Source organism: Bradyrhizobium sp. JYMT SZCCT0180, from assembly GCF_018130165.1.
Classification (GTDB): domain Bacteria; phylum Pseudomonadota; class Alphaproteobacteria; order Rhizobiales; family Xanthobacteraceae; genus Bradyrhizobium.
In genome coordinates this window covers 1-52,525 of the sequence record NZ_JAFCLZ010000040.1, presented here as the reverse complement: position 1 = coordinate 52,525, position 52,525 = coordinate 1, and the positions used below count along the sequence as shown (strand labels likewise).

The 52,525-nt window shown below is 57.5% G+C and carries 48 protein-coding genes, 3 tRNA genes and 3 pseudogenes; 34 read left to right on the top strand and 20 right to left on the bottom strand.

The window, feature by feature from the left end:
- Positions 1-733 precede the first annotated feature (733 nt).
- The 3 genes from JQ641_RS36870 to JQ641_RS36860 all read left to right on the top strand — a co-directional run bounded on the left by JQ641_RS36870 (position 734) and on the right by JQ641_RS36860 (position 4,742).
- Positions 734-2,227 (top strand): MFS transporter, encoded by a 1,494-nt coding sequence (locus JQ641_RS36870; RefSeq protein WP_212002125.1) that lies wholly within the window; start codon positions 734-736, stop codon positions 2,225-2,227.
- A 6-nt stretch (positions 2,228-2,233) separates the two neighbouring features.
- Complete coding sequence (gene otsB / locus JQ641_RS36865) at positions 2,234-3,070, top strand: trehalose-phosphatase (protein WP_212002124.1); 837 nt, start codon at positions 2,234-2,236, stop codon at positions 3,068-3,070.
- A 208-nt stretch (positions 3,071-3,278) separates the two neighbouring features.
- Positions 3,279-4,742 carry a trehalose-6-phosphate synthase gene (locus tag JQ641_RS36860; protein WP_212002119.1) on the top strand — a complete coding sequence of 488 codons (1,464 nt, stop codon included), beginning with the start codon at positions 3,279-3,281 and terminating at the stop codon, positions 4,740-4,742.
- Between the two features lie 67 nt (positions 4,743-4,809).
- On the opposite strand, the gene JQ641_RS36855 is transcribed toward JQ641_RS36860, so the two are convergent.
- A complete protein-coding gene (locus JQ641_RS36855) occupies positions 4,810-5,082 on the bottom strand; it encodes a hypothetical protein (protein WP_502755033.1) in 273 nt (90 codons plus the stop codon).
- Positions 5,083-5,349: 267 nt separating this feature from the next.
- On the opposite strand from JQ641_RS36855, the gene JQ641_RS36850 reads away from it, so the two are divergent.
- The 12 genes from JQ641_RS36850 to JQ641_RS36795 all read left to right on the top strand — a co-directional run bounded on the left by JQ641_RS36850 (position 5,350) and on the right by JQ641_RS36795 (position 12,349).
- Positions 5,350-5,439 (top strand) — tRNA-Ser (locus JQ641_RS36850).
- A 236-nt stretch (positions 5,440-5,675) separates the two neighbouring features.
- A tRNA-OTHER gene (locus JQ641_RS36845) sits at positions 5,676-5,765 on the top strand.
- 149 nt (positions 5,766-5,914) lie between these two features.
- Positions 5,915-5,979, top strand: a tRNA-OTHER gene (locus tag JQ641_RS36840).
- Between the two features lie 390 nt (positions 5,980-6,369).
- Positions 6,370-7,860 (top strand): AlbA family DNA-binding domain-containing protein, encoded by a 1,491-nt coding sequence (locus JQ641_RS36835; protein WP_212002115.1) that lies wholly within the window; start codon positions 6,370-6,372, stop codon positions 7,858-7,860.
- A 185-nt stretch (positions 7,861-8,045) separates the two neighbouring features.
- The gene (locus JQ641_RS36830; protein WP_212002113.1) at positions 8,046-8,402 is read left to right on the top strand and encodes a hypothetical protein; all 357 of its coding nucleotides are present in this window, start codon (positions 8,046-8,048) and stop codon (positions 8,400-8,402) included.
- A gap of 431 nt (positions 8,403-8,833) precedes the next feature.
- A complete protein-coding gene (locus JQ641_RS36825; protein WP_349628685.1) occupies positions 8,834-9,292 on the top strand; it encodes a TspO/MBR family protein in 459 nt (152 codons plus the stop codon).
- 556 nt (positions 9,293-9,848) lie between these two features.
- Positions 9,849-10,268: a hypothetical protein gene (locus tag JQ641_RS38340; protein WP_249151150.1), complete on the top strand. Its 420-nt coding sequence runs from the start codon at positions 9,849-9,851 to the stop codon at positions 10,266-10,268.
- Entirely contained in the window at positions 10,265-10,495 is a 231-nt protein-coding gene (locus JQ641_RS36815) for a hypothetical protein (RefSeq protein ID WP_212002111.1), read from the top strand. The genes JQ641_RS38340 and JQ641_RS36815 overlap by 4 nt, the downstream gene beginning before the upstream one ends.
- Positions 10,496-10,583: 88 nt before the next feature.
- Positions 10,584-11,477 (top strand): non-homologous end-joining DNA ligase, encoded by an 894-nt coding sequence (ligD, locus tag JQ641_RS36810; RefSeq protein ID WP_349628683.1) that lies wholly within the window; start codon positions 10,584-10,586, stop codon positions 11,475-11,477.
- Positions 11,478-11,593: 116 nt separating this feature from the next.
- A complete protein-coding gene (locus tag JQ641_RS36805) occupies positions 11,594-11,947 on the top strand; it encodes a response regulator (protein WP_212002109.1) in 354 nt (117 codons plus the stop codon).
- Positions 11,948-11,981: 34 nt separating this feature from the next.
- Positions 11,982-12,143, top strand: coding sequence for a DUF2934 domain-containing protein (locus JQ641_RS36800; protein WP_212002126.1), 162 nt, complete (start codon positions 11,982-11,984; stop codon positions 12,141-12,143).
- The gene (locus JQ641_RS36795; RefSeq protein WP_212002108.1) at positions 12,140-12,349 is read left to right on the top strand and encodes a hypothetical protein; all 210 of its coding nucleotides are present in this window, start codon (positions 12,140-12,142) and stop codon (positions 12,347-12,349) included. The genes JQ641_RS36800 and JQ641_RS36795 overlap by 4 nt, the downstream gene beginning before the upstream one ends.
- 181 nt (positions 12,350-12,530) lie before the next feature.
- On the opposite strand, the gene JQ641_RS36790 is transcribed toward JQ641_RS36795, so the two are convergent.
- On the bottom strand, positions 12,531-12,704 hold the full coding sequence (locus JQ641_RS36790) for a hypothetical protein (protein ID WP_212002107.1): 174 nt from the start codon (positions 12,702-12,704) through the stop codon (positions 12,531-12,533).
- Between the two features lie 591 nt (positions 12,705-13,295).
- Here JQ641_RS36790 and JQ641_RS38800 point away from each other — a divergent pair.
- Together JQ641_RS38800 and JQ641_RS36780 are read left to right on the top strand one after the other, a co-directional pair.
- Positions 13,296-14,786 (top strand): PAS domain-containing HWE histidine kinase family protein, encoded by a 1,491-nt coding sequence (locus JQ641_RS38800; protein ID WP_212002106.1) that lies wholly within the window; start codon positions 13,296-13,298, stop codon positions 14,784-14,786.
- A gap of 355 nt (positions 14,787-15,141) precedes the next feature.
- Positions 15,142-16,116, top strand: coding sequence for an ABC transporter substrate-binding protein (locus JQ641_RS36780; RefSeq protein ID WP_212002105.1), 975 nt, complete (start codon positions 15,142-15,144; stop codon positions 16,114-16,116).
- Between the two features lie 369 nt (positions 16,117-16,485).
- Here JQ641_RS36780 and JQ641_RS36775 read toward each other — a convergent pair whose 3' ends face one another.
- A complete protein-coding gene (locus tag JQ641_RS36775; protein WP_212002104.1) occupies positions 16,486-16,983 on the bottom strand; it encodes a hypothetical protein in 498 nt (165 codons plus the stop codon).
- A gap of 324 nt (positions 16,984-17,307) precedes the next feature.
- Between JQ641_RS36775 and JQ641_RS36770 the strand changes: the two genes are divergently transcribed.
- Positions 17,308-18,651: a tetratricopeptide repeat protein gene (locus JQ641_RS36770; RefSeq protein ID WP_212002103.1), complete on the top strand. Its 1,344-nt coding sequence runs from the start codon at positions 17,308-17,310 to the stop codon at positions 18,649-18,651.
- A 243-nt stretch (positions 18,652-18,894) separates the two neighbouring features.
- Here the strand turns inward: JQ641_RS36770 and JQ641_RS36765 are convergent, their stop codons facing one another.
- A complete protein-coding gene (locus JQ641_RS36765) occupies positions 18,895-19,281 on the bottom strand; it encodes a septal ring lytic transglycosylase RlpA family protein (RefSeq protein ID WP_249151148.1) in 387 nt (128 codons plus the stop codon).
- A 21-nt stretch (positions 19,282-19,302) separates the two neighbouring features.
- On the bottom strand, positions 19,303-19,890 hold the full coding sequence (locus JQ641_RS36760; protein ID WP_212002101.1) for an HdeD family acid-resistance protein: 588 nt from the start codon (positions 19,888-19,890) through the stop codon (positions 19,303-19,305).
- A gap of 233 nt (positions 19,891-20,123) precedes the next feature.
- On the opposite strand from JQ641_RS36760, the gene JQ641_RS36755 reads away from it, so the two are divergent.
- Positions 20,124-20,531 (top strand): hypothetical protein, encoded by a 408-nt coding sequence (locus tag JQ641_RS36755; protein WP_212002099.1) that lies wholly within the window; start codon positions 20,124-20,126, stop codon positions 20,529-20,531.
- 198 nt (positions 20,532-20,729) lie between these two features.
- On the opposite strand, the gene JQ641_RS38950 is transcribed toward JQ641_RS36755, so the two are convergent.
- The gene (locus JQ641_RS38950; RefSeq protein WP_212002097.1) at positions 20,730-20,990 is read right to left on the bottom strand and encodes a DUF3606 domain-containing protein; all 261 of its coding nucleotides are present in this window, start codon (positions 20,988-20,990) and stop codon (positions 20,730-20,732) included.
- A gap of 422 nt (positions 20,991-21,412) precedes the next feature.
- Here JQ641_RS38950 and JQ641_RS36745 point away from each other — a divergent pair, with 422 nt between their 5' ends.
- Together JQ641_RS36745 and JQ641_RS36740 are read left to right on the top strand one after the other, a co-directional pair.
- A complete protein-coding gene (locus JQ641_RS36745) occupies positions 21,413-21,835 on the top strand; it encodes a ribbon-helix-helix domain-containing protein (RefSeq protein WP_212002090.1) in 423 nt (140 codons plus the stop codon).
- 5 nt (positions 21,836-21,840) lie between these two features.
- Positions 21,841-23,037, top strand: coding sequence for an extracellular catalytic domain type 1 short-chain-length polyhydroxyalkanoate depolymerase (locus JQ641_RS36740; RefSeq protein ID WP_212002088.1), 1,197 nt, complete (start codon positions 21,841-21,843; stop codon positions 23,035-23,037).
- A gap of 280 nt (positions 23,038-23,317) precedes the next feature.
- Here the strand turns inward: JQ641_RS36740 and JQ641_RS36735 are convergent, their stop codons facing one another.
- Complete coding sequence (locus tag JQ641_RS36735; protein ID WP_212002086.1) at positions 23,318-24,610, bottom strand: cation:proton antiporter; 1,293 nt, start codon at positions 24,608-24,610, stop codon at positions 23,318-23,320.
- A 460-nt stretch (positions 24,611-25,070) separates the two neighbouring features.
- On the opposite strand from JQ641_RS36735, the gene JQ641_RS36730 reads away from it, so the two are divergent.
- Positions 25,071-25,433, top strand: coding sequence for a PRC-barrel domain-containing protein (locus JQ641_RS36730; protein WP_212002082.1), 363 nt, complete (start codon positions 25,071-25,073; stop codon positions 25,431-25,433).
- A 26-nt stretch (positions 25,434-25,459) separates the two neighbouring features.
- On the opposite strand, the gene JQ641_RS36725 is transcribed toward JQ641_RS36730, so the two are convergent.
- Positions 25,460-25,591: a DUF3768 domain-containing protein gene (locus tag JQ641_RS36725; protein WP_212002080.1), complete on the bottom strand. Its 132-nt coding sequence runs from the start codon at positions 25,589-25,591 to the stop codon at positions 25,460-25,462.
- 341 nt (positions 25,592-25,932) lie between these two features.
- Between JQ641_RS36725 and JQ641_RS36720 the strand changes: the two genes are divergently transcribed.
- Positions 25,933-26,199, top strand: a complete 267-nt coding sequence (locus tag JQ641_RS36720) for a PilZ domain-containing protein (RefSeq protein ID WP_212002078.1) — start codon at positions 25,933-25,935, stop codon at positions 26,197-26,199.
- Between the two features lie 2,400 nt (positions 26,200-28,599).
- Here the strand turns inward: JQ641_RS36720 and JQ641_RS36715 are convergent.
- The 6 genes and pseudogenes from JQ641_RS36715 to JQ641_RS36690 form a co-directional block, all read right to left on the bottom strand.
- Complete coding sequence (locus JQ641_RS36715) at positions 28,600-28,755, bottom strand: hypothetical protein (protein ID WP_212002076.1); 156 nt, start codon at positions 28,753-28,755, stop codon at positions 28,600-28,602.
- 296 nt (positions 28,756-29,051) lie between these two features.
- A pseudogene (gene ftsZ, locus JQ641_RS36710) lies at positions 29,052-30,293 on the bottom strand (cell division protein FtsZ); the annotation flags it as partial.
- 49 nt (positions 30,294-30,342) lie between these two features.
- A complete protein-coding gene (locus tag JQ641_RS38330; protein WP_249151147.1) occupies positions 30,343-30,702 on the bottom strand; it encodes a hypothetical protein in 360 nt (119 codons plus the stop codon).
- Between the two features lie 211 nt (positions 30,703-30,913).
- Positions 30,914-31,075: a hypothetical protein gene (locus JQ641_RS36700; RefSeq protein WP_212002074.1), complete on the bottom strand. Its 162-nt coding sequence runs from the start codon at positions 31,073-31,075 to the stop codon at positions 30,914-30,916.
- Between the two features lie 276 nt (positions 31,076-31,351).
- On the bottom strand, positions 31,352-31,540 hold the full coding sequence (locus JQ641_RS36695) for a hypothetical protein (RefSeq protein ID WP_212002073.1): 189 nt from the start codon (positions 31,538-31,540) through the stop codon (positions 31,352-31,354).
- Positions 31,541-31,730: 190 nt separating this feature from the next.
- Positions 31,731-32,900: an MFS transporter gene (locus tag JQ641_RS36690; RefSeq protein WP_212002072.1), complete on the bottom strand. Its 1,170-nt coding sequence runs from the start codon at positions 32,898-32,900 to the stop codon at positions 31,731-31,733.
- Positions 32,901-33,453: 553 nt separating this feature from the next.
- On the opposite strand from JQ641_RS36690, the gene JQ641_RS36685 reads away from it, so the two are divergent.
- From JQ641_RS36685 to JQ641_RS36670, 4 genes are all read left to right on the top strand, one after another.
- Positions 33,454-35,190, top strand: coding sequence for a PHA/PHB synthase family protein (locus tag JQ641_RS36685; RefSeq protein ID WP_212002071.1), 1,737 nt, complete (start codon positions 33,454-33,456; stop codon positions 35,188-35,190).
- A 1,091-nt stretch (positions 35,191-36,281) separates the two neighbouring features.
- On the top strand, positions 36,282-36,773 hold the full coding sequence (locus JQ641_RS36680) for a YodC family protein (RefSeq protein ID WP_349628681.1): 492 nt from the start codon (positions 36,282-36,284) through the stop codon (positions 36,771-36,773).
- A 585-nt stretch (positions 36,774-37,358) separates the two neighbouring features.
- The gene (locus JQ641_RS36675) at positions 37,359-37,760 is read left to right on the top strand and encodes a PTS sugar transporter subunit IIA (RefSeq protein WP_212002068.1); all 402 of its coding nucleotides are present in this window, start codon (positions 37,359-37,361) and stop codon (positions 37,758-37,760) included.
- 670 nt (positions 37,761-38,430) lie between these two features.
- Entirely contained in the window at positions 38,431-38,877 is a 447-nt protein-coding gene (locus tag JQ641_RS36670) for a type 1 periplasmic-binding domain-containing protein (protein WP_212002066.1), read from the top strand.
- Between the two features lie 671 nt (positions 38,878-39,548).
- On the opposite strand, the gene JQ641_RS36665 is transcribed toward JQ641_RS36670, so the two are convergent.
- Genes JQ641_RS36665 through JQ641_RS36655 form a run of 3 tightly spaced genes read right to left on the bottom strand, consistent with a single transcriptional unit; the run spans position 39,549 to position 40,916 of the window.
- Complete coding sequence (locus JQ641_RS36665; protein WP_212002064.1) at positions 39,549-39,863, bottom strand: hypothetical protein; 315 nt, start codon at positions 39,861-39,863, stop codon at positions 39,549-39,551.
- A 44-nt stretch (positions 39,864-39,907) separates the two neighbouring features.
- Positions 39,908-40,429 carry a DinB family protein gene (locus tag JQ641_RS36660; protein ID WP_212002062.1) on the bottom strand — a complete coding sequence of 174 codons (522 nt, stop codon included), beginning with the start codon at positions 40,427-40,429 and terminating at the stop codon, positions 39,908-39,910.
- Between the two features lie 19 nt (positions 40,430-40,448).
- On the bottom strand, positions 40,449-40,916 hold the full coding sequence (locus JQ641_RS36655) for a hypothetical protein (RefSeq protein ID WP_212002058.1): 468 nt from the start codon (positions 40,914-40,916) through the stop codon (positions 40,449-40,451).
- Positions 40,917-41,088: 172 nt separating this feature from the next.
- On the opposite strand from JQ641_RS36655, the gene JQ641_RS36650 reads away from it, so the two are divergent.
- The 3 genes from JQ641_RS36650 to JQ641_RS36640 all read left to right on the top strand — a co-directional run bounded on the left by JQ641_RS36650 (position 41,089) and on the right by JQ641_RS36640 (position 44,632).
- A complete protein-coding gene (locus JQ641_RS36650) occupies positions 41,089-42,093 on the top strand; it encodes an ABC transporter substrate-binding protein (protein ID WP_212002057.1) in 1,005 nt (334 codons plus the stop codon).
- Positions 42,094-42,399: 306 nt separating this feature from the next.
- Complete coding sequence (locus tag JQ641_RS36645; RefSeq protein ID WP_212002055.1) at positions 42,400-43,389, top strand: ABC transporter substrate-binding protein; 990 nt, start codon at positions 42,400-42,402, stop codon at positions 43,387-43,389.
- A gap of 265 nt (positions 43,390-43,654) precedes the next feature.
- Positions 43,655-44,632 (top strand): ABC transporter substrate-binding protein, encoded by a 978-nt coding sequence (locus JQ641_RS36640; RefSeq protein ID WP_212002053.1) that lies wholly within the window; start codon positions 43,655-43,657, stop codon positions 44,630-44,632.
- A 98-nt stretch (positions 44,633-44,730) separates the two neighbouring features.
- On the opposite strand, the gene JQ641_RS36635 is transcribed toward JQ641_RS36640, so the two are convergent.
- Complete coding sequence (locus JQ641_RS36635) at positions 44,731-45,363, bottom strand: tyrosine-type recombinase/integrase (RefSeq protein ID WP_212002052.1); 633 nt, start codon at positions 45,361-45,363, stop codon at positions 44,731-44,733.
- 530 nt (positions 45,364-45,893) lie between these two features.
- On the opposite strand from JQ641_RS36635, the gene JQ641_RS36630 reads away from it, so the two are divergent.
- The 3 genes and pseudogenes from JQ641_RS36630 (at position 45,894) to JQ641_RS36620 (ending at position 47,766) form a co-directional block, all read left to right on the top strand.
- Positions 45,894-46,205: a hypothetical protein gene (locus JQ641_RS36630; RefSeq protein WP_212002050.1), complete on the top strand. Its 312-nt coding sequence runs from the start codon at positions 45,894-45,896 to the stop codon at positions 46,203-46,205.
- Positions 46,205-46,589: pseudogene (locus tag JQ641_RS36625) on the top strand (NUDIX hydrolase). Before JQ641_RS36630 ends, JQ641_RS36625 begins: the two are co-directional and overlap by 1 nt.
- Before the next feature lie 202 nt (positions 46,590-46,791).
- Complete coding sequence (locus JQ641_RS36620) at positions 46,792-47,766, top strand: ABC transporter substrate-binding protein (RefSeq protein WP_212002048.1); 975 nt, start codon at positions 46,792-46,794, stop codon at positions 47,764-47,766.
- A 171-nt stretch (positions 47,767-47,937) separates the two neighbouring features.
- Here JQ641_RS36620 and JQ641_RS36615 read toward each other — a convergent pair whose 3' ends face one another.
- Positions 47,938-48,942 (bottom strand): methyltransferase, encoded by a 1,005-nt coding sequence (locus JQ641_RS36615; protein ID WP_212002046.1) that lies wholly within the window; start codon positions 48,940-48,942, stop codon positions 47,938-47,940.
- Between the two features lie 179 nt (positions 48,943-49,121).
- Complete coding sequence (locus JQ641_RS36610) at positions 49,122-50,912, bottom strand: adenylate/guanylate cyclase domain-containing protein (RefSeq protein ID WP_212002044.1); 1,791 nt, start codon at positions 50,910-50,912, stop codon at positions 49,122-49,124.
- Between the two features lie 484 nt (positions 50,913-51,396).
- Here JQ641_RS36610 and JQ641_RS36605 point away from each other — a divergent pair.
- A pseudogene (locus JQ641_RS36605) lies at positions 51,397-52,218 on the top strand (ABC transporter substrate-binding protein); the annotation flags it as partial.
- Positions 52,219-52,525 lie beyond the last annotated feature (307 nt).

The window sequence follows — 52,525 nt, the reverse complement described above, 5'->3', positions numbered from 1 at the left end:
TCTATCGCCATCCCGTCCTACTCAGAAGGGCGTCGGCCGTCGTCACGGACGTTGGACGGGTTGCGGTGGACGCTGGTCCACGTCTGACGACGGCGTGGATTTAGCGTACGGCAAAACCGTGTGGTCCTGGCGCCCGTTGCAGGCGTCAAGCTGTCGGATAAGCGCAAGCGGAAACGTCAGCGACGGAGTCAACCCAGAACTCGTCTCCGGGGAGAGCACGGCATAAGCCGTAAAGCCATTGCGCAGGGAAGGCTGGGTGTTCTCCGCTGCCCTGTATGCTCGTGTGCAGCTTTTTTAGTGCAAATCGCACACGAGACCGCGGGTGCAGCGCGCACCCGGTCTTCCCTGCGCCCTCTCGATGCGAGGGCGGGAAGTTTCTGGCAAAGCTCGGGCGCATGGCGTCGCGAGAATGCGGACACATATTCAGCTGTCATCACCCGCGCATGCGGGTGATCCAGTATTCCAGAGACGCCGATGATAGAACCGCGAAGCCGCGGCGTACTGGGTCCCCCGCTTTCGCGGGGGACGACAGCGTTTGCGGAGTTGCGACTTATCCGTCGCAATGACGTGGGGAACCGCGGTGCTAAATCCGCACGGTTCCCATGCCGCAATGCGGGAACCATGCCCCGATGGGGACGTTGTCTCCCGTGGCGGGCATCACGTCTGCCTTAATTCGGGCCAAAGAACCTTGGGGCTGGGGCGTTCCGGGTGTTTTTTCATTGGTTCAATTCCCATGGGTGTGCAGCTGACAGGGAAACGTTCGGCAGCGAATGATCCCGCCGCCGCAGCCGTGCGGCAGGATAATGATCGCGTCATCGAAACTTCGATTCCGGCGCGGCTCGATGATCTCAGCTGGAGCGGATTTCATACCCGCGTCGTGCTGGCGCTCGGGATCACCTGGATTCTGGATGGGCTGGAAGTCACCCTCGCCGGCGCCTTGTCCGGTGCGTTGAAGGAAAGCCCGACGCTTCGGTTCTCGAATTTCGATGTCGGACTGGCCAATAGTGCCTATCTCGCCGGTGCCGTGCTCGGTGCGCTCGGCTTCGGCTGGCTGACCGACCGGATCGGCCGCAAGAAACTGTTCTTCATCACGCTCGCGGTCTATCTCACGGCGACCGCGGCAACCGCGTTTTCATGGAGCGTGGGAAGTTACGCGCTCTTCAGATTCCTGACCGGTGCCGGGATCGGCGGCGAATACACCGCGATCAATTCGACGATCCAGGAACTGGTGCCGGCGCGCTATCGCGGCTGGACTGATCTCGTGATCAACGGCAGCTTCTGGCTCGGGGCGGCGCTCGGCGCGGTCTGTGCGATCGTGCTGCTCGATCCGGCGTGGTTCGGGCCTGATACTGGCTGGCGGCTCGCCTATATGACCGGCGCTGTCCTCGGCCTCGTCGTGTTCGTGATGCGGATGTGGATTCCGGAAAGCCCGCGCTGGCTGATGATCCATGGCCGTCCCGATGAGGCACACGCGATCGTGGATGCAATCGAGAAGTCGGCGGGACAGGTGCGGGATGGGACGAAGGGTGTCCTGCCGAAGATCAGGTTGCGGATGCGCAGCCATACGCCGCTGCGCGAAGTCGCGCACACCCTGTTGACGGTCTATCGCCAGCGTTCGCTGGTTGGTCTCGTGCTGATGGTCGCGCAGGCGTTCTTCTACAACGCGATCTTCTTCACCTTCGCGCTGATCCTGACCGATTTCTTCAACATCCCGGCCAATCATGTCGGCTGGTACATCCTCCCGTTCGCGGCGGGTAATTTTCTCGGTCCGCTGCTGCTGGGCCGGCTGTTCGACACGCTGGGCCGCCGCAAGATGATCACGCTGACCTATGGCGTGTCGGGCGTATTGTTGGCGCTGTCGGGCTACCTGTTCTCGATTGGAGCTCTGACCGCGCAGACGCAGACGATCGCCTGGATGGTGATCTTCTTCTTTGCCTCGCCCGCGGCGAGTGCGGCGTATCTCACCGTCAGCGAGACGTTCCCGCTTGAAGTTCGCGCACTGGCGATTGCGATTTTCTATGCGATCGGCACGGGAATTGGCGGCGTGGTGGGACCCGCGCTGTTCGGCGTGCTGATCGATACGGGATCGCGCACCAGTGTTTTCGCCGGCTACCTGTTGGGGTCGGCGCTGATGATCGTGGCGGCAGGAGTGGCGTGGCGCTATGCCGTCGCCGCCGAGCGCAAGTCGCTCGAATCTGTCGCACCACCGCTAGCCTTTGTGGAGTAAGATGAGATGAACGAGGATCTGTTGGAAATGCCATTGGAAGATGAGATCGTTGGCGAGGAGGAGGGGGCGCCGGAAACCGTTCCGGTGCCGCGCTCGCTGGTGCCGCATTTGAGCGAAACCGCTATTTTGCTCGACATCGACGGCACGCTGCTCGAATTGATGCCGACGCCGCGCGAGGTCTGGGTGCCGCCGGGGCTGTCGAAGACGCTGAACCGCCTGGTGACGCGGACCAACGGCGCGCTGGCGCTGGTCAGCGGTCGCTCGCTCAACGATATCGACTTGATCTTCGCACCGGATCAATTCCCGGCCGTCGGCGGCCATGGCGCGGAAATGCGTATCGATCCCGAAAACGAATCGGTCGACGCCCATGCGCCGCCGATGGACAGGGAATTGAAGCGTCGCCTGGCTGCGATCGCCAAGCTCAGCCCTGGAATATTGCTGGAAGACAAGGGCTACTCGCTGGCGCTGCATTATCGCCTGGCGCCGCATGCGGAGAAGGCGATCTATGCCGCGGTGTCGCTGATCAGGGCCGACCTGCCGAACGCGCCGATCGAAGTGCTGCCGGGCAAATGCGTCTGCGAGATCAAGCATTCCGGTTTCACCAAGGCAACCGGCGTGCGCGAGCTGATGACGCGTGAACCGTTCAAGGGCCGCCGTCCGCTCTTCATCGGCGATGACGTCACCGACGAAACGGTGTTTGGCATCATGCCTGATTACGATGGTCTCGCATTCTCCGTCGGCCGTCGCGCGCAAGGCGTGCAGGGACATTTTGATTCGCCGAGCGATGTCCGTGAGTTTCTTGCGCATCTGCTCGACGACGAAAGAGACGCGGCGCTGCCATGATCGGCGCACGATTCTACAAATCGTGCCGGGTTTAGAACACAGTTCCCTGACGCATCACCATCATCTCGCGGAAAATTTTCTTTTTCGTGAGTTCAGGTGAGTTCCGTCCGCGCCAGCCCGAATTTGGTTTCAATTCGTTGAAAGGTTGGCCAGGAACCATATTGATGAATGGTTGTTAATTCGCGGGTGCAGCAACAGGAGGGGACCTGTGAACCTCGTCGTCGTCTCTAACCGCGTTGCGCGCGGAAAACCCAATGAACCCATGACCGGAGGTCTCGCGGCGGCTTTATTGCCCGTTGTCGAGAAATCCGGCGCGATTTGGGTAGGTTCCAGCGGTCGCGTCCGTGACGGGAACCAGAAGGAACCTTTCGCCGAAATTGAGGCGTTGGGCGCGGGCGCGCTTGCCATGCTCGATCTGCCGGCGGCGCATTACGGTGGCTATTACGAGGGCTTTGCGAATTCGGCGCTGTGGCCGGCGCTGCATTCCCGCGCCGACCTGATTCGCGCTTCCCAGGATGACTACCTCAGCTATCGGGAAGTGAACGCCTTCATGGCGCGCGCGTTGCTGCGCTTCAAGAAGCCGGACTCCGCGTTCTGGGTTCAGGATTATCATTTTCTCGCGCTCGGCGCCGAGCTGCGTGATCTCGGCGTGACACAGCCGATCGGATTCTTCCTGCATACGCCGTGGCCGACGCGCTCGGTGATATCAGGCGTGCCGCATCATCGCGATCTGATCGAGGCGATGCTGGCCTATGATCTCATCGGCTTCCAGACCGAAGAGGATTGCGAGAATTTCCTTTCTTACGCGCAGTCCGATCTCGGGCTCGCCGTGCATGATGGCGTCGTCGTCTCGCGCTATGGCCGGACGCGCGCTGCGGTATTCCCGATCGGCATCGATCCGCAGAAATTCGCCCAGCAGGCCACCAAGGCCACGACGCATCCGGATGTGTCGCGGCTGCGGCGCAGCCTGAATGGCGAGAAGCTCGCGATAGGCGTCGACCGGCTGGATTATTCCAAGGGCTTGATCAACCGCATCAAGGCGTTCGACCGGATGTGGACGCTGCATCCGCAGCTCTCGCGCACCGTGTCGCTGCTGCAGATCGCGACCCCGTCGCGCGGCGCGATCGAAGCCTATGGCAATCTGCAGAGCGATGTCGCCAAACTCGTCAGCGACGTCAACGGCGTCCACGGCGAAGTCGACTGGACGCCGATCCGCTATCTGAACAAGGGCTTCGGCCAGGCTGTGCTCGCGGGGCTTTACCGCACCGCGCAGGTCGGCGTGGTGACGCCGCTGCAGGACGGCATGAACCTGGTCGCCAAGGAATATGTCGCTGCCCAGAATCCCGCCGACCCGGGCGTGCTGGTGCTGTCGAAATTCGCCGGTGCCGCCAACGAGCTCGACACCGCCTTGCTGGTGAACCCGCACGATATCGACGGCATGGCCCGCACCATCTCAACGGCGCTTTCGATGCAACTGACCGAGCGGCGGATGCGCTGGGAGGCGATGATGGAAAAGCTGCGCGGCGGCACGATCCAGCAATGGTTTGCCGATTTCATCGACGCGTTGCAGGAAAGCCAGCTCGATAGAGGCCCTTTGGGACCCGTCTTGGCTGATGCGCCGACCCGCTGGCCGCTACGCTCCGTCAATAATGGCGCGCGGTATCATCATTAAAGCGTTTTCAAGCGAAGTGGCCGCCGGTTCGCGTCAAGAAAACGCGTCAAAAATCCAAAGCCTGCTCTCAGTAGCAATAGGAAACGCCATCCAGCACCGGGCAGCGTGCCCGGCGCGGATCGCTCGGATTCTCCATCGGCACCACGCCGTTGCCCTTGCCGACGAACACGCCCTTTCCAACGATGACGGACGATTTGTTGCCGATGACGACGCTCGGATGCGGCGAAGCCAGGCTCGATCGCGTGCCGTCGGCCCAGATGATCGTTTCCCCCGAGAGGATGCCGCGCCTTCCGTCATCGCAACTCACATCGACGCCCTGACGGGTGCAGGATTGCGCCATGGCGGGGGCCACGGCGCCCGCGACCAGCGCCGCTGTCAGGGTGACGAATGAAAGCGCTCGCGTGATCATCATGCCGTTCTCCGCCCAAGGTTGCCCTCATGGTCGTCGGCGATAACCTGATTCCGGTTCAAGGCCTAGCGTCAAGCGATTACCCCGGCCAACATTAGGGGCAAATTATCCAATAAATTCAGACAATTGGGGAAATTTCGACGGGTGCGTCCACGGTCCCTTGCAAAATGTGTCCTGCCCCTTCAAGAGAGGGCCTCCGGAGAGATGGCCGAGTGGCTTAAGGCGCACGCTTGGAAAGCGTGTGTGCGGGAAACCGTACCGTGGGTTCGAATCCCACTCTCTCCGCCATATGCGTTTGAATTTATTGATGTATTCTATGTTAAGTTGGATAAACCCCCGGATCGACCCCCAGTCCGGCGACCTGTCTACGCTGCCCATTGAGGGTGTTAGTCATCGGAAAATCACGCTGGGCGGCCTCTCAATACCGACCAAATGCCAAACAACCAAGCTCCGCAAGAGGCGCGCCTAGCGGGCAGTCGCTACGCATCCGCAAGGGCGCCTCTGGCGCGGCTGCAACCAGCACGGGTGTGGTCGCCTCGTACTAACGCCGAAGGTGGCGGGCTCGCGATTTCCTAAACCGTAGGTCGCATGTTCGAGTCATGCCGGGATCGCCAACGGTATCAATCACTTAGCGCGATAAGCTTACTGGCAAGCACCGCGGTCTGGACGCTGGGGTAAGCGCCGGGGTAACAGTTTGGCTGGGTAAAGGCAGATAAGCCTCTCTCCCAAGCCGCGGGTTTTTCCATTACCATCGGACCTGGGTTTCGAGTGAGTTGGTCCTGCCCTCTCAAGGCTGAAACAGGGGTTCGATTCCCCTAGGGAGCGCCAGAATCCACCAGCAGAAACAAGCTCTTATTTGAAGATAGACGCCAAGTTCCTAGGTGGGCTAATTTTGGGCTAATATACGGGTCGCCCGCGTGTGGGTCGGCTTGGGTGCCCGAAAAGTCCCGAGGGTAATCCTGCGCGAACGTGCACCAGGCAACAGCAGCACCTGCTAAGGCAGGCGGGGGGCGCACGCAGAAACGGCCCGGCCTGTAAGTATGACTCCCCGGCAGCCGGTCCGTAGCAGATTTGCGAGCAGCACCGCGCGACCGTCGGGCAACAACCTCAAGCACCACGACCCTCATTGTGAAAAAGGCCGCTATTGCGCAACGGTCTTTTATTTGAATCGGAAGGGAACGCGAATCCCCTATAAGTGCAACCTGCACTGGAGAGGGAATGACCAAGAAGCGAACCATGACCGACGCTGAAGTCGGGCTCGCCCGCACTATGCTGGCGAAGGGCATGAAGAACGATGCGGTGCACTTCTACTTTAATCGCGTCGATCGAATGATCAGCTCCGGACGCATCGCGCAGATCAAGGACGGCAGCTACGCCAAGGATGTGGCCGCCGCTAACGCTGACGAACTGGCAGCATTCCTCGAGAAGTGGGAGGCCCAGCACGCCGCCGTCTACCCGAAGGGGCCGGACTCGCCGACCGACATCGAATACATCGAGGCGATGTTTGAAAAGCGAAAGACGAGTTGGCACGTTCGGGGCGGCGAAACGGATGTCGTCGAGTGCAAGTTGAACTATGCCGTCAGCGCAAAGATCATCAAAGCCATCGCCGGGCTCGCCAACAATGGAGGCGGGCACATCATCTTCGGCATCAATGATGGAGGCAGCGCAGTCGAGGGTATGTCCGACGACAAGTTCGAGACACTCGATCCCGCGCTGCTGAGCGCGCATCTTGTTAGCTGCCTCGACCCCGTGCCGAAGGTCACGCATGTCGCTGCTACGATAGGTGGAAAGAAGGTCGGCGTGCTGCACGTCGAGAAGCACGAGCGCGGCCCCGTGATCGCCCTGAAGAATATGGGCAGCGATCTTAGGGAGGGAGGCGTCTACTTCCGCTACGTTGGCGAGACACGCCTGATCAAGCCGGGGGAGCTTCGGGCTATCATGGAGGCGCGCGAGGCGCGCGCAGTAGCTGAGTTCGCCCGCCGTATGAATCGTGTCGCGAATGGCTCAGAGGCGACAATCGACCTTGATACAGGCGAGGTTGCGGGAAGGACTGGTGGGTTTGTCATAGATAAGGACCTGCTCTCGTCCATACAATTCGTCCGAGAGGGAGACTTCACGCAGATCAAGGGTGCACCCGCACTGCGAGTTGTCGGCGACGTGCAGCCGATCTCGGCTGCGGACCGCGAGAAAATTAAGATCGTCCGCGAGAATGTGACGCCCGACTCGATCATCGAGAATTTTCTGCTCGGAAATTCTGTGCAAGACCCGCTGGCCTACCTGCACTCGCAGGCTTACCATCAACGCAAGTGGATGCCCGTCTGGCACTATGTCCGTCAGCTTTCCATGAGCGTTGATCAAATAGTTGAGGACTTGCGGCGCTTGAACGCGAGCATGCCTGCCAGCCGGGACGCGGTGGTGCACCGACTGCGCGGCACGGCCACGGCGCGGAAGCTCTACACGGGTAAGCCGAAATCCATGCTGGCGTCATTTCAGCCTGGAAAGATCGCGATTCCAAAGAATGACGCCGATCTCAGCGCCTTTGCTCACGCGCTGCACGGCCTGCCAGATGATTTTCAAAAAGTTGCGGATTTGCGGCCAGTGCTGATCGAACTCTTCAAGCGCGACACTGGAGCGAAAATTCGGACTGCGATCTACCGCGCAGTCTCCCGCGTGGACGAGATCATGCACCATCAGAGCAAGGATGTTTAAGAGTCCACCTGCAGTGCCAAGCGAGCCTTCACGCCACCACTTCCAGATATATGTTGATTTAGGGGGAAATTTTCTTTCACTTGGCGGCTGTATCGCCATTATTTCCGGCAGAGAAATTAACAACTTGGCTGCAGCGATTCGCTCCGCTGCTACTCCTTAGCGCATGAAGGGCGCACGTCAGTACAATGGAACCTAACATCGAAGCGCTCGAGAAGCGGCTGTGGACAGCGGCGGATCAGCTGCGCGCCAATAGTGACTTTGCCAGCAACGAGTATTTTTTGCCCGTTATGGGACTAATCTTCCTCCGCCACGGCTACAGCCGTTATCTGGCAGTGAAGCCTGAGATCGAGGCGGGTCTGCCTAACCGAAGTCACCGGCCTGCTGTCATCGTTCGCGCGGCCGGGAGTTCTGCAGAAAATCTTGATCGCACTGAACGTCTCTTGCGTGTGCTGATCGCGACGACGCCGAAGCCTTCTAAGTCAGCAAGGAGAAAAGCAGCGAAGCTTCGCAAACAAACATGGAACCTAGGGCCTCCTGAGTAGTTGGGAGCCGGTGCCACGGTACTCAGGGTGCTTCATCGGTGACTGCGCTTGACTTCAAACTCTTCGAAGACACGGCCTGGATGCAGGAGTATCAGGCCTTCATCCTCAGCGCGGATCGTCAGATCATCAGACGTATCAAATTCTCATCGCCCGATGACAAGACCGCCCGGCTGCATGCTAGGCAATCCGTCGATAAGCACGACGTTGAGCTTTGGCAGCAAGAGCGTTGGGTAGGTACTTTTACGCCTGTTGAAAGTCCCCCGCTACAGAGCGAATGCGATACTGAACCCTGCTTGCTCGACACCAACGCGGGAGTACCGGTTCGCTGCGATGTCCCGAGTTGCTCAAGTCGCGCTGCGGTGGCTTTAGAGACCTAAGCCTCCCGAGCAATCTAGAATTACATCCCACATCCATGAACCGATAGACCGGCGATGATGCGACTGAAATCGGTAGTCCGCTTAGCACTCAGCATGGCGGTTTGTCTCGGCGTGGGCATAGTCGAGAGTTTCGTAACGAGGCCGGAGATACCAACTTGGTATGCAGGGCTCGTCAAGCCATCCTGGACCCCACCGCCCTTGGTATTCCCCATCGCTTGGACTGCACTTTACATTCTCATGGCCGTGAGCTTCTGGAGGCTCTGGGAGCACGAGCCTCGATCTGCACCACGCTCAAGCGCAATGTCCTGGTTTCTATTCCAGCTCGCGCTTAACGCGGCTTGGTCGCCGATCTTCTTCGGATGGCATGGCACCAAGACTGCCTTGGGTATCATCGTGGCTCTGTTGTTCGCCATCGGCATCACAATCCGATTTGCAGCGTATCTGCTGGTTCCTTACCTCGCATGGGTGGCGTACGCGACCACGATCAATGCTGGCGTTGTGGTGATGAACTAACAGTCGCCTGTGATGCCCTGAGGCGAGACACGTTCTCGAAATGCATCAGATGACGTGCCAGTGGCCTAGTTTGAGTTGTGTTCACTGCTCGACGGACCTTTCGATGACGGCGTGCGTTAATGAACTACCGCAGACCGGACCCCGGCTTTCATCTGTGATGAGAACGCCACTTGCGCTCCCGCCCTTCCTCTCAGGAGCAGCGCATGTTCAAGCGCCGTTTCAAGCAAATGAAGCCCTCAAAGACCGTCTACTCGATGAAGCACGTTCCCTTAGGGAGCAGGCCAATCTTCTGCCCGTGGGAGCCGTGCGGGATGCGGCCTTGAGGAAGGCTCGTCAGGCCGAAGTGGCTGCACACATGGATGAAGGGGTGGCTTCGCCGGGTCCGCAGCCTCCGAAGCAGACCGACGTGCAGAGTCCGAACTGACGGAACAAGTGAGAGCTGGAACTGTTGCCTGCCATTCGGCCTATACCGGCCAAGGGTAGATTGTAGTGCGTTTTCATTTTCAGGTCCGGACCGGCACCTTGACCGAGGTGGCGGACTTATCGGATACGAACCATGCGCGGATCGATGCTGCCAAGCGCATCGGATTGCTTCTTCACGAACACGCCAGCAGTCCTTTTCGTCATCAATATTTCCGCCATGAAAAGCTCGGCAACTGCCGATCCCGCAGCAAACCTGAACCTGCGCCTAATTGGCGGGTTGACTCGTCGTTCCTGTTTCGTTCTAGTTCGGCCCTCACGTTTCACAGGGCGGAAGAGCCATATCAGGGCTGAGATTGAGCACATGCGTGTGCAAGTCAGCCGTCACCGCAAGGAAATGCTCCAGCTTGAACGGGCCGGGATATCGACCGTGGCTGCGGAAGCGCTGCTGCAACGGATGCTCGATAAGATCGACGGGCTTTGTCAGCAGCGCGACGAGCTGAAGAAAGAACAACCCGCAAAGCGTGTCGGGGCGTTGGGAGGGCGGAATTGGTGAGCCAGCCCCTGAGATATTTTCATGAAGACCCGCACGCCGACGCTTGGCTAAAATCATTGGACGAGACCCGCCGTCTCGCGACCCGGCAGGGCTGGTGTTATCAGCACGTCCAGGCGCTGATCGTCGCCATTGACCAATATGCAGAAGCCGCCACCGGCAACCGATCATATTTCTTGGACAAACCACAGAGCATCGGCGGCGGTCGTAGGAACTCTGATGTCCCGTGATTGTTAGGGACTCATAACGTCGCAGAGGTTTAAACTACACCCTGTCGTCCGCTCCCCCTGCGGCGGCGGGGCTTTTTGTGAGTTGCGTGTGATTAAGCGTATCGAAATGCCGAGGTTCATTAAGCCCCAGCTTGCGACCTTGAAGTGCAAGGCTCCTAAGGGTGAGCAATGGATTCACGAAATCAAATACGACGGCTACCGCGTCCAGCTCCACATTAATGCTGGCAAGAAGCGGGCGTTCACGCGCAACGGCCATGACTGGGTGAAGAAGTTTTCCCTCATAGCCGGCGCCTTCGATATCTCGGGTCAAGCCATCATCGATGGTGAGGTGGTCGTCATTCATGAGGGCCGCACCAACTTCTCCGAACTCCAGGCTGAGCTGGCATCGGGCGGGCAGGACAGACTGGTGTTTTACGCCTTCGACCTTCTCTGGCGGAATGGCGACCTTCGCAAGCTCCCACAGCTCCAACGCAAAGAGATGCTGGCGGACCTCATAGGCGAGAACGATATCGACATGCCAGTGCTCTACAGTGAATACCTGACTGGCGACGGGCAGGAGATGTTTGAGCATGCCGCCAAGTTGGGATGGGAAGGGATCATATCGAAGCGAGCGGATGCCTCCTACCGATCGGAGCGGACGGAAGCATGGCAAAAAATCAAATGCGTGATGAAGGGCAGATTCCCGGTCATCGGCTTCGTGAAAGACCCTACCGGCGTCGCCGCGCTTTACCTCGGGAAGAAGGAAGGGAAGGAGCTGGTTTACATGGGGAAGGTGGGCACGGGATGGTCCCGCACCGTCTCCAGCCAAATCCGCAAACAGCTCGATACCGTGGTGAGCCCAAAATCCAAACTGACGAAGCCCATCAAGAAGCCGAAGGCAACGTGGGTTGAGCCCAGCTTTGTTGCCGATATCGAATTCCGGGATATCACGTCCGAAGGGCTGTTGCGCCAGAGTTCGTTCAAAGGGCTGTCGAGAAAATAACCGGAACGATTTGTCTAAAGCTGCATTTGTCAGAGCATTCAGAAGCAACGATTGTCCACTAACGTACTTAAGGGTCCTACAGCTGTGGCCTGTAAGTGCCCACCGGAGAAGTGGGAATGGCTACTGTTCTGGTTGTTGAAGACGAAATCCTGATTAGGGAGCTTGTCTCGGAAGAATTGGAAGAAGCCGGGTTTACCGTCGTCACAGCCAAGGACGCCGACCAAGCCATTTCCATCCTGGAAGCCCGTCAGGACATTCATCTCGTTTTTACCGACATCGACATGCCCGGTTCGATGGATGGGATGAAACTGGCCGCAACGGTTCGGGACAGGTGGCCTCCGGTCCACATCATCATCACCACCGGGAAGGTGAGACCGCTGGAGATTCCGGCCAACGCGCTTTTCATTCCCAAACCGTACGTCTGCCAAGCCGTGGTTTTGGCAATGCGAACCTTCGAGAACATGGGCTGACAGGAACTACGCTTGCGACGGCGCGTTGATCGGCATGACTCAGTTTGCTGAACCCCGCGACGAGCAAATCCTCAACCGCGCCTATAAGATATGGGAAGACAACGGCAAGCCCGGGGGCCGCGAAGATGAGTTTTGGCAGCGGGCTCAGGAAGAGCTGCGCCAAGGGGCCAGTGGAACGAAAAGGGGCGTTTCATGAGCGTGTACGCCCTGATGGAAAATTCAATTCAGATCGCCTGGGACTACCTAGAGCGAACGGGTCAGATTGATGACCCAGAGTTCACAAGCAAATTCCTCCTGCAATTCGTGGAGCACGCGGTTCGCATGGGTGAGCGCCGGCAGTTGATGCTGACCAACCTTGCCATCTCAGCTTACGAGCGCCTTAGGCAGTCCAAGGCGGCATAATTCGGCCTTCTGCCTCCAAGGAAGGTCGTCGGCGCGCGGTATTCCTGCGGTGTATGGAGCAGGGCCCGCGCGCTTTTAAGGAGCCGAGCCAGTCTGACGTTTGGAGCTTGCGGGTGCCTGCAAAACAGTGCGGGCTTTTCGGTTCTCGGAGCCTTGGGCATAGTCCGAATGCCAGGCCATCTCACTTCTCCTTGCGCACGCCCTTGAATTTCTTGGCGCTCTTCTTGACGGCCATGAACTGACCGCCGACCTTGTTGCGCTTGGTCGAAGTCTTTGTCAGCGTGTTCTTGAGTTGGGTCCGCTTCTTCACCGCGCCCTTGCGTGCGTTGTCGCCTTTGGGTTTGTTGACTGCCATTGATGCCTCCAAAAGAAACACCAAGTGCTGAATCAGCAGGTTTGTTCCGAACAATACTGGGCGCGCCCATGAAGCTGTTAGCCTCGCTCGAAGACTTGACCGTCGCCCTCGTCAGGGTTTTCCCGCGCTGTCCAGCGTAGCCCTAACGTCCCGGAGTATTTGGAGCACGCTCACTTCAAATAGTTCCGAAAGCATGACAACCGTGAACGAAAACACAGGCTCCTCGCTCTCGGTCCAATCGAGACACTCGCGCCGGATCGGCCATAGGATCGTTGCCAGCTTGCTTGCCGAACTGGAAGCCGAGAAAGCCGCCCTGCACCCAGAGTAAGGTCGCCTCAGTTGGCGGCCTCTTTCTTGTCGCAGGTTGGCACGAAGCGGAAGAGCCGATCTGGCGATATCCGTTGACGGGGGTGGACCGGAAGTGGCTGGCCTAGGGGCAAACCGACGCGATTGATCCAAAGCAGACCTTAAGCCGAGCTTAAGCCGTTTCCCAAAGGCTGTGAATACAGCCGGAAAGATTGGGCTGGCTATGTTCGAGGAATTGGAAGAAGGTCCGATCAAAGAAACAACATCAATAGGATATGGCTCAACGTGAGCGGCTCGGGGTCTGACGAACATTTCCCGTTTGGCGGTGGTGAAAATGGCGCTCTTATTCGCGCGCTCAATTGGTCTAACACCAGCTTGGGGCCAATCTCCGAGTGGCCAGAAAGCCTGAAGACCACGGTTAGCATACTGCTGCGCTCACCAGTCCCCATCGTGCTCCTGTGGGGACCGGAAGGCATCATGATTTATAATGACGCCTATTCAATCTTTGCAGGCGGACGCCATCCCCTCCTATTTGGGTCCAAGGTGCGGGAAGGTTGGCCTGAGGTGGCCGACTTCAACGACAACGTGATGCAAGTGGGCTTGGGTGGGGGTACGCTTTCGTACCGCAATCAAGAACTAACACTCCACCGCTCAGGCGTTCCTGAGCAGGTTTGGATGAACCTCGATTACAGCCCAGTGCTGGGCGAGAATGGTCGTCCTGAAGGCGTTCTTGCCGTTGTCGTGGAAACAACGCAACAGGTTCTGGCGGAGCGAGCTTTGGCGATAACCGAGGAGCGACTACGTCAAGCTCTGAACGCTGCTGGGATGGTGGGTACGTTCGCTTGGCATGTGCAGTCCGACACCTTTTATTCCGATGCTCGATTTGCGGAAATGTTCTCGGTAGATCCAGCCAAGGGAGATAAGGGCGCACCGTTGTCGGACTACCTTGCGGGCGTCCATCCCGAGGATGTTCAGCGGATCGCTGACGCTGTCAACCATGCTGTGGTCACCCGTGAAAAGTATGTTCAAGAATACCGGCTGCTTCAGAAGGATGGAAATATCCGCTGGGTCGAGGCGCGGGGCGAGTGCTTGTACAACGAGGACGGGCAACCGGATCGCTTCGTCGGCGTGGTGGTGGACGTAACCAATCAGAAGAATGCGCAAGAGCGTCAGCGGTTGCTTGCTCGGGAAGCCGATCACCGGGTGAAGAACATTTTCGCCAATTTCCACTCACTGATCAGTCTGAGCGCCCGGTCTGCGGGGAGCCCGAAGGAGATGGCCCAAGCTCTTCGTGGTCGATTGGACGCGCTGTTGAGGGCCAAGGATCTTGTCCGTCCAGGTATCTTGGGCACTGAGCACGAAAGCGAACGGACAACGATGGCAGCGCTGGTGCGCACTGTGTTGCAGCCCTATGAAGATGGCTCCCCCGACCGTATCGTTCTAAACGGACCCGATGTGCCTGTCGGAGCGAGGGCCGTGACGGGCCTTGCTTTAGTGTTGCATGAGACTGCGACGAATGCGGTTAAGTACGGGGCTCTCTCTCGGCCGGATGGTTCGATCCGTGTCACATGGGACGCGAGCGGTGAGGACTTCCGTCTTGACTGGGACGAAAGCGGCGGTCCCGAAATCAATGTGAAACCGCAGGCTCGCGGCTTTGGTAGCATTCTTACCGAGCGCAGTGTGACCGGTGAATTGGGAGGCCGGATCGAGCACGACTGGCGGCGAAATGGCCTTAGGCTAAAGCTGAGTATACCATTAGAGCGCCTCGCGGTTTGAAGGTGCATAAGCGCGATCCAAATAGATCAGCCAGCGACAGACTCGGCTGTAAAATGTCCCTCATCGTGATTGATGAGATGGGCGCGCATAGAGAGTCACTGGCCGATAGCAGCGACGAAACCTGCTCGAAAAATTCTCACTCGCGCGACGTCGGCTGTTGGCACCTTTGAGACATGCCTGCCTATCCTGAGAATGTCCGTTCACCGGGGTAGACCGGAAGTCGCCGTGGTCCGGTCACACCGACGCGATGACCCGATCCGGACGTTTAGCCTGATCAAATATCTCAGGCCGATTGGGAGCAAATTCTCCCTCGCGGTTCCATCGCAAAGTGCTAGGCTTTAGGTATCGAGGGCACATGCGTCGTCGCGAATTCATCTCTCTTCTTGGTGGCACGGCGGCGACGTGGCCGCTCGCCGCGCGCGCGCAACAGCCAGCGGTGCCTATCATTGGTGTGCTATCCGCCGGTTCACCCGACGCGGAGCTCGCCGATATTGAGGCAGCGTTCGAAAGAGGTCTCGCGGAGAAAGGTTACGTGGCGGGAAGGAACGTCACGATAGTACGTCGGTGGGCAGGAGGAAACTACGACAGGCTTCCCGAGCTCGCACAAGAGCTCGTGCGCCTTAACCCTGCCTTGATCCGGGTGGGAGGCAATGTGGTTGCGCTCGCCGCGCGGCGAGCTACTACAACAATTCCAATAGTATTCAGCATTGCCTCAGACCCGGTGAAGCTCGGCCTAGCGAAAAGCTTCGCTCGCCCCGGGGGCAACGCCACCGGTATATCTATATTGACGGCAACGCTCACCCTCAAGCGGCTTGAACTAATCCGCGAGCTTCTCCCGCAAAACGCGACCTTGGGCTTTTTGGTAAACCCGGACAATCAAGACTTGCTGCGGGAAATCGAAGATGTTGCCCGTTCGACCGGGCAGTCCTTGGAAGTCGCCAAGGCGCGTAACCCGGCTGACCTCGAACCAGCATTCGCACAACTTGTTAGAGCTAAGGTCGGTGCGGTGCTCGTTAGCAACGATGCGCTCTTTCTGAGCCAACGCGTGCAACTCATCGCATTGGCCAAGCGTCATTCACTTCCGGCGACTTACGAATTCCGTGAGTTTCCGGCGGTTGGCGGCCTGATGAGCTACGGACCCAGCCTTCCCGAAACTCTTCAAAAAGTCGGTACCTACGCGGCACTCATCTTAAAAGGTGCTCAGCCGAGCGATCTGCCTATTCAGCAACCTACGGCATTTGAATTAGTCATCAATTTGGCGACAGCGCGTTCCTTAGGCATCCCAATTCCTCCCTCTTTCCTCCTTCGCGCCGACGAGGTGATCGAATAGTTTTGCTAGGGTGCACGAGTCGGGTTTTGGCACTAAGCGGACCCTGAATGCTGCCTAATTCACTTCCGTTATTCGCTCCAAAGCGGACATGGAGGCTGCTTCCCATCTGCGGCCAATTCCAGCGCGACACACCCCAGCGTTCAGCCGAGCTGCAGCGCTGGGTTTACTCCGAGTTTTTGAAGTTTGTTCTGAGCAGATTGTAAGGATTTCAAGGAGCAAAGGGGACCCAAAGAACGCGTTGACCCGGAGAAAACTGCGCCTTGATCCAAGGCCACGATACGTTCTCATGGACCCCAGGTACTGGCCTGTTTCGGCCAGTGGCACAAACCGACACTAGCTCTGCAGAAGCCATAAGGCCCGGCGGCGCATTCAGCAGGTCAACAGGAAGTCTTCCAAGTCTTGATGATTGAAGTCGGTGCTGATCTCGTCGGGGCGGGCGTATGGATTGACGACCGCATTCCGGTCGTTGTCGGTGAGATAATACAACCCGAAAGCCTGCCTGCGGAGTGTCCAACCGAACCCTTCGGCCATCATGGACAAGTGTTCAAAACTGAAAGGCTGATGCATGGGCGCGCGAAAGCGCTGAGGTAGTGGAGTTTTAGACGTTGGAATGTGTGCAGCAGCAGCGGTCAGGTGCGTGGATGTTCCGGCTAGGTAGTAGGAGCCAGCTTTCTTCTGCTTTCGTTCAACCCAGCCAGCGTAGTACTCGGCTTCAGGCACTGCCTTTTTGCGGGCTCTACGGCGCATTGACTTGAGGGCATCGCGTGTAGGCGGCGGCACCCCCGTCTCATCGACATGGACCTTTTTCATCGCCGCCAAAATTACGTACGAGAAGATGAACGCTATGAACGCCAAAAAGCCAGACATCTGGGAGAGCCCCCGTCCCCGACTTGAAAATGGAGGGGCATCTGGCCCCTTTTGAAAAACGTCACTTCACAATCGCCGCAGCCAGAAAAACCCATGATAGGGCGGGACGGCGGAGTTCGCTAGTCGGGCTTTAAGCGGACACGCGTCTGATGCCAACGGCTGGTCCAAATCTGGTGGCAGACACCGCAGCTCTCAGCTAAGCAGCAGCGGGTGTAAAGCACCAAGATTTTGAAGCCGTCTCTGGGGAAATCCTGGGAATTTCAACCCCGCGATGGGACCCAAATCTATCTGCGGACCGCACGCCTCTGTAGGGAAGGAGGCCACTTGGGTGTCGTAAGTCCTTGCAAGCTCGAGATCACCTTTGAAGATGCGGGGGAACAGCATCTCAAGAATATCGAGCGGCCAGTTCGTGTCTATCGAGTAAGAGCCACCGGCGCGACGTCGGGCGCGCTGCAGCCGGGCGTTCCTTTGCCGGACAAACCTTCGATTGCGGTGTTACCCTTCCAGAATATGAGCGGCGATCCCGAGCAGGAATACTTCGCCGACGGGATAGTGGAAGACATCATTACGGCGCTGTCGCGCTACCACTCTTTGCTTGTCATCGCGCGCAATTCGAGCTTCACCTACAAGGGCCGCGCCGTCGATGTGAAGCAAGTCGGACGTGAACTCGGGGTACGCTACGTGCTCGAAGGCAGCGTGCGCAAATCCGCCGATCGGGTGCGCGTAACCGGACAGCTCATCGACGCCTCGACGGGTGCACATCTGTGGGCCGACCGCTTCGACGGTGCGCTGAAGGATATCTTCGATCTGCAGGACGACATTACATTGCAAGTCGTGGGCGCAATCGCTCCGAAGCTCGAGAATGCCGAGATTGGTCGGGCGATGCGCAAGTCGACCGAGAGTCTCGACGGCTACGACTCATATTTGAGGGGATTGTGGCATTTTCATAAGGCCGGAAGGAACGATATCGACGAGGCCCTCCGGCTATTTCTCAAAGCCATCGAGCTCGACGACCATTTCTCCTCGGCCTATGGCATGGCCGCATGGTGTTATGTTCGTCGGAAGATGAACGGTTGGGTAGACCCAGCTTCATCGGAATTTATTGATGCGAAGGAGATAGTTGCAAGGGGTATCGAGTGCGGCAAAGACGACGCTGTTGCCCTTGCGTGCGGCGGCCTGGCGATGGGCTACATGCTCGACGATTTTGAGCGCGCGGTATCATTGATCGACAAGGCGCGAGCACTGAATCCGAATTTGGCAATGGCCTGGCATCTGGGCGGCTGGATGAGGACCTTCATCGGTCAGCATGATCTTGCCGTAGAGGATCTGGGCCGGGCTATTCGTTTGAGCCCGATCGACCCGCAGCGACCCGGCACTCAGGCGGCAATTGCGACGGCTCACTTTGCCGCAGGACGTTTTGATGAGGCTTCAGCAATCGGAAAAGCCGCTCTGCTGGAACAACCGAACAACTTCATTGCGGCACTGGTTGCGACAGCGGCTGGCGCGATTGCTGGAAACAATGAGGTGGCACGCACCTCATTGGCGCGGGTGCGCGAACTCGATCCGAATTTGCGCGTGCAGAACATCAAGGAACGGCTTCCCTATAGACAAGCCGAGGTACGTGCCCGGTGGGAAGACGCTTTGCGCAAGGCCGGCCTAGCGGAGTAACGCCTGCTCCGAAGTTGTCGAGTGGTGCGTGATACATCGGAGCCGAAGATAGTTCGACCGGCAGGTGGAGATTGTCCCAGCCAAAATGCAAGGGACGTTAGCCTCGGTAAGGCAATGTCCGCTTTGGGTCATTCGCGTCATTTTGACAGTCTGACCGGGGCTTCCGGTCTTGCCTCGGAAGCGGCCATCCTTACGGCCATCCGCAACTGCCAGGTCGCCACGGATAATGAAGGCCACTCGCTCTCAGAGCATGCACACCCACTGCGTTCGGTGCATCCCAATCGCACGAGCGGCGCCCCGAGATAGATCAAGTGTAACCCCGCGGGTAAACGGGCCGCGGTCATTAATCACCACTGTGACAGAGGTGCCGTTCCGAGGGTTTGTCACCGTAACGCGCGATCCGAACGGCAGCGTGCGATGCGCCGCTGTAAATCCACTTGGATTGAAGGGCTGGCCACTCGCCGTCCGCCGCCCTGAGGCATAGAAGGTCGCGACTACCTGCTGCCCAGCACAAGTTCCTTGGGGTCTGGAGTTCGCGAAGAACCAAGCGAAGCCCCGACTATGAGCCACTGTGGACGACGCCATTAGCCACGCTAGAGCCAACCCAAAGATGCAAGAAGATCGACGCATCGACCCCTCCGCCTGCCCCCTTTAGGAGTGAGTGTGCTTCCTCAGCCGCAACGCCAGCGCGACGAAGATCGCGCCGATAACCACGGAATAAGCGCCAATTACCCAGACGAGCGCGAGCGCACCGGCACCCGGAGCCAACACCATACTGACCCCGAACAGCACCGAGATGATACCACCGAGGATCAAGAGCCACTCGTTATCTATCTCCTTCCGGAGCTTGATCGCACCTATGATCTGAAGCACTCCGGTAGCAATCGCCCATCCGGCAATAAAAAACAGAAGCACGATCGCGGTGAGGCCGGGCATCATGAACGTCACGAGCCCGGCGGCAATACCAAGCAGGCCGATAATGGCCAACCACCAGCGCGATCCCGGCGCACCACCGGTTATAGCTGCAACGACTGCGAGCGCACCATCGACAAGTGCAAACGCGCCGTAGAACAGAATTAGCGTGACCAGGGTCAAGCCAGGCCAGGCAAAGGCTAGCAAGCCGAAAACGATCGCCGCAATGCCGCGCAATAACAGCAACCACCAGTTCTTTGCCAAGGCGTGCACCATGGCAGATCCGAGGCCAAGCCCGGGACGCCGGTCAGTTTGCATCGTGCTCATGGAGACCCCTCTCGATTAGTTGGAAAGCGTTACCTAGCGTAATCGGCAGCTAGCCAAAAGCAAACGATTCCCTCAGAACTGGGAAGCGAAACTAGCGCGCGAGATAGATGTGCAGGTGCACTCTTCCATCCAGAGCTAGCTGCGTCGTCATTCTCGAGCATCCCCTCGAACTTGCAATAGAGACAGCGGCGTTTAGTTGGTTCAAGCCAAATAGGCAGCGAGAGAAGATCCGGATGGATCGCAAACAACATGAAGCCAGGGATCGGCGCCTGTTGAAAAACTACCTGTCTGCGGATGGCCCGTCGAAAGCAGCAATATACGAACTGATCGCTGGAGCAGTTGCAGGGTGCCAGCCGGATGTTTCTGACGCGAAATTGGACGGTGTGCGGCTCGCTCAAGCCTCTGCCCAAGTAGCCCTCAAGGTCGTTCGGATGCGTGAACACCAAGCATTCGATGACAGCGATAAATTGGCGGCATTGATCACTGATGCTTACGCAACAGTAGCCATTGCATACCGCCGTGCCTCCGCCGCCTATACGGTTGATGAGGAGATGCAGAAGCTAGGGACTGCGGCTGTGTATCTTGTCACCATAGCAACCTCATACCTGGCCGCCCATTCGGATGACATACTGCAGAAATAATACTGATCGGCTTAAAGAGCGTTGATCGTGTAATGCTTCGTCCGCCTTACAAACTGGGATGTTATTTTGTTAGGCAGGAACGTACGGAAGTGGACACTTGTTGAGTGAGCCGAAGGCTAAGGGGAAAAGTTGATCCAGCGCAGCGCGTGTTCATATGAACGTTCACGCGCTAGACAGGATGTTTCAATCGTCGCAGGCCTAATGGGCCATCGTTCCAATGAATACACTACGCCGGAAACCGTAGGGACTAACTGCTCTAGGTTGGCGCCTGTCTTTCAGACAGATAATGGGCGCGGACTTTCCGAAGTACCGCCGGAGGTCGCTGAGACGAGGACCGATCAACGCGACGGCTGCTCGGAGTTCGTACGGTTGAAGCTGCATATCCTTCGCCCAATGATGAACCTGGAGGTCGTTCGTAGGGTCGATCAGAACCGACGTGTATGGGACAGGCTTGTGCATGGCGTTACTCAACAAGGGGTCAGGCCCCGATAACCCGCAAGCAAAATCCAGGTTCCTCCTTCACAATGGAAATGTGCGGTGCGCCCCCGTGAGACTTCGCCGTCTTCAATCCCTGCTCATCGGCGGGTGCGAGGCAGCTATGGTAATGCCGTTCTGCTGATGCCCGATACGCACACAAAGATAAGCCTAAGCCCACCAAAGCAGAGGGTGCGGCAAAGAAAGAGAACGGCCCGACACTCGTATCGCGGACAACCGGCAAGGCGATGTCAGCAGTCAGAGGCTGACACTTGTTCCGCCACCGACGACCTGACGGTGGGACGATGTGATCAGCTAGAAAAATAACCTGGGTTGACATGGGCTCTTGAACGGTCCGTCCGGACATCCATATACCATCCAGTTAGATGGTCGATGGATGGTGAAAAATGCCTGCAGATGTTCGCGAACTCAGACCAAAGCCCGCCGCCGATACCGAAAAAATCACGATCAATCTTGGTTATGTCGACCTTGGGCATGTGGATCTGATGGTGCAGGAGGGGTTCTACTCAAATCGCACCGATTTCATTCGAACAGCGATCCGTAACCAACTCGAACGCCACGCGGATGTAGTCAAACAGTCCACGGCCCGAAAAAGCCTGGAACTCGGTTTGCGAAACTACAGCCGCGCGGATCTCGAAGAGGCGCGCCGGACCGGTGAGATGCTGCACATCAATGTTCTCGGCCTTGCCAGCATCGCTCAAGACGTCACGGCCGATCTCGCCCGCGCCACCATTGGCTCAGTCTCCGTGCTCGGAGCTTTGCACGCCAGTCCCGCCGTCAAGGCCGCCCTCGCCGACAGAATAAGGTAAACCAGATGCTGAACCAGGACACACTTCGCGAAGCCACACGGCTGACGCAAGCAGGCCAACTTGCGGAAGCCACGGCGTTGCTTCAGCGCATGCTCCGCGGGGACCGCGCGCCCGACGCGCATTCGCGCACACCAGGGCGCATTGCCCTTCCAGGCAGCGAGCCGCCCACCGTCGATGCGAAGGCCAATGATACAGAGGAGACTGGTGGCGCGCACCTGACGCAAGCTACATCCTCCTCATCCCCCAGGCTTCAACCATTATTCCGACGAGCAAAGGATGGCTCTTGGCTCGGAATGCGAGGCGCGAAGCGCACCCCGCCGTCCGCGTTGGACATCGCGCCCGAGGGCACGAAGTTCATTGAAGCTGTCTACAGCAACCCGGCGGGAAGCCGCGCTTACAAGCTCTTCATCCCGAGCGGATATCAGGGACAGCCGCTTCCTTTGATCGTGATGCTGCACGGCTGCACTCAATCGCCCGACGAGTTCGCTGCCGGTACGCGAATGAACTTCATGGCAGAGGAACAAACGTGCTTCGTGGTCTATCCTGAACAGCGCAGCGACGCCAACCAGTCGAAATGCTGGAACTGGTTTCGCACAGCCGACCAGCATCGTGGCGGCGGCGAGCCCTCACTTATCGCGGGCATCACCCGCCAGGTCATGCGCGATTATTCGGTCGATCCAAAACGCGTCTATGTCGGCGGACTGTCGGCCGGAGCGGCCGCTGCGGCTATCATGGGAGCGGCCTACAACGATCTCTATGCGGCAGTCGGGATCCATTCTGGCCTCGCTTGCGGGGCCGCCACCGACATGCCTTCCGCATTTGCCGCCATGCGGCAAGGTGGAGGGCACGGTCGGAGAGTCATTTCCTGCAACGCGCCGCCTGTGCCCGCAATTATTTTTCACGGCGACCGCGACACCACCGTGCATCCAAGCAATGCCGGTCAAGTTGTTGAACAGGCCATCGGCCAAACGAGCACGCAAATAGCGCTGCATCGCGGCCAGATCCCTGGAGGCCATGCATACACCCGCACTACTCATACTGACGCGGACGCACGCAAAATCCTAGAGTACTGGAACATCCACGGCGCCGGACACGCATGGTCGGGCGGCAGCCCTGCAGGCTCGTACACCGATCCCCGGGGACCGGATGCAACGAGGGAAATGCTTCGTTTTTTCCTGGATCATTCGCTCCCAGCGAAGTAGAGCGCGCTTTGGAGATGCCGGGATTTATCGATGCGATCATGTGTGCAGGTGTCATTTTTCGGACCCTGACGACGCATCTGATCGGTGGCATTCGCTAATCGGGTAGCCTCAAGCGTAAACCCTGACAACTTATGGCCCGCACTGGCTACGCCGCCCTCGTCAGCACAGCGATCAGGACCGGGACACGCAGCGTGTGATACGTTCTCCACACCCTCTGGTACGACGCAGCTTGAGTCCGCGCGCTAGGGTGCTAGCGTATGCACGTCTATCGCGTGCATAATCAGCCTAACTCGGTTTTGCGTTGCTGTTTGATGATTGTTTTCGTTTCCTTTGCTGCGATACCACGCCGCTGGCGGCGGTCGATGAGACGCATCACCGGAGTAACCGACACACCATGCAATACGATTGAGATGAGTATAATGAACGCGGTTGTGCTCCAGACTACATCGACCTTATGGAAGGTCTCCTTCTGAAGGGCATACGCAAGATAGTAAATCGACCCTAGTCCGCGAATACCAAAGAAGCTGATGACCGCACGCTCGGTTGACGGACAGGCCGTACCTGCCAAGCAAAACCAGCCTGCCAGCGGTCGCACGATAAATATTGCCAATAAGGCATATCCGACAGAACTCCACGTGAGTGCATCTAGAAGCCCGCCGCTGGTGATGGCTCCCCCAAACAGAACGAGCAAGATCATCATTAATAGTCGTTCGAGTTGCTCGGAGAAATCATGAAGGGTTTGGTGGTACTTATGATTTCGTTCTGCGGCCCGGAGCGCCAAGCCTGAGACAAAAACTGAAACGAAGCCGTATCCATGCAGGGCTTCGGCAATGCCGTAGACAGCAACCGTTATTCCCAGCGCAACAAATCCGTCCCCCGTCCGCGAGAGTTTGGCCCGATTGGGCATTCGAAACACCAGCCATCCCAAAGCAAAACCAAGGAGAACACCAATGCCGACCCCTACCGCTAAACGCCAAACCACCTCCACGCCCAGCCAACGAAGAACCCACGGATCGCCGGTGCGTCCGGCTTCGGCTATAGCGATTGCGCACATGATGAAGGGGAATGCCAGTCCATCGTTCAAACCGGCCTCAGATGTAAGTGCAAACCGCGTGTCGTCTTCCTGACCGGATTTGGGCGGTCCAACCTGTACGTCGCTTGCTAATACGGGGTCTGTTGGAGCAAGGGAGGCGCCTAGTACCAATGCAGTTGCGGCGCCCAATCCCAACATCGTGTGACCAAGCCAAGCAAGTGCAAAAATCGTGATGGGCATGGCTATGGCCAGGAGGCGCCATGTCATCATCCAGGACCTCCAGCCGATCTTACGATCGATCTTAAGGGCAGCCCCCATTAGCGAAATGATGATGACGAGTTCTGTCAGCCGCTCCACAATTGGCAGGTGATTTGCGGGATGAGGAATTGAAACATTCAAAGGAAGGGCGAAAACCGCCGCCCCAATCGCTACGCAAGAAATAGGAAGCGACAGCGGCGCTTCACTTAAAACCATCGGCAGCCATGCGGTCAAAAGGACCAAGGCGCCAAAGCCGATCAGCAGAAAAATGTAAGGGTCCAAAAATCTACCCGCCCTGCAGGTATTATGCGCGTTGCTCCGCACTAAACCGTAGCGACAATTGTTACGGCCGGAATAAGGTTCCCAATCATTGCGCTTATAATTGCGCCTCGTGAGGGGCGATAACTTGTATCTGGCAGAGGCCCGGTCGGGGCTGATTTGCTCGTTCGGGCGCTTCCAACGAACCGAGGGCTTCAGCCACCGCCATCGTCAGAATGACCTTGTCCTGGCTACGGGGACCGGGCCGCGGGGCCTAGCGGGCAAACTGAATCGTCGTACCCTCGTGTGGCCAATTAATAGCAAAGGGTCGGTGGGGGCAGGCGACACTCGGGCTTTTCGAGCGTTCTGAATGCGTGAATCTAAAGCTGATTGGCCCGTAGGCCCGCGGCTAGTGCCACAGGCGTCACCGTGGAACCTTCGTTTGAAGCCGCGGTTAGGCCCTCAGGGATTCAAGGAGGATTTGATGACTACAGAAGAACGAGAAACAGTCAGTTTAATCGGAAGCGACAAGGTCGAGGGCACTTCTGTTTTCGGAGCGGACGAAACGCAAATCGGTTCGATTGAGCGCGTGATGATCGACAAGCGGTCCGGCAAGGTCTCGTATGCGGTCCTGAGCTTTGGCGGCTTTCTTGGTATAGGCGACGATCATTATCCTCTGCCGTGGCAGTCACTCAAGTATGACACCAATTTAGGTGGCTACCGAACGGGCATCACCGAAAAGCAGTTGCAAGGCGCGCCGAAATACAGCAGCGACAACGATTGGAGTTGGGAAGATCGAACCCGTACTCGGGGCGTCGACGATTACTACGGTGTCATCCCTACCTGAGCCAGTAAAACGTGCTTCTGTCGCCTTCATTTGCATTCGCTGGCACCGACGATGACCGTAAAAGCCCGAGTTGTAGAGGCAGGATCGGTCGGATCTTCCGATCCTGCTTCCATCGAGCGATCATAGTTGCGCAAAAAGTCTTCGACGAATCCGTTCATCGCGCGCTCCTCATTTAGTGGGATGATCCGGAGCGTGCAAATGCCCCGAAGGGTGCTGTGGCGATGTGATCTACATCACTAACGATAAGCACGGACCACGATGTCTGCCGAAGCTGACAGTCGATGCAAACTTTCGGCGGGATTGGTTCCGCTCATACCGGGTATCCTGCGAGGAGTGGGACCGTCTCGGCCAAAGGCCAATGCGGTGCCACGCCCGCGTGGCCTTGGTCATCAGGACCGCCAACAGATGTGTAGACAGCTTCGCTGAGCCGGTTCTATGTCTGCCCAATGCTAACGATCTAGTTTAGTTAGTTTTTAGATGTTCGGCCGAGGCTCGAACGATGATCGAGCGCCGAACAACGCCCAGACACGAAGTTCATAGAACAGGGACCATTGAGTTCGCTGGTGAAACGGTCAACTGCACCATCCGAAATATATCTCCAATGGGCGCGGCGCTCGAAGTGGCGCGCGCGTGTTCAATTCCGCACGAGATCACCTTGCGGATGGCTGACGGTCATCTCAGGCAACATTGTTACGTTATTTGGCGCAAGCCGACGTGTGTAGGCGTAACGTTCGACCGCCTGAGTGAACCGGACCTTGGAAGCTGAGCAACCTTCTCACTCCTTGACCGGTCCGATAGTGCGTCGTACGGAGCCATGTCCCAAAATCATTTATGCTCAATAGCGTCGCGTCGGAGGCTTCGCGGACCTCACCGATATGCCAAGGTCGCGCAGTGCGCTGCGGAGTCCCGTGGACAACCGGACCTTGTCATCCGAAAGCGCAGAGGTAGGATCCAGATAAATCATTAGCTCAATTCCTCAGCCTACCACTGACTGTCGTTTAGATTTGGACTTACCAAACCGAAGTCCCATCTTGTAAGCGCGCCCGAAAACAGCAGCCTCCGTTCGTTTCATCTGGCCCGCTATCTGTATTGCGCTTTGGCCCGCCATCACGAGTGCTCGAAGCTGCTCCTCTTCCGAAGCGGTCCAGGCTGGGATAGTGTGGCGCTGCACTTGATGTAGGCTAACCCCCAATCTACGCGCTGCCTTCCGAATGGCCCTCGGCGCTCGACCTGTACGAGCGACGACCTCTTCAAATCACTTTGACAACGCAACTATCTCCATGAAGCGGCGCTCCTCCTCAAACGACCACCGGCTCATCAAAGCATTTAGCTCGACGTCATGGCCGTCCATAGCTGTTTGGCGGCTTCGTCATTCTCGCAGACTAGATCGATGCGGTTCTTGATGCGGCCGTCCGGACCCAAGAGATAGGCGCGGTAGTCTTGCATTTGCTGTCCCCAGGAATTGAAGACACCTAGCCCGTGCCGTCTGTCCGATTCTGTACACAACGCCAAACGGGCGCTGCACGGTGCAAAGACCGCATGGCATTCGCGCCATGCGGTCAAGATCCGCCGATCGCAGCCCGCCCTTATGGCGTGAATAGGTAACGAGGTGGAGTCGAAATTGTGGGCGTGATGCGACGAACCGACTAGTGTTGCAGAGACGCGACATAAACGGCCGCAATGCTGACGTTCATCGGAAGAAACGAAGCCGCCGGGCGCAATGATTGCCCGACGACTTCGCCGCGCTCGACCCCCGGCTAACGGCGATGCCGGATGATTGACCCTCCTACGGGTCGCGGATGTGCGCGCAACGACACTCGATTGCTAAGCTAACCAATGAACCTTACCGAGCGGACGGAGGAAACTGGAGCCGCCCAGGAACGGAACGCAAAGCCGCGGGCATTGGCGCGCTGCGGCTCGCCAGGTTTTGAAAATGGATATGTATGAAAGACTGCCAGGCCCGATACTTGAAACAAAGAGCGAAACGAGACGAGCGTAAACCATATTGCGCAGTTCCCAAGCAGGAACGTGCATTCTGTTGCTCATCGGCCATAGCATCTAACAACTAGGAGTGTGACGGCGCGGACGGACAACTTCAATGGTCCGTTCATCAACCGCATGCCAAGGGCTTAGTCGGACAATTCGTTAACATTTTAACCGCAGGGTACGGTCTTGCCAGAGATCAAAACGAATGCCTACCCCCGACGAACTGATCACATACCCATCGGCGAGGAGAATGCAATTTCTGCTCTCGAAATCTGGAAGCGCGTTTCATTGTGGTCGCATGTCACCGTCAAAGAAAAATTGCGAGGCATGGCCGCGGAAGGTTTAATCGAGCGAAAGAAAGTTTCGAACGCAGGCCGGGAGGCTACCGTATATTTTCGACGTAGATAATGTTTACGAGACCGCTCTAAGGCCATGTTTGATCCACTGACGGATGCTGGGCAGTGATTAAACGCGCTTAAGAATGAACAGCGCGAGGAAGACTGTTCCTGAACTCACGAACACCAAAGCCATGTTGACCAAGTTGCGAGTGACCACTGAGATAGCCGAAACATAGCGGGAGCATCCGAGCTGCTCCCGCGCTTAAATCGATTCGTTGCCTTGCGCTTCTTTGACATCTCAATCCGAAAATTAGCGGGTCAGGCCGCGTTTTGCGTGCCCGACCCTGACGCTTTTCCTGTCGAGTTTGCCCCGATCTGCAGCGACATTCGCACGTGCGGTGACAAGAAAGCCTAAGTGTTCTGGTAAACCAAACCTGAGCGTCGCGTATGGTTTACGAAGTTGGGAGCTTGCTAGGTGATGTGCCGCTCTCGCGCCCTGCGTCCCGCACTAGACTGAACCCGCGAACACGGCGGGTTTCGACCGTGTGATATTGTCTCGCCCGCCGCATACCGTCTTACGGCCTTGTCGAAAGAGATACTCCGAGCTTCGCGGCCATTACGCTCGTCGCGCCGGGGGTCCGCTTCAGTGTTTTTGAGATTGTTGTGACGCCTGCCTTCGACTTAGCCATCGTTTTCATTTGCTTATGTCGTCCTTACTCCAGGCGCGACGAACGATATTCTTCGTTTTGGCCATTTATTCTCCGAGTGGTTTTGTGGCGAGGGTGGCTTTAATCACGGTGAAGGCGTTGGCAACTGACAAGCTATTCAATGTGACCGTCGGGCTACTCGAATAATGTCTTCCCCGGCTCGGGCCGGTCGAATGTCGCGACTGCGACGTCCGTTCGCTTGCCGAACCCGAGCCCGATCGACAGGTTTTCGGCAAGTTCAAGCACTTGTTGCGCAAGGCCGCCGCGCTCAGCCGAATCTATCTCCGTCATAATCGGCGAAATTCTCCGAGCATCTACGCCCCCAATGCGCCAACCATTTTCCTGCGGGAGCCCGCAAGCATCCTGCAGATCCTTAAGAGCGAGCCGCCCGACTGCAATCGCTGGGTCCTCACTGTTTCCGGTAGAGTATTCCCGAGGGATCCGAAAGAGTCGCGATCAGTACTTCGGTCGCGTGTAAAAGAGTTGCGGCCGCGCAGCTTTGACGCTGGACTTTTGACGTCACGTCGCAGCGGTCCACCTCCGGCACTCGGAAACGGCTTACTTTTGCTTCTTACGATGGCTCAGTTGGCCCTGCGGCGAAGGAAGGCCGGGACATCGAGGACATTTTCCTCGACCGAATTGCGAACAGGAGGGGAGCGGCCGTACGGATCGAGGCCCTGCGGAGCCGTATGGCGCGCATATTCCGGTCGCCGTTCGGGATGGCGGGCCGTCGGGCGGAATGGTGGACTCTCTAATTGCGGCAGCGGTGCACTGCGCTCGATCCGGTCGGCGATGCCACTGCTGTCGTTGCGCAGCCTGCCGGCGAGTTCCGTGAGTGAGCTTTGCGCTGGTTGAATCTGGCGTGCCGGTTCCAGATTATCGATGCCGGTCGCCACCACCGAGACGCGGACGATACCTTCCAAGCTTTCATCGAAAGACGCGCCGACGATGATGTTGGCGTCCGGGTCGGCCTCTTCACGAATGCGGGTAGCGGCTTCATCGACCTCGAATAACATCAGGTCCTTGCCGCCGGTGATGGAGATTATGAGGCCACTGGCGCGCTTGATCGAGGGGTCGTCGATCAATGGATTGGAAATCGCGGCGACGGCGGCGGCGAGCACGCGCTTATCACCAGAAGCCTCGCCCCTGCCCATCATGGCCTTGCCCTTCTCACGCATTACGGCGAGAACGTCGGCAAAATCGAGATTGATCAGACCTTCCTTGACGATAAGATCGCTGATGCAGGCCACACCCGAATAGAGCACTTGATCGGCGAGGGTGAAGGCATCGGCGAATGTCGTCTTCTCGTTGGCCACCCGGAACAGATTCTGGTTTGGGATGATCAACAGGGTGTCCACCACCTTCAGCAGTTCCGCGATCCCGGCTTCGGCAAAGCGCATCCGCCGCTGACCCTCGAAATGGAATGGCTTGGTGACGACACCGATGGTAAGAATGCCGAGCTCGCGCGCGGTCTTGGCGACAATGGGCGCTGCCCCGGTGCCGGTACCGCCGCCCATGCCGGCAGTAACGAACACCATGTGTGCGCCGGTCAAATGATCGCGGATCTCATCGATTGCCTCTTCAGCTGCGATGCGCCCCACCTCCGGTTGCGCGCCGGCGCCAAGGCCTTCGGTCACATGGGTGCCCATCTGGATGATGCGCTGGGCCTTCGACATGGTGAGCGCCTGTGCGTCGGTATTGGCGACGATGAAGTCGACGCCTTGCAGCCCGGCCTCGATCATGTTGTTGACGGCATTGCCGCCGGCGCCGCCGACCCCAAACACGATAATACGTGCCTTCATCCCGCGAATATCGGTGATGTTGGTCATTTTTGCCTCACGTTGCTCCAGCAAGCTGGAAATGAGAGAACGCGGATTGCTACCGACAAGCCTTGCGGTCTGCTTCCACTATGGTCGCGGCTAGATGTCCCAGTCGGCTTGCAGCTTGTCCGTAGCTGTCGATCGAGCCGCCGGCTCGCCCACGGGTTCGCAGAGCCGCCACCTCATCTTCAAGCCGTGCCGTCACCTCCTTGGCTGCCATAGTCTCGGCAGTTGCCTGCAGCAGCTCAACCGTCAGGCGATCGGCGCGCTCGCAATCTGCCCTGTGATCAGCTGCCCCCGCTTCGAGCCGCGCGATCTCCGCCTTTAAAGTCTCGATCTTTGCCCCTAATGGGGCGATGTTGCCTTCCCCGGCGACCACTTGGTGGCCGGGGCGTATGCCGTATTTCAGCGAGATCAACGCTTACCAGGGCCTTGCCATCATCCGAAAGTGAGCGCGGCAACCGGAGGCGCTTGGCGAGCGAACGGGCGGCTTCTCGCGAGATTTTGAGGCGCGCACCTAGAGCGGCATATGTCAGCGGCTCAACGGACATCGGCTGTTCTCCTCGAACGAACCGGGCGGTAATCGGCTGATGATGACCGGGCGATGACCGCAGGCTAGGCTGCGTTGGTTAATAGACTGTTAACGAGCGAGCGGCGATCTGCCACTGGGCGCGCACGCCGCGCTGGGAACCACCGCCGACGGTGTGCCAGTCGGCATCGGCTGGTGCGGTGCGCTCGATCTCGGCGAACGCGTGCTCAGGTCGCTGCACACGCGCGAACAACTGTAACATGGAAGAACCTTCGGCCCGATGGAAGCGTCGCAAGGCAGTGGCGGCAGTCGTACAACGTTGTTCGCTTCGCCGAAGGTTGGCGCATCCTTGCTACGACATTTCACCTAAGCGCGGTGTCGACCCAGTGATTTCCGCTTTGGGTAAGTGGCGGACGCAGCGAGAGCCTTGCCCAATGCCAGTTTAGGCCAACGGGTGGTCACCTCAGCCAACTATCGGCCCGGTTGGCCTGCATGGAGGTTCTTGCACGGAAACGCCGCGCCGGGTCTGCTGTATAGTTCACCCTTTCTGTTTTTCTTTGGCGCTTTTTCCATCGGAGCTTTTAGAGCGTTCTTCGAAGCGATCAGCGCCCTTAGCTAGATCGTGCCCCGTCTTGCTCTCGTTTTTCGCTTCTTCCTTAGTAGTCGCCTCGCGCAAGCCTTCAGCGGCCCGTTCTCCCGCTTTTGATGATTTTCGTTCGTCATCCATTTGATGCTCCTTCCCTGGTAACACGCTTCTCCAGGAATACTTCTTTGTCTATCCCAGCTAAGCCGTAACAATTTCCAATCAGTTCGCTTGGACATTGTTCCAGTTCCCTTGATGCTCGTGCGCCTCTGGCGTAAAGGTGACCTCAGTCGAGGCGCGTCGGTCCATGTCCGCTAAACAGCGGAAAAGCCGATCAGGTCGCAGACACCGGGATATTTACCTCGCGCTGGAAGCGGTAAAAAACCCACAGGACGAGCGGACAGATCAGAAGAGCTGCCGCACCGAAATCGAAGGCCGCGCCTGCGCCGCCGGCCCACGTTGCGTACTTGCCTCCGAGGGCGGGTCCCAGCACCAAACCGACGTAAGAAACAGAAGCGAACACTCCCATGCCAATCGCCCGAGTTGCGGGCTGGAGCACAAGAGTAGGCAAACTCATGATCGGACCGACCACCAGGCCACACAAGATCCCTAATCCAATAATGCCCGGCATGACCGCTTCGGTTCGGGACGCAAATATCAGCAGTGCTGCAATTGCAAGGAAGCTTGAAAGCATTACTGCATCGGGACGGCCGGTTCGATCGCCGAGGATGCCACCAAAAGGAGTCGCCAACGCGGTTAGCCAAAGCGCAACGCTCATCGCTGATCCCGCCGCTGTGATCGACCAACCGCGCTCAACAAGCATTGATGGACCGAAGCTGAAAATCATCGCGAAGCCAATGTTGAACAAGCCCCATATCAATCCTGCGGAGACCAAAGCCATTGCGGCCTGTAGTCCAGGACGCCCGCTCGATCTCGCCGTTGAGACCGACGGCGAACTGTACGAACTCGCCAAAAGAAGACTTGCGCCGACTGCGATTAGGGCTGCCACGACTAGATGCACCACGCTTGCACCATAGACCACGCCAATTGGCGGTAACGCCAACAGGGCGATCCCGATGCCGATTGGCCAAGAGCTGACGAAGATCGCCATGGCCGTCGAAATCTCCTTACCGCTGAAATAGTCTGCGACCATCTTCATCATCAGAACGCTTATGAGCACGCCGCCAATTCCGGCCACGACCCGCCCCGAAATCTGACCGCCCCAAGACGGTGAAAACGCCATGATCAAGCCGCCGACAATCATCAGAGCGAGACCCGCGAGTACTGTGTTCTTGTCGCCGAACCTCTGCCCAATGATGCCGCTAAGCAAAGCAAGTGCGATGCCAGGCACGGAATAGAGACCAATCAAAAGTCCAATATCTCCGAGGCTGAAACTGAGGTCGGTCTTGAGAAGCGGAGCAACCGTGGCGACGCTTTGAAATTGAACCGCCATAGTGGTCCGAATTGAGAAGAGAACCGCAAGCACGACCCAACGATTGCCCATCGCTTGGCTTCCTGACCAGTTCAGTATGAATTCGCGCTTCAGCGTAACTCACATGGATTTTTCTGGAAACGCATTTCTAACTTCGCTGGGACCCGTCGGTCGGCTTCGGGGTCACAAGCTGACGTTAGGAGTGTGAACGCAGCGCTCGCCTTCTTGGTAAATAATCGCTCGCAGACCGCCCCCTCATGTTCGCGGAGCCGTTTGCGCGGTCGATCGCGGGGAATTTGAAAACGTCCCGGTCGAACACACGCGCCGGTCCAAAGCCGTGGGCATTCTACGATGAACGGGAGGAAGGCTACTGGGGTACCGATCGATGGCGTATGGTGACGAGTTCAGGAAAAGGATGCAGGATATTCGTTGTGCAAAGTGCATTATGTCACTTCGAGCAATCCTTTGCCAATTCCGGGAGCGGCAAGGAAGCTGCGCGCGGTATTTGCGACAGCCGATTTGCGCGTCTGCGGATCAATTGTGTGTTTTGTCCGTTGTACGACTTATGATCCCGGGAAGATGATACGGCTCGGCCCATTACGATATCTGATCGCTGGAGGTTTACATGGAAAAGATCCCACCTGGCGATCCGTCCGCATATCTTGAAAGCTTGATGAAGGCGGGTCAACAATCGATGAAGCAATTTGACGACGGGCTTGCCGCTGCCCTCGGAGTCCGAGGCAAGGGGCCGTCGCCGATTGGCCAGAGCTTTTCGCCGTTTACTTTCGCAATGGACATGCAACGCGAATATCTTACGCAATTCTGGCGCTTCTGGAACAAGTCTCTGGTTAGGACGCTTTCGTTCGGAATGAACGTCACCACCCAGCCGGCGCGCGGCGACAAGCGATTCAAAGACGACGCCTGGCAGGAGACTCCCTATTACGATTTTCTCAAGCAAAGCTACCTGTTAGCTTCAAAGCAATTGTCCGAGTTCGTAGATCACGCGCAGGTTGACGACAAGACCAGGCTACAGCTTCGATTTCACGCGCGACAATTTATCGACGCGATGAGTCCGTCGAATTTTCCTGCGACGAACCCGGAAGTTATTCGCACGGCAATCCAAACCCGCTCTGCGAGTCTTTCAGCCGGGATCAAAAACCTGATTGAAGATATTCAAAAAGGACGAATTACGCGGGTGGATGAATCTGCCTTCGAGGTGGGAGGCAACCTTGCGATTACTCCGGGCTTTGTTGTCTTTGAGAACGAATTGATCCAGCTGAGTCAGTACACGCCCCAGACGCCTGACGTGGAGAAGACGCCACTACTGATCGTACCGCCGTGTATCAATAAATACTACCTTCTCGATCTAGGTGCGGGCAATTCCTTTGTCGAATATGCAGTTGCCCAGGGTCATCATGTTTTCCTAATTTCCTGGCGAAGTGCGGTGCCTGAGATCGGACATCTCGGTTGGGATGATTATTTGAGGCTTGGCCCACTCAAGGCGATCGATGTGGTACGCGACATCGTCAATGTTGACGAAGTTCATGCGCTCGGTTTCTGCGTCGGTGGGACGATTTTGAGCTGTGCAGCAGGGGTCCTTGCCGGGCGTGGCGAACGCAAGCTCGCGACGATCACACTATTGACGACCATGCTGGACTTTAAGGACACCGGCGATATCGGCTTGCTGATCGACGAAGGCTCAGTTGTCTTGCGAGAGGCGACGATCGGGAGAGGGGGCATTCTACCCGGCAAGGAACTGGCTTTCACGTTCGGAACGTTACGCGCCAACGATCTGATCTGGCGCTATGTCGTCGACAGCTATTTGAAAGGCGCAACGCCGGATGCATTTGACCTGTTGTACTGGGACTCTGACAGCGTCAGCCTGCCAGGCCCGATGTATTGTTGGTACACGCGCAATACGTATCTGGAAAACAACATCAAGGAGCCGGGTAAAACCACTCAGTGCGGAGTTCCTGTCGATCTTTCCCGTGTCAAGGCGCCGCTCTATATCCTGGCCTCGCGCGAGGACCACATCGTTCCGTGGCAAAGCGCGTACCTGTCGAAAGACCTAATCGGAAAAGACCCACGTTTCGTTCTCGCAGCGAGTGGTCACGTTGCCGGCGTCATCAATCCGCCCGCCCGCAACAAACGGAGCCACTGGCTGAATGACGATCTTACTTGCGAAGCAAAAGATTGGTTGGAAGCTGCAGAAGAGAAATCCGGAAGCTGGTGGCTCGACTGGGATTTCTGGATCAAGCGGCATTCGAGCGGGAGGACTCCCGCCCCGGTGCAGGCCGGCAGCGCGGGCTATCACATCATCGAGCCAGCGCCGGGCCGTTACGTGAAGCAAAAATCAAACTGATTCGATGGGTTGCGATCAGCACTGCGTGTGAGTCTGGTTCGAACCGCGAAATTCCCTTTCACTGGCCGTGATGAAATCACGTAGCCGAAGATCGTGCGCGTCAGACTTCACACCAGCAGCTTTTGAAAGTACGCCTTGCTCGCCTCGAACGACGACTTGGCGAAGTCGGTCTGGGCAGTTGTGATCGCGGTGAGATGCTGCTGAACGCTAGAAAAATCGGCCATGTCTAAAAGTCCTTAGTCGATCATTCTGGAGGCGATCCCCCGACCTAATTGATCTGGATGCCATATAGAGAATCCGCTGCCTAATAAGCAAGCAAGGTTGTTGCACCGCAGCAATGAGAAATAGAGCACCGCGCTTTTACGGGGCTCCTTTCTAGGCAGCTGCATCGAGACCTGTTGCATAGCTTCGACATGTCTCGATGGTGAGGTTAGCGCTAAAGAGCAAAAACAACAGCGCAACACCCTCAACCTATCAGGCCCCGGCATACGTCCACACGGACCGCCGGGGTTTTCTTTGCAAAGTAAAGCGCCTCTCTGGCATAGGATATTGTGGTCGTTACGGGATGGAACGCTGGACGAATGCATTCAGGAGTTTATGTCCAAACCTGAATTGCAACATACCTTGTACGAGATTCGCACAGCTCCTCAGCCTCCATTAGTAACTGAGGTTTTGTGCGCAGAACAGATTTTTGAAATATCACGGCTACGGGATTTTCTTTGACATCAATTGAGATGAACGCAGCGGTTCAATCCCATCGTTCACCGACTGCACTTTATAGGTTCGTTGACGCTCCTGGCTCAGAGGAGCAGGTCAGGTAGCCATGCTCTCGATTGATCCAAAATCGATGAAAGTCTGAAACGCCGAACTGGCGCCCGGCTAAGTCCGTAATATGAACTTGCCAACCGGAGCCTTCCAGTAGGCGAGCTTTATCGACAGCAGCATCTGGGCTGATGCGAACAGTGACGACGCTCTGTCCGTCTTTCGATCCGTGAATGGCGAATGTCATGGCACCTCACCGAAAGACAACCATACACTATCCTCCAAGAGTTTAGAGGCGTCGTGATGGCGCAGGCCTATCGCACTACATAATGATGGGTCATTTGACCGGTGAACAGATGCTCCTAGTACCTTTAGCAGATTGCGGGAGGCTGCTATGTTGCAACGCAACTAAGTTGATTCGCTTTGATGTAAGGGGTTCAACGATGCCACACCTCTTTAAGTCTGGCGATCTCGTGGTTTTGAAATCGGGTGGACCAACCATGACGGTCGATACCGTCAACACCAATATTTTCGACGACGATAAAATTACGGGAATGCTCTGCGTCTGGTTCGTCGGGGAAAAACTGGAGCGAGTGCGGTTCGACCACAGGGCCGTAGAACATGCTCCGTTAGAGACAACCGATCCCAGAAAAGCTGAAGGACCTTCGCAGCAAGCCTTGGGTGACTACAAGGTGGTCCTTGATGAAATGGCTGATGCGATGAACCGCCCAGCTGCGGACTCCTGCGCTGCATCCAAAGCAAATCCCACAAAACGAAAACCCGCGAAACCCCCGAAAAACGACATTGTCTTCACTAGCTAAAAACTGTCTTCGTACCCAGCTATCGGCGCCGATAGTCTAGTCTGCTGGAGCGTCCTGCCGTGCGGCGCATCTAGCGAGAGACCAGCAAATTATAGAAGCGGCTCACCTAATTGCTTGGACGTGATGGTAGCCCACCGAGCATTCCGAAGCTACGCCGTTCAGCAAGTGCAAGGTTACGTTAGTTTAAGCTTGGCTTTTGCGCCAGCACGGCGGAAATAGCTAGGCTCGAAGGAGGAATTCCGTATCAAAGCAGAAGTCCGCTACTCGCCGGGACTGGCTCGACATAATATTTGCGGTCGGCCCGTGAATCAAAGCTTAGTAAGATCATGCTGCCCTGTTACTCGCTTTAGGCGCCAGTTTGATGCATCGATAAATGCGTTCTGGGCTTTCTCATTGGCGCGAGATCCCAAATTTTTGGCGCGTCATCACAAGACTTGGTGGCCAGCGTCGATTTAGAAGCGTCGGCACCACATGCCATTGTTAGTTGAGCGCATGCCTGTCTGGCGCTTTTGGCCCCTCTACCTCGAATAAAACGATCGTCCTGGTCGCGGAGGCGCCGTTCGACTTGCTCAGGACCGGGTTCCGATGATTGGTCTAGTGCTTGTGACCCATGGACGCCTTGCCGACGAGTTCAGGGCGGCGCTCGAGCATGTTATGGGTCCGCAAAAGCAAATTGAAGCCATCGCGATTGGGGCCGAAGACGCCGCCGATTTGTGTCGAGGCGATATCATCGAAGCGGTGAATCGTGTCGACAGCGGCGATGGTGTCGCTATCCTCACCGACATGTTCGGCGGCACGCCCTCCAACCTCGCGATTTCCTGCATGAGCCGCCCAAACGTGGAAGTGCTCGCGGGCATCAATCTTCCCATGCTGGTCAAATTGGCCAAAGTGCGCGAGAGCCGCTCCCTGCTGGAGGCTGTAGACATGGCTCAGGAGGCCGGTCGCAAATACGTCACCATCGCCAGCAGCGTGCTTGCCGGGAAATGAGGGACGAGGGGCGCTCTAAATGCGACCCCATCCCAAGGACGGACCCGACCAACCGGGCCAATGATGTCCGTTGTTCAAGGTAACCCGGAAGTGGCCGACCGACCGCCAAATCGGCGCTTTCGACCCAACTGAGAAATTGGCGTGGAGGTTTGCGTTTAGGACCACGACGGCCCTTCGCTCCCCCGGCCGCCTCGTGGTGGATCGCGACACCCGCCGAACGCAACCCGGTCAGCAATACAGTTCTTAGAGAGGCAGGATCGAATCCAATGTCCTTGGCGTTTGGTGGATGTGCTTCGCTGCCCTTCAATCGGAGCGCCAAGTGCAATCTCGCAAAGGTGCTGAACGATGAGATTGACATGACCGTCAGTCATGGGAAATCTCCGACACTTTGGACTAAACGCTCAACCAAAGATCAACGCTTTGAACCATAGGGCCGATGAGGAAGTGGCCCAAACAAGGCGGTTTGAAACGTTGTTCCGCTTCTGGCACGAACGGGACGAACCAAGGTGGTCCGACGATGTCCGATATTCAGGGTGAACCGGAAGTCGTAGTTCGGAGTCATCCGGACCGTTTCTGACCCGGAACGGACATCAAGCCAACTAGTCCCCGACTGTGGTTCACAAGGTGCTAAGGTTGAACGTGTTGGCTGCTCGACCCTTCGGAGGCTCTGATGCGACGACGCGAGTTTATTTCGGTTGTTGGCGGCGCGGTGGCTGCGTGGCCGCTGGTGGTGCGTGCACAGAAAACGCTGCCTCGTTTTGGGTGGTTAGTATTTGGCGACGCCAAAAAAATGGGACCAGTCGATCAGTCGTTGAAGGACGCACTCGCGCAAGCCGGACTCCTTGAGGGCCGCAACGTCGAAATCGTCTTTCGCTATGCCAACGGTATGCCGGATCGACTTGCGGAATTGGCCACCGAACTTGCCGCGCAAGGGCCAACCCTTCTCTCGGGTTACAGGCTCGCGAAACGGATAAGTTTAGAATTAACTCTGATCGGGGGCGGTCACCGGAAAACTTACCGGAAGTACCTTCAGTCTGACGCTGGGCGCGGTTCGTTACACTCATCTGAGAACGCACAGGTATTGGCTGCCCACCGACTACCAGCGGAAACCAGCTGACGGCCGACCGCAGAGCGTCACCCATGTCGTTGTGACAGATTTGAGCCGCGGGGAATACATCGAAAGGCCGCCGAATTATCGGCGACTTTTCATCATCCGGACTTCAAGCCGGAACAACCGGGCCATTACCAGCGATACGCGCGATAGTAGCGAGGGCCGCCGTACGCATAGGCAGGACGAATAACGCGGCGGTATCGGGGACCATAATACGCCGGAGTATATCCGCCGTAGTATGCCGGAGCGTAGCCATAGCCGTAAGTTGGCGCGTAACCGCCGTAGCCGGGGGCATACCCGCCGTAGTACCCGTACCCCGGACCGCCATAATAGCCGTAACCCGGGCCATAAGCGTAAGCGTTGGACGCTATGCCGCCGATGACGGCGCCAGCAATTAGCCCGCCCGCAAGACCAGGACCCCAGCCACCGCCGCCCCAGCCACCCCCCCGCCACCTTGCTTCGGCAGGTGATGGGATCGCCAAGGCAGTGACCGCAATGGTGGCAGCCGTAGCCAACGCCAATACTGCTCTTTTCATAACTAAGCCCTTCCCATGGATCGGACCTGAACCGTCGTCCAATGTGGATTTGTTTCTCCGCGAGCGTGGTTTGCAAGGGCTTCCAAGAAATTTAATATTGATGAACGGTTTTGCCTCGGTCACTGCGCGACGCGATTGAAGTCATTCGCTTGTAAATTTAGGCGGGGCAAATTGAGTAGCTTGAGCCGCTTCCATCGTTTTGTTGTAATATTCTTCTCGTTCTCGCTGAAATTTCTGCTGGTTTTCTCTGAATTTCTCCACTCGCCGTTGCATCATCGCGCGGTCAATCGCAAGTCTATCTTTCGGTGATAATACCAAGGACAGTGCATCACGAAGAACCGCCTGCACACCCGCGCTTGGAATCTCTGCCTTGAGTGAATCGGCAGAGAAGTCTTGAACGATCGAAAGGGTCTCATCGATTAAGCTATTTCGTGTTTTTGGCCGTTGATCACTCACAATAATTGCCCGTTACCAATTTTCGGAAGGGGCTGCATCCACACTTATAGTAATTTTTCCAGTGATGGAGCAGTACCGCCACGTTGAAACCCTAGTAGGTCGAGTGAAGGCGGCTCATCGCCAGTTAGGATCGTTAAGCAGGCATGACATTGGCCTCGGTGATGCGTTTGGTGGTTGAAGAGATGAAGCAGAATGTCCGCGAGGGGCTGAAAGTGCGGCATTCCAGATGTGGTTCGATAACGATGGGAAACGGACAAACTGGCGTCGTCGTAGGTATCGATCAGTGCAATAATCCGATTGTCTTCAGCGATACGAGCCTGAGTTAGTTCCTTGCGATTGTCATATAGAATTTCGTCAAGTTGGTTCGGATGATCGCCTTCACCCGTCAACCGCTTCATCCACAGCCGGTCAGTCAGGAGCAGATGGTTGAGGGTTGCATGAAGGCTTCCAAAGAAGACGCCGATGTGAAGTCGATACGCTTGGTCGGATAGATCAAATGCTGCAGCGTACAGGCGTGAATTTGCCCAGCGATTATATGCAGCCAATTGACGAAACTGAGTGATCACCCGGCTGGCTCCTAACTAATCATCGGCTGGAAAGGGTATTGCTGATCCTTGTTACAATCGCATCCCACTGACGCTTTTCTGATGCGGGATAGGAAATAAGCACACAGTTCACAAGACGGCCTGAGAAATTGCAGCGGTTGTACCAGATATTGTCATTGCGGAAGCTGGACACTGCAAAGAATCGAGGTGTGATTTTCTTGTAGACGATGTTAGGTGGCGGGTTTTTTTTGGCCAAAAAGACAGCAGGTGAATCGCGCGCTACATTAGGAATCGACTGCACCGTCAGTTTTGCGCGACCATCCGATGTCTCAAAAAGCCGCCCGTATCCACTTTCTGGTTTTCCGGCCTCTTTCGAAAAAACCGCCGTCGGGATATCCACCACCGCGCCGCTTTCCGGAACAACGAAGCGCTGCCAGTCAACCGACTGCGCCATTGCTGCTGATGGTAACCAGACAAGCATCAGCAAGAAATAGAAGCCGCGTTTCATCAATCTTTCCCGAGTCTCGCGGCACTAATCTGGCCAGACCAGATTAGTTCCAGTTGTCTACAAAGAATAGCGCTGATAGAAACTCGGTTTTTTCCAATGACGTTACCCATGCCGCGATGTGGTATGCTTCAACCTGGATTTAGCGTGGTCCTGAGCCTCCTTGGAGGGCTGCATGAGACGGCGCAATTTCATCAGTCTTCTTGGCGGTGCGGCGGTGGCATGGCCGCTCGCTGTGGCGGCACAGCAGAGCACCAATCGCAAGCGTCTTGCTATCTTCAGCCCAGCGGAGCCAAGCGCGGACTTGCATGATCATAGCGAAAGCAAAAAGTCCCGAGCCTTTTTCGCTGAGCTTCGGCGGTTGGGGTGGATCGAGGGACAAAACCTCAAGGTCGAAAGTTACGGCCGAGAGCAAAATGCGTCCGGCCCCGAAGGCCTGGCGACGGAAATTGTTCGGAGCAACCCGGATGTCATCCACGTCGTTGGCCCTGGCGCAGTCATCTTCAAAAAGCTAACATCGCGTATTCCGATCGTAGTGATAACTACCGACCCCGTTAAGCAAGGGATCGCCGAAAGTCTGGCTCACCCGGGCGGCAATTTCACGGGAGCCAGCATCGACGCCGGTCTGTCCATTCATGGAAAACGGATTGCACTATTGCGCGAGATGGTTCCGACGATGTCGAAACTTGGCTGTCTCGCTCTTCGATTCCAATGGGATGGGGCGAGCGCAGGCGCTTTCCGCGCAGCTGCCGAAACGGCAGGCCTCCCTCTCGCGGTGTCTTTACTGGAATTCGGTACCAGCGAAGCAGACATTCGGACGGCGGTCGAGAGCATCTCCCGCGACGGTGCAAATGCGGTCATGGTCCTCGATTCGCCTCAGATCCTTCAAAACAGCACGTTGATCGCTAAGCTGCTCGGCGACGCGAAGCTTCCGGCGATTTTCACATTTACCGAATCCATCGAGGCCGGGGGCTTAATGGCCTATTCTTTCGATCTGATCGAATTGCATAAGCGCGCCGCCAACAATATCGACGCAATTCTCCGAGGAGCAAAGCCCGGCGACATCCCGTTCTACCAAGTAACCAGATTTGAGTTGTCCATCAACCTCAAGACAGCCAAGCAGCTGGGGCTTTCCGTACCTCCTGGGCTCGTCGCGAGTGCCGATAAGGTAATTGAGTGAACAAGCAAAGGTCCGGTTGTGGCACTTTGAGACATGCCGACGGGCGGGCAGAGTGTCCGCTTATTGGGTAGAAATCGGAATTCGCCGTTCGATAGTCGAAACGACGCGAATGACCCTGAGCGGACCCGACCCTGGGCAGAGGGATCGAATAATCGTAAAGTGAAATAGGGCAGCGGTTCACCTCGATTATAACAATTCAGGTCTGCCCGAGGACTTGCCTGGCCGGTCTGTGACAGGCTGACCGTGCGGCCGACTGCACGGTTCCGTCGGTTGCTGGTGGTTACTCCAGGGCTGGAGGAAGCCGCGATGCTCGACATGAAGCGACGCGAGTTCATCACGCTTCTCGGCGGCGCGGTCGCTTGGCCGTTAGCGGCGCACGCGCAGCAGCCGGCCATGCCGGTGGTTGGTTTTCTCCATGGCGGGTCAGCTGGGATGCGGACTCAGTTTATCGCCGCGTTCCATCAGGGCCTGAAGGAAACCGGTCATATTGAGGGCCAACACATCGAGATCGACTATCGCTGGGCAGACGACCAAAGTAATCGACTGCCCGCCCTTGCGGTCGATCTGGCGCGCCGTCAGGTGTCTGTGATCACGACGTGCGGCGGAGAACGGGACGTGTTTGCGGCCAAGGCCGCGACCTCTAAGATTCCGATCGTCTTTATTGTCGGTGGCGATCCGGTGAAAGCGGGCTTCGTCGCCAGCTTGGGTCGCCCGGGGGGCAACCTAACCGGCGTGAATATGTTCAGCGTTGAGATGCAGGCGAAGCGCCTGGGAATACTCCACGAGTTAATCCCGCCAACCATGGTCATCGCCAACCTAGTTGACCCAAATTTCCCCCCAACTGAGGCCGCGGTAGCCGAAGTGCAGACGGCGGCTCGCATTCTCGGGCGACAAATGCTGGTGCTTAAGACTAGCAGCGAGAGCGACATAGACGCAGCCTTTGCGACCCTTATGCAGGTGCGAGCGGGAGCGCTCCTCGTTGGCCCGGGCCCCTTCTTCAATACCCGGCGAAATCAAATAGTGGCGCTGGCGGCACGCCATGCCATTCCCGCGATCTACGAGTTTCGCGATGCCGCGAAGGATGGCGGCCTCGTCAGCTATGGAACTAGCCTTGTGGATGCCTACCGGCTGGTCGGTGTTTACACCGGCCGGATTCTCAAAGGCGAGAAGCCCGCCGACCTCCCGGTCGTACAGCCGACCAAGTTCGAACTGGTGATCAACCTCAAGACCGCCAAGGCGCTCGGCCTCGAAGTGCCGCCGTCGCTGCTCGCCATCGCCGACGAGGTGATCGAGTGAAGGCGCGATTTGCTGCGGCGCATGAGTCCGCTTATGGCACGAAGCGGAAGAGCCCGGCCGATCTGGCGACGTCCGTTGACGGGGGTAGACCGGAAGTGGCTGGCCGACCGTCAAACCGACGCTGATTGACCCGAAGCTGGCATGAGCCGGGCTGACATCCCGCAGCGCAACCGTCTCCCGGTATCCCGAGGTGTGCTATCCTCTCAGTCGGAGGCGCCGCCTGCGCCCACCTCTATTCAGGCCCTCCTGGCCACGAGGTGATCCGATGAAACGACGTGCATTCATCACGCTGCTCGGAGGCGCGGCAACCGCGTGGCCGCTCGCGACGCGTGCACACGTTTCGTCCAAGCGGCCGCTCATCGGAGTTATGGTGGCAGTCACGCGCCCAGGTAATCCGGTGCTTAACGCGTTTGTCCAGGGCTTGCGAGAGCTGGGCTACGTCGAAGGCCAGAATATCGATATCGCATGGCGTTTCGCGGAGGGCCGGATGGATCGATTTCCTCAACTGGCCGAGGAGTTGGTACGCCTTACGCCAGACGTGATCATGGTCGCCGTCACGCCGGCCGCTGTCGCGACAAGGAAATTGACGCAGACGATTCCGATTGTTTGTCCATTGCTTGCCGACCCGATCCGCTTTGGTTTGATTGCGAGCGAGTCACGACCAGGAGGCAATGTCACTGGTCTACTATTCCGCATTGAAGGCCTTGCAGGTAAACAGATCGAGCTTGCGCTCGACTTGATTCCAAATATGACCGCAATCGGGTTGCTGGTGAACGTCGCCAGTGGGGTGATTATCGATCGTCAAGAAGCTGAGAGTGCAAGTCGGAGGCTGGGCATCAAGTTGGTTCCCGCCGAAGTTCGGGGCCCCAGTGATCTGGACACGGCATTTCGGGCATTGGCAGAGGACGGTGTCCAGGCAGTCATCGTGCTCGTCGATGGTATGTTGTTCAACGAACGGGATCGGGTCGCCGCACTTGCTGCGGCCACAAAACTGCCGGCCATCTACGGCTTTCGCGATCATGTCGATGCGGGCGGCCTACTCAGCTACGGGGTCAGCCTGGCAGACAATTTTCATCGTGCGGCGGGCTATGTTGTCAAAATCCTCAAGGGCGCCAAACCGGCTGATCTGCCGGTCGAATTTGCCACCAAATTTGAAATGGTCATCAACCTCAAGACTGCGAAGGCGCTCGGCCTCACTGTGCCACTGACGCTGCTCGCCCGAGCCGACGAGGTGATCGAATAACCGTGCAACCGCGCACGTCGCTTTGCGGTGCATGTCCGGAAATGGCACAAACCGGCGTTTAAAGGTCGGGCAGAGTATGTCCGCTCTGCCCGGGTATTTCAGACATCAACTTGTTCCGCTATTGCCAGGGCGTCATCAACTTCGATCCCGAGATATCGAACGGTACTTTCGATTTTAGTGTGCCCGAGCAAGAGCTGAACGGCTCTCAGGTTGCCCGTTCGCCGATAAATCAGGGTCGCTTTTGTCCGTCGCAGTGAATGCGTCCCGAACAGCCTTGGGTCCAGCCCGACGCTTCCGATCCACTCCGACACGAGCCGGGCATATTGGCGCGTTGTCACGTTGCGGTCAGGGCCGCGACGGCCGGTGAATAAAAACTCGCCGGGCCGTTTGCCGGTGGACTTTAGATAATCATCGACTGCTTGGCGGGTCTGCTCGCTCAATTCAAATCTGACTGGCCGCCCGGTTTTCTTCTGCCGCACCGTTGCGCGATCCGCTGTGTATCCACCTGCGGCTACGTCCTCGACGCGGATGGCGACGACATCACAGCCGCGAAGCTTGCTGTCGATTGCCAGATTGAACATGGCGAGGTCGCAAGCGCGGCCTTCGATCTGGAGCTTGGTCCGGATCGACCAGACGTGTTTAGGTCGCAGCGGTGGCTTTGCACCGGTGAGCTTTCCCTTGTTCCACGGCACTCGCTTATGCTCAGGGGTGCCATTCGCTTGATCCTGCATGGCCATACTCCTCGGCTAGGTTACAGAGGGCGAGAAGCATGTGCCACCGGATCAGGCTTTGGAATTAGGTCGGCTTTCGGGTCTAAGCGGACTTCGCGTCCAGCCCAGCGGCAAACCACGTGTAGCGCTTGACCCACACGGGAAGTCGCCCCTTTCGATGAACCTCCGCTATCATATTGGGGTCGCAAAACATATATTGCACCAAACCGCTGTCGCGGTAGAGCACGACGGCTCGATGCCCGCGAGTAGGGAAGTGGCTCCGCGGCCCGGCGACAGATCGGCCCGGGCGGGCTCTGCCAGCCTTTAGCTGCGCATGGCGGCGCGGAAGCCGACGAAGCTCAACGCGCTCGCCACGGTGACGGCAATCCAACTCGCCCAGAACGGCACATCGACGCCATCCAAGGTGACGGACCACCCCATCCATTGGCGCAAACGGGCACTGTTTTTATGGTGTCAATTTGTCTGCTCGACACAGCGCATAAATCGCCCGATAATTGACATGTGAAAGTAGGGACCAGCGGGGACCTGCCATGGCTAATATCGAAGAAACTCCGCGCAAGCTCGTTTTGAAAGCAGGCTCAACGACGCTTACACTCGACAAGGATTCCGGCAAGGCAACGCTGCAGCAAAAAATGCTGCTGTGGAACAGAAAGCCTGTCGCGTTCGCGCTCTCCGATATCGACGACATCGCGGTGAAGTCGGATGTGGACGGCCTTTCAGGCGCGGCAATCCATCACAGCGTCTTGCACAGGCGTACTGGTGAGATCACCGTCCTGACAACCGAGGAAGCCAAGGACGCCGCCGAAACGGTGAAAAAGCTGCGTGGATTTATTGGACAGTAATGGCGAAGTCGTCAAAACTCATTGCGGCAAAGCGCGGGCGGATTTTGTTGGTTAGAAGAAGGCGCGACCGCTTATGGATGTTTCCCGGGGGCCGTAGGCGTGGCCTGGAAACGGAAAAAGATTGCCTGCGCAGGGAAATCCGGGAGGAGCTTCCAAAGCTCAAACTGGGGCGCTTGAAGCTCTGGAAAGAGGTCAAGGGCCAGGAACCCCACATCAGGACGGAAGATGAGCGATGCTATATTCATCGCTAATAAAGTGTCCGGTCGTCTCGCCATCGGTGACAGGAGGGAAATAGACAAGGCGACGTGGCGTAAACCGCGCGGCATCCGGTTAACGCCGACCTCTCGTTACATCCGCGACAAGCTGTTCCCCAAGCGAGGCTAACACTTCCGCGTTTGGCACTTTTGAGACATGCCGACCGGCCCTGACGATGTCCGCTTCCGGGGGAAAACCGGAAATAGTCTGACGACGACCAAAGTGACGCGATTGACCCATCTCGGACTGACGGTTATTTCGCCACTCAACTTTCAAAATTCCGTGTTACGGGCCCATAATGTGGCGGTGGCGCGCGCCGCGAGGTGACTGAATGAAACGCCGCAACTTTATCACGCTTCTCGGCGGCGCGGTGGTCGCGTGGCCACTCGCAGCCCGCGCGCAGCAACCAGCGGTGCCACGGGTCGGCTACGTCTGGAGCGGCGCCCGCGGGACGGACGTGTACAACCAGACGGGATTCCGTCAGGGACTTGCGGACCGGGGGTACGTCGTCGGGCGCAACCTGGTTTTGGAAGAACGCTACGCCGACGGAAAACCGGAGCGCGTGCCTGCGCTGATCGCCGAACTTCTCACGCTCAATGTCGATGTCCTCGTGACTCCAGGCACCCCCACTTCGCTGGCTGCGCAACGTGCAACATCCACGGTGCCGATCGTCTGCATGAGTGGAGATCCCGTCAGAATGGGTCTTGTGGCAAGTCTTGCTCGACCGGGCGGCAACATCACCGGGCTGTCGCCGCTCTCCGGCGAATATGGCGTCAAGTGGCTGGAACTGCTGAAGGAGGCGGCACCGAAGGTGCATCGTGTCGCCGTGTTGTGGAATCCTGACAATCCCACGAATGCTAACCAAGTCGAACTCGTGCAGAAAGCGGCACCCGCGCTCGGTCTCGAGCTGACAGCCCTTTCGGTGCGGCCGGCGGACATCGAGAACAGCTTCGCCGCTCTGGCAGAGACGGGCCTCGACGGCCTCATCGTCACCGACGATCCGTCTCTGATACCCCTCATCCCCCGGCTGATCGCGCTCACCGCAGAGCGGCACCTGCCGGCGATCTATCCATTCATCGACTCGGTCCGGCGAGGGGGACTAATGTCGTACTCGGCCAACCTTTTCAAGCTATGGCAACGCGCCGCTGGCTATGTTGATCGCATCCTCAAGGGGGCGCGTCCGGCGGAGCTTCCCGTCGAGCAGGCGACGGACGTCACGCTGAATATCAACCTCAAGACCGCTAAGGCTCTCGGCCTCGACATCCCAATGACGTTGCTCGGCCGCGCCGACGAGGTGATCGAATAGCGACGATATTAATTGCTGCGGTGCATGAGTCCGTTCCTGGCACTTTTCGGACCTGACAAGTCGGCTGCCCACGTCCGTTCTTGAGGGTAAAGCCGACTTCCCCCGTCGTGCACCCGGACTTCTCAGTTTGACCCACAACGGACGTCACCGGAGGACCGGGCCGCCTCGCGCTCAGTATGGCCTGGCCTCGATGACGTTGAGACTAGCCGCTGGCACAACGCGCGTCAGTTCGAAGCCAGACCTGGCAAGCAGGTCAGAGAACTCGTCACGAGTCCGCTCCCGCCCACCCGGCAAAGCCAACATGTGGAGATCCATGAATTTTGTCGCCGGCACTTCGTTCGCAGGCGCGATAATTCGCTCGATGAGAACCAACTTCGCCGTCTCCCGCATCGCACGCCGGCACGCCTTCAAGATGGCGATCGCTTCGTCATCGTCCCAATCGTGAATCACCACCCGCATCACGTAGGCATCTCCGCCTTCAGGTACCGATTCGAAGAAACTTCCGCCCACCATTCGGCAACGGTCGACGACGCCGTGCGCCTCCAAAACCGCCTCGGCTCCGGCAATGACCCCTGGCTGATCGAACAACGTGCCTTGCATCCGGGAATGGGCGGCCAGAATGGCTGCCAGCATTAAACCGCGCCCGCCACCCACATCCACAACATGATGGAAAGCGGAGAAATCATACGCGCCAATAACTGATTCAGCGCCACCGCGCGAAAACTCCGTCATAGCGCGATCGAAGACCGCGCTCTCCTCCGGACGTTCGGCGCGATAATTCCAAACGTCCTTACCGTTGAGACTTTGAAAGGCATTCTCGCCGGTTCGAATGCTGTGCAGCAGATGGCCCCATGTGCGCCAAACGTAAGGACTCCCGACGCACTCCGCCCACGCGCCGATCGGTGTCGCGGAGTCAGTGCGCAAACAATCTCCCATTGGTGTCAGTGCAAACCTTCGGTTTTCATCTTCCTCAAAAACGCCCACTGCGGCGAGCGCCCGCAGCAGTCGGTAGAGAGCGCCTGCATGGCTTTGCGTTAAGAGCGCCAATTCTTCTGCCGAACGAGAACCGCCTTTCAGATGGTCTGCGATACGAAGAGTTGACGCGACATGAATTGCCTGTGTGACCTGAAAGCCGTTGATCAGTCCCAGGAGATTGAGCCAAGGGTTGGATGTCACTGAAGAACCTCCGTAGGAGAGGAAGCGAAGACTTACTGTGCTCGGCGGATGCCCGTTGAACAAGTTTCCTTATGGCACACAGCGTCAGTTCTCGCGGTGCAAGGCCATGCCCGAAGTTGGGGGTAAAGCCAACCTGCGGGTTGTACGCCCCGACTTCTCAGGTTGACCCAACTGCGACATCACCCCTCCGGCACCCCGGCCATGCGCAGGCCCTCATACATGCGCTCGCGCCCAGCAAGGAAATTCGGATTGTCGCTGAATCCGGCAGCACGGAAGCGGCGAACGGTGAAGCCTGGATTGAGCGTCAGTCCGGCCTGTGCGGCAGCACGCGCCTCATCGAGCAGCCCGAGTTGCGCTAGGGCGGCCGCGAGATAGAAATGCGCTAGGGGGAAATTGCGGTTGGCGTCGATGCCCCGGCGGTACCAAGCGACCGCTTCCGCGTAAGAATTGAGTTGAACCTTGGCGAGGCCGACCCACATCATCCAGCGAAAGGCGAAGATATCCCGTGGCGAGAGGTGGAGCGCCTCATGGATATGGCCCTCGGTCTCTTCGCCCCGACCGAGAAAATATTTGGCAAGACCGATTAACGCGTGCGCGTTGGGCAAGTTGCGATCCAGCGCCAGCGCCTGTTCGCATTGAGCGATGCCTCGGTTCGCGCGGTTCGTAAAAATCTGGACATAACCCATATGCATGTGGGCCTGCGCGTAATGGGGGTCCATGGACAGAACCTTAATCAAGGTCGCCTCGGCCGCCGCGAGGCGCGCGGCCCAGTCAACGGTAGAAAAGTTAGCCCCCCTATTGAGGTCAATTAATGCCACGCCAACCAATGCCTCGATATTGCCCGGATCGAGAGCCAAGGCCCGTTCAAAAAAGCCAAGCGCTTGCGCCATGTGTTCGTTGGTCAGCCCCTTGTGCATGCGAGCGATGCCTTGAAAATACAAATCCATTGCATCGGAGTGCAGCGAACGTTCCGCTCGGCACGCCTCGGCCGCGATCAGCTGGGCGTCCAGCGTGTTGGCGAGCCGGGAGACAATTTCGTCCTGCATATCGAACAGATCGGTGATGGAATTGTCGAAGCGCTCGGCCCAAAGGTAGTTGCCAGTTTCCGCGCTGATAAGCTGCACGTTCACCCGAAGCCGGTTACCACCGCGCTGCACGGAGCCTTCGAGCACGTAGCGAACGTTCAGCTCGCGACCGATTTGCTTGAGATCAACGGCCTTGCCTTTATAGGTGAACGAGGTGTGTCGGCCGATAACGAACGAGCCTCTGATGCGTGACAAGTCGGTGGTGAGGCTCTCGGTCACGCCATCGGCAAAGTAGTCTTGGTCGGGATCGCCGCCGATATTCGCGAACGGTAGAACCACGATGGAAAGACGCGGCGCCGAAGTGGGGCCTAGCCTGGCGCGCTCGACCAGTGTAGCCGAGCTATGCCCATCCCGAACCATGGCATAAGCCCGCACAGGGCGGTCGATGTTCTTGAGATTTTGCTCGCCCATATCAACGAACTCGGCCCCGACCTTGCCTCGAACATGGTCGTAGGCAGAAGACGAGATGCAGATACCCCCGGGCTCTGCGATGCTCTCGAGCCGGGCCGCGATGTTGACGCCATCGCCAAAGATATCGTGCGCCTCGACGATCACATCGCCGATGTTGATACCGACACGGAATACAAGGCGCCGATCTTCTGCCTCTCCGGCGGCGAGATTTCGAATGCTGTCTTGAAAATGCCGGGCCGCTCGCACCGCTTCGACCGCGCTGGGGAACTCGGCCAGAAACCCGTCACCTGTGTGCTTGACCACGCGACCGCCGTACTCCGCAATAGCTGGCTCGACAATGCCCGCTAGAAGGGCGGTCAGACGCGCATGTGTGCCCTCTTCGTCGTAATGCATGAGCCGCGAATAACCGGCCACGTCGGCGGCCATTATCGCCACCAACTTCCGCCCGACCCGCCCTGATTGCTCCTGCGCCATGACCGCTACCACAACCCACAACCCAGTGTAGAACGGATCAGAAGGCCGTGCCAGACGCGCCTTGCTGCCTGAACAAGATTAGGTCCGGTGTTGGCACCTTTGAGACATGCCTGCGTATCCTGAGATGTCCGTTCCTCGGGATAGAGCGGAAGTCGCCGTGGTTCGATCAAACCGACGCGAATGACCCTAACCATCGATGCAGTGCGCGCTAGGTCGTCTGTCCTGCATGCGGCTAATTGCATCACGTTCACCCTATTTGGAAGCTGGTAGGCTCGGTCCGCTCTAGGCGTGGTCCTTGAAAGGGAGGGACGCATGCGACGGCTTGAGTTCATCTTGCTTCTAGGTGCCGTGGCGGTTTTCTTGGCCGCTTAGCGCGCTCTCCCAACAGGTGCGGGTACGACGGATCGGCGTTTTGATGGCATACGCTTCGAGCGATCCAGCCGGACAACTGCGTCTGAATCAAATTGTGTAAGGCCTTGAGCGGGTCGGTTGGACAGCAGGTCGTAACGTGGAAATCGACGTTCGCTGGCCCGGTCCTAACATCGAGCATATTCAAAATGCCGCGAGAGAGTTAGTTGCGGGGCAACCCGAGGTAATTGTGAGCACTTCCACGACTACGACGGCGGCGGCTCGACGGGAAACCGCGACCATCCCGATAATTTTTACGATCGTTTCCGATCCCGTAGGCGAAAGCTTTGTTTCGAGCTTGGCACGACCCGATAGCAACATCACCGGCTTCATCAACTATGAAGCTTCAATGTCAGGCAAGTGGCTTGAATTGCTCAAAGAAGCCGACGCTCGAGTCGTACGGGCAGCAGGTCTGTTCAATCCCGAATTTGCCCCGCGCAAGGGAGCGTTTTTCGCCGCGCCATTCGAAGCCGCCGCCCGATCCATGGGCGTATTGCCACAAGTAACTCCGGTTCGTAGTGAGGCCGACATTGAAGCGGCGATCTCGATGCTTGGCAGCGAACCCGGCGGGGGGCTCGTCATGATGGCGGACAACTTCATGGCGACCCATCGGAAACGCTTCGTCGAACTTGCGGCCTTCTATAAACTTCCATCAGTATTTCCGTTTCGCGCGGGTCCTGCAGACGGTGGGCTGCTGTCCTATGGAACTGACTTCTCCGAATTTTTTAAATCAGTTGGCCCTTACGTCGATCGAATTCTCAAAGGGACAAAGGTAAACGAGTTGCCGGTTCAGATGCCGGCAAAATTCGAACTGGTGATCAATCTTCGAACCGCTAAAATGCTTGGTTTAAGCGTGCCAACGACACTACTCGGCCGGGCGGACGAGGTGATCGAGTAGCGCCTGCTGTTTACGGCGGCGCGATGTCCGCTTGTGGCACATAGCGTTAGTTTGTGGTGTAAGCGGCATTTCCGGAGCTGGGTGCAAACCGGAAGTGAACGGCACAGCCAACGTGACGCGTTTGACCCAACTGCGACATCAAGGCTGATCGCCTTTGGGGCGAGATGGGTGTCATTGTTCTCGCTGACCGCTCGCAAAGTGCTAGGCTTGAGTATCGCACGAAGCTTTCTCAGGAGGCACATGCAACGCCGCGATTTCATCGCGATTCTTGGCGGCACAACGGCGTTTTGGCCGCTTGGCGCACGCG

What these genes read in the sequence shown, in the direction of transcription:
- JQ641_RS36775 (WP_212002104.1), bottom strand. Translation starts at nt 16,983, where the DNA reads ATGTCTGGCTTTTTGGCGTTCATAGCGTTCATCTTCTCGTACGTAATT.
- JQ641_RS36765 (WP_249151148.1), bottom strand. Translation starts at nt 19,281, where the DNA reads ATGCGTCGATCTTCTTGCATCTTTGGGTTGGCTCTAGCGTGGCTAATG.
- JQ641_RS36740 (WP_212002088.1), top strand. Translation starts at nt 21,841, where the DNA reads ATGCTGAACCAGGACACACTTCGCGAAGCCACACGGCTGACGCAAGCA.
- JQ641_RS36760 (WP_212002101.1), bottom strand. Translation starts at nt 19,890, where the DNA reads ATGAGCACGATGCAAACTGACCGGCGTCCCGGGCTTGGCCTCGGATCT.
- JQ641_RS36790 (WP_212002107.1), bottom strand. Translation starts at nt 12,704, where the DNA reads ATGGCAGTCAACAAACCCAAAGGCGACAACGCACGCAAGGGCGCGGTG.
- JQ641_RS36700 (WP_212002074.1), bottom strand. Translation starts at nt 31,075, where the DNA reads ATGTTACAGTTGTTCGCGCGTGTGCAGCGACCTGAGCACGCGTTCGCC.
- JQ641_RS36755 (WP_212002099.1), top strand. Translation starts at nt 20,124, where the DNA reads ATGGATCGCAAACAACATGAAGCCAGGGATCGGCGCCTGTTGAAAAAC.
- JQ641_RS36855 (WP_502755033.1), bottom strand. Translation starts at nt 5,082, where the DNA reads ATGGCGCAATCCTGCACCCGTCAGGGCGTCGATGTGAGTTGCGATGAC.
- JQ641_RS36645 (WP_212002055.1), top strand. Translation starts at nt 42,400, where the DNA reads ATGCTCGACATGAAGCGACGCGAGTTCATCACGCTTCTCGGCGGCGCG.
- JQ641_RS36800 (WP_212002126.1), top strand. Translation starts at nt 11,982, where the DNA reads ATGACTCAGTTTGCTGAACCCCGCGACGAGCAAATCCTCAACCGCGCC.
- JQ641_RS36680 (WP_349628681.1), top strand. Translation starts at nt 36,282, where the DNA reads ATGATGGGTCATTTGACCGGTGAACAGATGCTCCTAGTACCTTTAGCA.
- JQ641_RS36730 (WP_212002082.1), top strand. Translation starts at nt 25,071, where the DNA reads ATGACTACAGAAGAACGAGAAACAGTCAGTTTAATCGGAAGCGACAAG.
- JQ641_RS36675 (WP_212002068.1), top strand. Translation starts at nt 37,359, where the DNA reads ATGATTGGTCTAGTGCTTGTGACCCATGGACGCCTTGCCGACGAGTTC.
- JQ641_RS36655 (WP_212002058.1), bottom strand. Translation starts at nt 40,916, where the DNA reads ATGAAACGCGGCTTCTATTTCTTGCTGATGCTTGTCTGGTTACCATCA.
- JQ641_RS36685 (WP_212002071.1), top strand. Translation starts at nt 33,454, where the DNA reads ATGGAAAAGATCCCACCTGGCGATCCGTCCGCATATCTTGAAAGCTTG.
- JQ641_RS38950 (WP_212002097.1), bottom strand. Translation starts at nt 20,990, where the DNA reads ATGCACAAGCCTGTCCCATACACGTCGGTTCTGATCGACCCTACGAAC.
- JQ641_RS36635 (WP_212002052.1), bottom strand. Translation starts at nt 45,363, where the DNA reads ATGCAGGATCAAGCGAATGGCACCCCTGAGCATAAGCGAGTGCCGTGG.
- JQ641_RS36640 (WP_212002053.1), top strand. Translation starts at nt 43,655, where the DNA reads ATGAAACGACGTGCATTCATCACGCTGCTCGGAGGCGCGGCAACCGCG.
- JQ641_RS36780 (WP_212002105.1), top strand. Translation starts at nt 15,142, where the DNA reads ATGCGTCGTCGCGAATTCATCTCTCTTCTTGGTGGCACGGCGGCGACG.
- otsB (WP_212002124.1), top strand. Translation starts at nt 2,234, where the DNA reads ATGAACGAGGATCTGTTGGAAATGCCATTGGAAGATGAGATCGTTGGC.
- JQ641_RS36795 (WP_212002108.1), top strand. Translation starts at nt 12,140, where the DNA reads ATGAGCGTGTACGCCCTGATGGAAAATTCAATTCAGATCGCCTGGGAC.
- JQ641_RS38340 (WP_249151150.1), top strand. Translation starts at nt 9,849, where the DNA reads ATGCGCGGATCGATGCTGCCAAGCGCATCGGATTGCTTCTTCACGAAC.
- JQ641_RS36620 (WP_212002048.1), top strand. Translation starts at nt 46,792, where the DNA reads ATGAAACGCCGCAACTTTATCACGCTTCTCGGCGGCGCGGTGGTCGCG.
- JQ641_RS36725 (WP_212002080.1), bottom strand. Translation starts at nt 25,591, where the DNA reads ATGAACGGATTCGTCGAAGACTTTTTGCGCAACTATGATCGCTCGATG.
- JQ641_RS36835 (WP_212002115.1), top strand. Translation starts at nt 6,370, where the DNA reads ATGACCAAGAAGCGAACCATGACCGACGCTGAAGTCGGGCTCGCCCGC.
- JQ641_RS36650 (WP_212002057.1), top strand. Translation starts at nt 41,089, where the DNA reads ATGAGACGGCGCAATTTCATCAGTCTTCTTGGCGGTGCGGCGGTGGCA.
- JQ641_RS36715 (WP_212002076.1), bottom strand. Translation starts at nt 28,755, where the DNA reads ATGACGGAGATAGATTCGGCTGAGCGCGGCGGCCTTGCGCAACAAGTG.
- JQ641_RS36720 (WP_212002078.1), top strand. Translation starts at nt 25,933, where the DNA reads ATGATCGAGCGCCGAACAACGCCCAGACACGAAGTTCATAGAACAGGG.
- JQ641_RS36745 (WP_212002090.1), top strand. Translation starts at nt 21,413, where the DNA reads ATGCCTGCAGATGTTCGCGAACTCAGACCAAAGCCCGCCGCCGATACC.
- JQ641_RS36610 (WP_212002044.1), bottom strand. Translation starts at nt 50,912, where the DNA reads ATGGCGCAGGAGCAATCAGGGCGGGTCGGGCGGAAGTTGGTGGCGATA.
- JQ641_RS36695 (WP_212002073.1), bottom strand. Translation starts at nt 31,540, where the DNA reads ATGGATGACGAACGAAAATCATCAAAAGCGGGAGAACGGGCCGCTGAA.
- JQ641_RS36825 (WP_349628685.1), top strand. Translation starts at nt 8,834, where the DNA reads ATGATGCGACTGAAATCGGTAGTCCGCTTAGCACTCAGCATGGCGGTT.
- JQ641_RS36630 (WP_212002050.1), top strand. Translation starts at nt 45,894, where the DNA reads ATGGCTAATATCGAAGAAACTCCGCGCAAGCTCGTTTTGAAAGCAGGC.
- JQ641_RS36870 (WP_212002125.1), top strand. Translation starts at nt 734, where the DNA reads ATGGGTGTGCAGCTGACAGGGAAACGTTCGGCAGCGAATGATCCCGCC.
- JQ641_RS36670 (WP_212002066.1), top strand. Translation starts at nt 38,431, where the DNA reads ATGCGACGACGCGAGTTTATTTCGGTTGTTGGCGGCGCGGTGGCTGCG.
- JQ641_RS36805 (WP_212002109.1), top strand. Translation starts at nt 11,594, where the DNA reads ATGGCTACTGTTCTGGTTGTTGAAGACGAAATCCTGATTAGGGAGCTT.
- JQ641_RS36830 (WP_212002113.1), top strand. Translation starts at nt 8,046, where the DNA reads ATGGAACCTAACATCGAAGCGCTCGAGAAGCGGCTGTGGACAGCGGCG.
- JQ641_RS36690 (WP_212002072.1), bottom strand. Translation starts at nt 32,900, where the DNA reads ATGGGCAATCGTTGGGTCGTGCTTGCGGTTCTCTTCTCAATTCGGACC.